This window comes from Aurantimonas sp., assembly GCF_964217435.1.
In the GTDB taxonomy this organism is placed as follows: Bacteria; Pseudomonadota; Alphaproteobacteria; order Rhizobiales; family Rhizobiaceae; genus Aurantimonas; species Aurantimonas coralicida.
Map to the genome: position 1 here is coordinate 1 of NZ_CAXPJM010000013.1, position 56,385 is coordinate 56,385.

At 64.9% G+C, this 56,385-nt stretch carries 50 protein-coding genes and 3 pseudogenes (1 of these 53 only partly in view); 14 read left to right on the top strand and 39 right to left on the bottom strand.

The window, feature by feature from the left end; all coding sequences use genetic code 11:
• Window positions 1–199 precede the first annotated feature (199 nt).
• The gene (locus ACEQX1_RS06775; protein WP_370193846.1) at window positions 200–832 is read right to left on the bottom strand and encodes a tyrosine-type recombinase/integrase; all 633 of its coding nucleotides are present in this window, start codon (window positions 830–832) and stop codon (window positions 200–202) included.
• Window positions 833–1,140: 308 nt separating this feature from the next.
• Window positions 1,141–2,091 (bottom strand): SDR family oxidoreductase, encoded by a 951-nt coding sequence (locus tag ACEQX1_RS06780; protein WP_370196645.1) that lies wholly within the window; start codon window positions 2,089–2,091, stop codon window positions 1,141–1,143.
• A gap of 168 nt (window positions 2,092–2,259) precedes the next feature.
• On the opposite strand from ACEQX1_RS06780, the gene ACEQX1_RS06785 reads away from it, so the two are divergent.
• Together ACEQX1_RS06785 and ACEQX1_RS06790 are read left to right on the top strand one after the other, a co-directional pair.
• On the top strand, window positions 2,260–3,153 hold the full coding sequence (locus ACEQX1_RS06785; RefSeq protein ID WP_370193848.1) for an AraC family transcriptional regulator N-terminal domain-containing protein: 894 nt from the start codon (window positions 2,260–2,262) through the stop codon (window positions 3,151–3,153).
• A 377-nt stretch (window positions 3,154–3,530) separates the two neighbouring features.
• Window positions 3,531–4,745 carry a hypothetical protein gene (locus ACEQX1_RS06790; protein WP_370193849.1) on the top strand — a complete coding sequence of 405 codons (1,215 nt, stop codon included), beginning with the start codon at window positions 3,531–3,533 and terminating at the stop codon, window positions 4,743–4,745.
• A gap of 318 nt (window positions 4,746–5,063) precedes the next feature.
• On the opposite strand, the gene ACEQX1_RS06795 is transcribed toward ACEQX1_RS06790, so the two are convergent.
• The 3 genes from ACEQX1_RS06795 to ACEQX1_RS06805 all read right to left on the bottom strand — a co-directional run bounded on the left by ACEQX1_RS06795 (window position 5,064) and on the right by ACEQX1_RS06805 (window position 6,452).
• Window positions 5,064–5,477, bottom strand: coding sequence for a curlin (locus tag ACEQX1_RS06795; RefSeq protein ID WP_370193851.1), 414 nt, complete (start codon window positions 5,475–5,477; stop codon window positions 5,064–5,066).
• Between the two features lie 94 nt (window positions 5,478–5,571).
• Window positions 5,572–5,958, bottom strand: coding sequence for a curli-like amyloid fiber formation chaperone CsgH (gene csgH, locus ACEQX1_RS06800; protein ID WP_370193852.1), 387 nt, complete (start codon window positions 5,956–5,958; stop codon window positions 5,572–5,574).
• A 59-nt stretch (window positions 5,959–6,017) separates the two neighbouring features.
• Entirely contained in the window at window positions 6,018–6,452 is a 435-nt protein-coding gene (locus ACEQX1_RS06805; protein WP_370193853.1) for a curlin, read from the bottom strand.
• Between the two features lie 231 nt (window positions 6,453–6,683).
• On the opposite strand from ACEQX1_RS06805, the gene ACEQX1_RS06810 reads away from it, so the two are divergent.
• Together ACEQX1_RS06810 and ACEQX1_RS06815 are read left to right on the top strand one after the other, a co-directional pair.
• Window positions 6,684–6,875, top strand: coding sequence for a hypothetical protein (locus ACEQX1_RS06810; protein ID WP_370193854.1), 192 nt, complete (start codon window positions 6,684–6,686; stop codon window positions 6,873–6,875).
• Window positions 6,876–7,061: 186 nt separating this feature from the next.
• Window positions 7,062–7,256 (top strand): hypothetical protein, encoded by a 195-nt coding sequence (locus ACEQX1_RS06815; protein WP_370193856.1) that lies wholly within the window; start codon window positions 7,062–7,064, stop codon window positions 7,254–7,256.
• 217 nt (window positions 7,257–7,473) lie between these two features.
• On the opposite strand, the pseudogene ACEQX1_RS06820 reads toward ACEQX1_RS06815, so the two are convergent.
• Window positions 7,474–7,800 (bottom strand): annotated as a pseudogene (locus ACEQX1_RS06820) (SDR family oxidoreductase); the annotation flags it as partial.
• Between the two features lies 1 nt (window position 7,801).
• On the opposite strand from ACEQX1_RS06820, the pseudogene ACEQX1_RS06825 reads away from it, so the two are divergent.
• Window positions 7,802–8,739, top strand: a pseudogene (locus ACEQX1_RS06825) (IS3 family transposase); the annotation flags it as partial.
• Between the two features lie 182 nt (window positions 8,740–8,921).
• Here ACEQX1_RS06825 and ACEQX1_RS06830 read toward each other — a convergent pair.
• From ACEQX1_RS06830 to ACEQX1_RS06845, 4 genes are read right to left on the bottom strand one after another with little or no spacing between them, the layout of a single operon-like run.
• The gene (locus ACEQX1_RS06830; RefSeq protein ID WP_370193857.1) at window positions 8,922–10,145 is read right to left on the bottom strand and encodes a trypsin-like serine protease; all 1,224 of its coding nucleotides are present in this window, start codon (window positions 10,143–10,145) and stop codon (window positions 8,922–8,924) included.
• Window positions 10,123–11,475: a hypothetical protein gene (locus ACEQX1_RS06835; protein ID WP_370193858.1), complete on the bottom strand. Its 1,353-nt coding sequence runs from the start codon at window positions 11,473–11,475 to the stop codon at window positions 10,123–10,125. Before ACEQX1_RS06835 ends, ACEQX1_RS06830 begins: the two co-directional genes overlap by 23 nt.
• Complete coding sequence (locus tag ACEQX1_RS06840) at window positions 11,472–12,908, bottom strand: hypothetical protein (RefSeq protein WP_370193859.1); 1,437 nt, start codon at window positions 12,906–12,908, stop codon at window positions 11,472–11,474. Before ACEQX1_RS06840 ends, ACEQX1_RS06835 begins: the two co-directional genes overlap by 4 nt.
• Window positions 12,908–14,041: a hypothetical protein gene (locus ACEQX1_RS06845; RefSeq protein WP_370193860.1), complete on the bottom strand. Its 1,134-nt coding sequence runs from the start codon at window positions 14,039–14,041 to the stop codon at window positions 12,908–12,910. The genes ACEQX1_RS06840 and ACEQX1_RS06845 overlap by 1 nt, the downstream gene beginning before the upstream one ends.
• Window positions 14,042–14,852: 811 nt before the next feature.
• Between ACEQX1_RS06845 and ACEQX1_RS06850 the strand changes: the two genes are divergently transcribed.
• From ACEQX1_RS06850 to ACEQX1_RS06870, 5 genes are all read left to right on the top strand, one after another.
• A complete protein-coding gene (locus ACEQX1_RS06850) occupies window positions 14,853–17,690 on the top strand; it encodes a S8 family serine peptidase (protein WP_370193861.1) in 2,838 nt (945 codons plus the stop codon).
• Between the two features lie 32 nt (window positions 17,691–17,722).
• Window positions 17,723–18,601 (top strand): serine protease, encoded by an 879-nt coding sequence (locus ACEQX1_RS06855; RefSeq protein ID WP_370193862.1) that lies wholly within the window; start codon window positions 17,723–17,725, stop codon window positions 18,599–18,601.
• Window positions 18,588–18,899 carry a hypothetical protein gene (locus ACEQX1_RS06860; RefSeq protein WP_370193864.1) on the top strand — a complete coding sequence of 104 codons (312 nt, stop codon included), beginning with the start codon at window positions 18,588–18,590 and terminating at the stop codon, window positions 18,897–18,899. The genes ACEQX1_RS06855 and ACEQX1_RS06860 overlap by 14 nt, the downstream gene beginning before the upstream one ends.
• Before the next feature lie 16 nt (window positions 18,900–18,915).
• Entirely contained in the window at window positions 18,916–21,213 is a 2,298-nt protein-coding gene (locus ACEQX1_RS06865) for a hypothetical protein (RefSeq protein WP_370193865.1), read from the top strand.
• 120 nt (window positions 21,214–21,333) lie between these two features.
• The gene (locus ACEQX1_RS06870) at window positions 21,334–21,750 is read left to right on the top strand and encodes a hypothetical protein (RefSeq protein WP_370193866.1); all 417 of its coding nucleotides are present in this window, start codon (window positions 21,334–21,336) and stop codon (window positions 21,748–21,750) included.
• A 170-nt stretch (window positions 21,751–21,920) separates the two neighbouring features.
• Here the strand turns inward: ACEQX1_RS06870 and ACEQX1_RS06875 are convergent, their stop codons facing one another.
• The 4 genes from ACEQX1_RS06875 to ACEQX1_RS06890 form a co-directional block, all read right to left on the bottom strand.
• Complete coding sequence (locus ACEQX1_RS06875) at window positions 21,921–22,067, bottom strand: hypothetical protein (RefSeq protein ID WP_370193868.1); 147 nt, start codon at window positions 22,065–22,067, stop codon at window positions 21,921–21,923.
• A gap of 247 nt (window positions 22,068–22,314) precedes the next feature.
• Window positions 22,315–23,442: a site-specific integrase gene (locus ACEQX1_RS06880; protein WP_370196646.1), complete on the bottom strand. Its 1,128-nt coding sequence runs from the start codon at window positions 23,440–23,442 to the stop codon at window positions 22,315–22,317.
• A gap of 291 nt (window positions 23,443–23,733) precedes the next feature.
• Window positions 23,734–24,279 carry a DUF488 family protein gene (locus tag ACEQX1_RS06885; RefSeq protein WP_370193870.1) on the bottom strand — a complete coding sequence of 182 codons (546 nt, stop codon included), beginning with the start codon at window positions 24,277–24,279 and terminating at the stop codon, window positions 23,734–23,736.
• Window positions 24,279–24,488: a DUF2945 domain-containing protein gene (locus ACEQX1_RS06890; RefSeq protein WP_370193871.1), complete on the bottom strand. Its 210-nt coding sequence runs from the start codon at window positions 24,486–24,488 to the stop codon at window positions 24,279–24,281. The genes ACEQX1_RS06885 and ACEQX1_RS06890 overlap by 1 nt, the downstream gene beginning before the upstream one ends.
• A 193-nt stretch (window positions 24,489–24,681) precedes the next feature.
• On the opposite strand from ACEQX1_RS06890, the gene ACEQX1_RS06895 reads away from it, so the two are divergent.
• Complete coding sequence (locus tag ACEQX1_RS06895; protein ID WP_370193872.1) at window positions 24,682–24,918, top strand: hypothetical protein; 237 nt, start codon at window positions 24,682–24,684, stop codon at window positions 24,916–24,918.
• Between the two features lie 160 nt (window positions 24,919–25,078).
• On the opposite strand, the gene ACEQX1_RS06900 is transcribed toward ACEQX1_RS06895, so the two are convergent.
• A complete protein-coding gene (locus ACEQX1_RS06900) occupies window positions 25,079–25,987 on the bottom strand; it encodes a LysR family transcriptional regulator (protein WP_372521424.1) in 909 nt (302 codons plus the stop codon).
• Window positions 25,988–26,097: 110 nt separating this feature from the next.
• Here ACEQX1_RS06900 and ACEQX1_RS06905 point away from each other — a divergent pair, with 110 nt between their 5' ends.
• Both ACEQX1_RS06905 and ACEQX1_RS06910 read left to right on the top strand, forming a co-directional pair.
• Window positions 26,098–26,739, top strand: coding sequence for a glutathione S-transferase family protein (locus ACEQX1_RS06905; protein ID WP_370193874.1), 642 nt, complete (start codon window positions 26,098–26,100; stop codon window positions 26,737–26,739).
• Window positions 26,740–26,791: 52 nt separating this feature from the next.
• Window positions 26,792–28,417, top strand: a complete 1,626-nt coding sequence (locus ACEQX1_RS06910; RefSeq protein ID WP_370193875.1) for a pyridoxamine 5'-phosphate oxidase family protein — start codon at window positions 26,792–26,794, stop codon at window positions 28,415–28,417.
• Window positions 28,418–28,512: 95 nt separating this feature from the next.
• On the opposite strand, the gene ACEQX1_RS06915 is transcribed toward ACEQX1_RS06910, so the two are convergent.
• The 22 genes and pseudogenes from ACEQX1_RS06915 to ACEQX1_RS07020 all read right to left on the bottom strand — a co-directional run bounded on the left by ACEQX1_RS06915 (window position 28,513) and on the right by ACEQX1_RS07020 (window position 53,779).
• Complete coding sequence (locus tag ACEQX1_RS06915) at window positions 28,513–30,147, bottom strand: isochorismatase family protein (RefSeq protein WP_370193876.1); 1,635 nt, start codon at window positions 30,145–30,147, stop codon at window positions 28,513–28,515.
• 106 nt (window positions 30,148–30,253) lie between these two features.
• Window positions 30,254–31,102 (bottom strand): N-acyl homoserine lactonase family protein, encoded by an 849-nt coding sequence (locus tag ACEQX1_RS06920; RefSeq protein WP_024350879.1) that lies wholly within the window; start codon window positions 31,100–31,102, stop codon window positions 30,254–30,256.
• A gap of 23 nt (window positions 31,103–31,125) precedes the next feature.
• Window positions 31,126–32,001 (bottom strand): amidohydrolase, encoded by an 876-nt coding sequence (locus ACEQX1_RS06925; RefSeq protein WP_370193879.1) that lies wholly within the window; start codon window positions 31,999–32,001, stop codon window positions 31,126–31,128.
• On the bottom strand, window positions 31,998–33,089 hold the full coding sequence (locus ACEQX1_RS06930) for a VWA domain-containing protein (protein WP_370193880.1): 1,092 nt from the start codon (window positions 33,087–33,089) through the stop codon (window positions 31,998–32,000). Before ACEQX1_RS06930 ends, ACEQX1_RS06925 begins: the two co-directional genes overlap by 4 nt.
• Entirely contained in the window at window positions 33,086–33,967 is an 882-nt protein-coding gene (locus ACEQX1_RS06935; protein WP_370196647.1) for an AAA family ATPase, read from the bottom strand. Before ACEQX1_RS06935 ends, ACEQX1_RS06930 begins: the two co-directional genes overlap by 4 nt.
• On the bottom strand, window positions 33,967–35,004 hold the full coding sequence (locus ACEQX1_RS06940) for a xanthine dehydrogenase family protein molybdopterin-binding subunit (RefSeq protein WP_370193882.1): 1,038 nt from the start codon (window positions 35,002–35,004) through the stop codon (window positions 33,967–33,969). Before ACEQX1_RS06940 ends, ACEQX1_RS06935 begins: the two co-directional genes overlap by 1 nt.
• A 292-nt stretch (window positions 35,005–35,296) precedes the next feature.
• Window positions 35,297–36,946, bottom strand: a pseudogene (locus tag ACEQX1_RS06945) (xanthine dehydrogenase family protein molybdopterin-binding subunit); the annotation flags it as partial.
• Window positions 36,943–37,422 (bottom strand): (2Fe-2S)-binding protein, encoded by a 480-nt coding sequence (locus ACEQX1_RS06950; RefSeq protein ID WP_024350885.1) that lies wholly within the window; start codon window positions 37,420–37,422, stop codon window positions 36,943–36,945. The pseudogene ACEQX1_RS06945 and the gene ACEQX1_RS06950, both read right to left, overlap by 4 nt.
• Window positions 37,422–38,213, bottom strand: coding sequence for a xanthine dehydrogenase family protein subunit M (locus ACEQX1_RS06955; protein ID WP_370193883.1), 792 nt, complete (start codon window positions 38,211–38,213; stop codon window positions 37,422–37,424). The genes ACEQX1_RS06950 and ACEQX1_RS06955 overlap by 1 nt, the downstream gene beginning before the upstream one ends.
• A gap of 1 nt (window position 38,214) precedes the next feature.
• The gene (locus ACEQX1_RS06960) at window positions 38,215–38,652 is read right to left on the bottom strand and encodes an SRPBCC family protein (RefSeq protein WP_024350887.1); all 438 of its coding nucleotides are present in this window, start codon (window positions 38,650–38,652) and stop codon (window positions 38,215–38,217) included.
• A gap of 9 nt (window positions 38,653–38,661) precedes the next feature.
• Window positions 38,662–39,099 (bottom strand): SRPBCC family protein, encoded by a 438-nt coding sequence (locus ACEQX1_RS06965; RefSeq protein ID WP_024350888.1) that lies wholly within the window; start codon window positions 39,097–39,099, stop codon window positions 38,662–38,664.
• A 1-nt stretch (window position 39,100) separates the two neighbouring features.
• Window positions 39,101–42,322 (bottom strand): flotillin domain-containing protein, encoded by a 3,222-nt coding sequence (locus tag ACEQX1_RS06970; RefSeq protein ID WP_370193885.1) that lies wholly within the window; start codon window positions 42,320–42,322, stop codon window positions 39,101–39,103.
• The gene (locus tag ACEQX1_RS06975; RefSeq protein WP_370193886.1) at window positions 42,322–43,170 is read right to left on the bottom strand and encodes a phosphoenolpyruvate hydrolase family protein; all 849 of its coding nucleotides are present in this window, start codon (window positions 43,168–43,170) and stop codon (window positions 42,322–42,324) included. The genes ACEQX1_RS06970 and ACEQX1_RS06975 overlap by 1 nt, the downstream gene beginning before the upstream one ends.
• A 2-nt stretch (window positions 43,171–43,172) precedes the next feature.
• Entirely contained in the window at window positions 43,173–45,338 is a 2,166-nt protein-coding gene (locus tag ACEQX1_RS06980) for an ABC transporter permease (protein WP_370193888.1), read from the bottom strand.
• On the bottom strand, window positions 45,331–46,110 hold the full coding sequence (locus ACEQX1_RS06985) for an ABC transporter ATP-binding protein (protein WP_370196648.1): 780 nt from the start codon (window positions 46,108–46,110) through the stop codon (window positions 45,331–45,333). The genes ACEQX1_RS06980 and ACEQX1_RS06985 overlap by 8 nt, the downstream gene beginning before the upstream one ends.
• Window positions 46,107–47,162: a branched-chain amino acid ABC transporter permease gene (locus ACEQX1_RS06990; RefSeq protein WP_188075367.1), complete on the bottom strand. Its 1,056-nt coding sequence runs from the start codon at window positions 47,160–47,162 to the stop codon at window positions 46,107–46,109. Before ACEQX1_RS06990 ends, ACEQX1_RS06985 begins: the two co-directional genes overlap by 4 nt.
• Complete coding sequence (locus ACEQX1_RS06995; protein ID WP_024350894.1) at window positions 47,163–48,173, bottom strand: branched-chain amino acid ABC transporter permease; 1,011 nt, start codon at window positions 48,171–48,173, stop codon at window positions 47,163–47,165.
• A gap of 100 nt (window positions 48,174–48,273) precedes the next feature.
• Entirely contained in the window at window positions 48,274–49,161 is an 888-nt protein-coding gene (locus tag ACEQX1_RS07000) for an AraC family transcriptional regulator (RefSeq protein ID WP_024350895.1), read from the bottom strand.
• Window positions 49,162–49,320: 159 nt separating this feature from the next.
• Complete coding sequence (locus ACEQX1_RS07005) at window positions 49,321–50,751, bottom strand: aldehyde dehydrogenase family protein (RefSeq protein WP_370193890.1); 1,431 nt, start codon at window positions 50,749–50,751, stop codon at window positions 49,321–49,323.
• Window positions 50,748–51,779 carry an iron-containing alcohol dehydrogenase gene (locus ACEQX1_RS07010; RefSeq protein ID WP_370196649.1) on the bottom strand — a complete coding sequence of 344 codons (1,032 nt, stop codon included), beginning with the start codon at window positions 51,777–51,779 and terminating at the stop codon, window positions 50,748–50,750. Before ACEQX1_RS07010 ends, ACEQX1_RS07005 begins: the two co-directional genes overlap by 4 nt.
• Window positions 51,780–51,852: 73 nt before the next feature.
• Window positions 51,853–53,121, bottom strand: coding sequence for an ABC transporter substrate-binding protein (locus ACEQX1_RS07015; RefSeq protein WP_188075370.1), 1,269 nt, complete (start codon window positions 53,119–53,121; stop codon window positions 51,853–51,855).
• Between the two features lie 145 nt (window positions 53,122–53,266).
• On the bottom strand, window positions 53,267–53,779 hold the full coding sequence (locus tag ACEQX1_RS07020; protein WP_370193893.1) for a hypothetical protein: 513 nt from the start codon (window positions 53,777–53,779) through the stop codon (window positions 53,267–53,269).
• A 467-nt stretch (window positions 53,780–54,246) separates the two neighbouring features.
• Between ACEQX1_RS07020 and ACEQX1_RS07025 the strand changes: the two genes are divergently transcribed.
• Window positions 54,247–55,173 carry a hypothetical protein gene (locus ACEQX1_RS07025; RefSeq protein WP_370193894.1) on the top strand — a complete coding sequence of 309 codons (927 nt, stop codon included), beginning with the start codon at window positions 54,247–54,249 and terminating at the stop codon, window positions 55,171–55,173.
• A 13-nt stretch (window positions 55,174–55,186) separates the two neighbouring features.
• Here the strand turns inward: ACEQX1_RS07025 and ACEQX1_RS07030 are convergent, their stop codons facing one another.
• Together ACEQX1_RS07030 and ACEQX1_RS07035 are read right to left on the bottom strand one after the other, a co-directional pair.
• Window positions 55,187–55,990, bottom strand: a complete 804-nt coding sequence (locus ACEQX1_RS07030) for a hypothetical protein (RefSeq protein WP_370193896.1) — start codon at window positions 55,988–55,990, stop codon at window positions 55,187–55,189.
• Window positions 55,987–56,385 carry the 3' end of a PleD family two-component system response regulator gene (locus ACEQX1_RS07035; protein ID WP_370193897.1) on the bottom strand. Its footprint extends 546 nt past the window's final position, so 399 of the gene's 945 nt are visible here — the last part of the coding sequence; its start codon lies off the right edge, out of view; its stop codon occupies window positions 55,987–55,989. The genes ACEQX1_RS07030 and ACEQX1_RS07035 overlap by 4 nt, the downstream gene beginning before the upstream one ends.

The window sequence follows — 56,385 nt, forward strand, 5'->3', positions numbered from 1 at the left end:
CTCCGACCGCTTCACTAGATCATGGGAAGCACGTTCCCGAAGGGTGGCTATGTGTCCTAGGCAAGCGTGACGGCTATGTCCGCTCCGGTATCTTGCCTTCCCAAACCGGACTGACCGCAGACCACCCGGTCTTGCTATTGGAACGGCCGCTGGGATGCGCCGAAGCGGCCGTTCCTGAGAAAGGACACGAAAGCGACTGCTACACCTCGGTGCTCTCGGCAAGTGCTAGCGCGTCCTCGACATCGACACCGAGGTAGCGCACCGTGCTCTCAATCTTCGTGTGTCCGAGCAGGATCTGCACGGCCCTCAGATTGCCAGTTGCCTTGTAGATGATCGATGCCTTTGTTCGCCGAAGCGAATGGGTGCCGTAGTCCTCCCTGCGAAGGCCGATTGCCGTCACCCATTCATCGACAAGGCGGGCGTACTGGCGCGTGCTCAAATGAGCTGAAAGGTCAATGCGACTCGGGAAGGCATAGTCGTCGATCGTACCCCCGCGCCGCTCCAGCCAAGAAAGGAGGCTTCCCCGCGCCGCCTCTAGAAGCTCGAACTGCACAGGCCGCTTCGTCTTCCGCTGAACGACAACGGCCCGGGCCCGGACGCGCCCGCCCGACACGAGGTCGCCGATCTTGACCTTGACGACGTCACAGCCGCGCAGCTTGCTGTCGATTGCGAGATCGAAGAGTGCCCGGTCGCGCAACCGGTTTTCGCGATCGAGCCAGAAGCGGATGGCCCAAACCTGGGGTGGCTTCAGCGCCCGCTTTGCGCCGACAGAGCGTCCCGCGTTCCACGCCCTGCGAGCGTTCGTCGCCGGATCGAATGATGAATGTCCCATTGTCATTCTCCCGCGGCCAGGATGGCCAACAGGAAGTGTCCGGCATGGGTGCGGATCGGAAATGATTTCCGATGTGGCCATAGGGCACAGCCAGACGATGATTTCCGATGCCGCCGTGGGCCGAAAGCGGACCGGCAGCTTTCTGCACTGTCGCCATAAAAGCCGTCGCACCGCTTACGACCCATTGCTACCTTAAGTCGTGATCACAACAAATAACGGCTTTGAGCCCAAAGTGGCAGATGCTGCACGGCGCGCCGTTGTCCGCTGTTGCAGCGGAACATCGGCCTGCGATTTGGCGCCGAGTTCAATCAGATCTGCCAGGTGAACCCTGTTGCGTCTTCGGATACATCCCAAAGCCTGACCATGACGGGTTTGTCATAGGCGTGGGCGTGCAGCGTACCTTTGCCGACCGGTCCGACAAACTCCATGCGGCCGGTGGGGCCATAAAGCGCGCGCTGTTCCAGCCCGTCCTCGGTGGCGCACATCACTTCGGGCCAAGAGCCTTTCACGGCTGATTGCACCATCGGGGACAGCGACATGAGGAAGAACATGATCCGAGTGGCGAGGTTGCCGCTGGTGGTGATGAGCGACGTTCTCGACGAACCAGGGTGGCAGACATAGACCTCGACCTCGGTTTTGCCTGCCGCGGCCAGCCGGTCCTGCAATTCGTAGGCAAACATCATCTGCGCGAGTTTGCTCTGCGAGTAGGTCCGGTTCTGGTGATAATTCTTGTCCCAGTTCATGTCGTCGAACTGGATCGTCTTGATCCCCATATTATAGCCAAGGCTGCTGACGACCACGATCCGGCCTTTGGTCGCTTCGATCCGTTCGAACAGCAGACCGCACAGCAGGAAGTGGCCATAGTGGTTCGTCCCGAGCATGCTTTCGTGCCCGTCGACAGTGAGCTTTTGCGTGGGCACCTGCGCGATGGCCGCGTTGCAGATGAGGGCGTCGATCCGGGGGGCCGTTTTCAGCAATTCCTCTGCCGCCGCGCGGACGCTGGCCAGATCGGAAAGGTCCATACGCACGAAGGACACATCGACTTCCGCGCCGAACTCGTCCTTCAACTCCGCGACCGCCGCCAGTGACCTCTCGGTCGATCGGTTCAGCATCACCACTTTCGCGCCCTTGCTGAGCAACGTCCGTGCTGCTTGGAAACCTGCCCCGGCGTTGGCGCCTGTGATGAGGTAGGTCTTGCCCTGAAGGTCGCCGAGGCGATCGGGCGTCCAGCCTTCGGGTCCGAATACGGTATCTGGCATCATCGTTTTCCTATTGGCGTCGGCGCACAGGCCAGGCGATCTGCATTTCCTCTTGGGATTGCAGGTAGCTCTCGTGCGCGCGAACAAACAGGCGAGATTGTCGCGCTTACTTGCCTGATTGTATCAGGTCGGTTGTCAGGCGACATTCGGTTCGTTTAGATCGCCCTCATGAGCAAAGACCCGATCAGGCGCCTTATCGCAGCCCGGACCGACACGGACGGTCTGACGAAGTCCGGAATCGACGGCGCTCACCTGTTTCGCGCCACGCAAGCGATCCCGTGCGTCCCGGCCGTCTATGAACCTTGCGTCGTGGCCATTGTCAGCGGGGCAAAGGAAGCCGTTCTGGATGGACAGAGATATGTTTACGACGACAGCCAGTATCTGTGCTGCCCGATGTCCATGCCTGTAAAGGCCGGTACGCCTTCGGCCTCGCGGAACAATCCGCTTTACGGAGTCATGATCTCGCTGGACCGGCGCGTTATGACCGAGCTGGCCTTGGAGATGGAGAATGCGGGCGGCATCCTGCCGACGGTCAGAGGAGAGCTACGGGAGCCAGGGATCAGACTGGCAACGTGGGATGACGGCTTCACCGAAGCGCTACTGCGCTTGCTGCAACTTGGGGACAGCCGGACGGATATGGCGGTCCTCGGTAAGTCGCGATTGCGGGAAGTGTACTATGCGATGCTGAAGGGCGAGGCAGGCAACTTTGTCAGGCGGGCGTTTGGTGCCGGAAACGCCATTGCACGGTCCATCGCCCACGTGTCGTCGAATCTGCATGAACCGATCTCGATTGACGACATGGCAGGCCGTGCAGGCATGAGCCGGGCAGTGTTTCACCGCAAGTTCAAAGAGGTCACGACGATGGCCCCGATGCAGTTCGTCAAGTCGATGCGCCTGAACAATGCCGCGATGAAGATCGCGGGCGGCGTGGCCGTCACCGAAGCGGCGATGGACGTCGGCTATGTCAGCCCGTCGCAGTTCAGCCGCGAGTTCAAACGCATGTATGGGCGGTCACCGAAACAGTGGGGCGAAATCCAGCAACTTTCGTCGGGAGTTGCCTGAGACCGCTCTGCCGGGCATCGCTGGTCCAAACCGGGCATTCATGGAGTGATCTTGAGCGATAGCTTTGCCCCGCACAGCCGCAGTTGAGCGACGACCTCACGAATGACAGGTCTTCACCCGGGTCAGAAATGATTTCCGGTTCCAGTTCGGGCCGAATGCGGACCGGCAGCTTCCGGCACGTGAGACTTAAAAGCTGCCGGTCTGTATTCGACCCCATTTCGATCGTTTGCGCTTGCGGCTGGCCCTACCAAAATGGGGCATCCGAGCGGCTCCAATGTACTACTTCAAACCTGGGACTGAGTTAGACTTCCCAAGCCCCCCGATTTTCGGCATAGTTTTTACTCAAGATAGAACTCTGGGTGGAGAATATCAGGCTGATGAACCGCACCATCCGTATCCAGATTGATCGGAGCAGTTGGCCTAAGGCGCCACAACTGCCGCGGTTTCCTCGCAGTTTTATGGGCATAGGCGTTGAAACCATGAATGTGCCTGCTGTACTACTAAAGATCGGCTTCTTGACTACGCCGTCGACCTCAAGCGGTGTCTCCCTCAGCGAGTTCTGGGCATACGTACGCTATCTCGCGGCGATCACTGGGGATAGTGACCTACGGCTTACGACAGCGTTCGCGAACCTCGATGCGCATCAAAAAACTATCCTTAGCGACGACTTTGGAATGGGCGTGCCGATGACATGGTTGACCCACGCCCTCGATCTCCAGCAGATCTGCGATGGACGCTATTTTCTTGATCGTTTTGCAGCGCAGGCGGGCGCTACCGTCCAAAAAACGGCACGGAGAGGCCCAAACAAAGTACCCGACTTCGTCGCTCGCGATGGCAGGCGGATTTGGCATGTGGTCGAATGTAAGGGAACACAGAGCGGGTCTGGATATCAAGAAGATCAGATCGGCAGCGCCGGACCGCCCCCCACAGGTGGCATCGCGCAGAAGCGTGCCATTGTCTTTCCCAGAAACTACTCGGGACAGCGATTGGTTTGCGCACTGAGTATCGGCCTTGAGGGAACATCCGGTAGCTCTACCCTGAAGATTGTGGACCCAGAACCCGAAGACCCTGTAGTTGTCGAGGCCGCAGATCTCGACCTCGCGGAGGACGCTGTCCAAAGAGGCAGCATCGCAAAGGCACTCAGACTCGCGGGATTTGAAGCGACTGCCGACGTGACTGCCGCGCCTCTTGGGCGTTTCGCGTCTTCGAAACGAGATCCGCGACGCCGTTTCGAAGAAGAGCGTTTGCGCGTGGTCGAAGAAAGACGGGCGGTCGCACAAGAGGAGTTGTCGCGGGAGGACGGCATACGTTGGCGGGGGCGCGGTGCAAGCTTCCGTGGTCGTGAGTTAAGCATCGTACTACCGCGGCCGTTAATTATTGACGGATCCGAGATTCAGAAGGTCCTCTTGCGGCAAGGTATCAACGAGGAAGTCCTTTCTGAGCTTCGTGAGAGGCCGGTTGTGGATAGCCCCCTCCCTACCGCTGACGTTTCGTGGGATGACGCAGGCGGGTCTACCACGATTGATACAAGCGACGGGTTCGCAGCACTTCAGATCGGCGAGCTGTTTAGGTCTGAGATGCAGTTCGGATAAGACCCCAATTGTCCATGTGGGCTCTGAATTGGCGGAATCCGACAACAGGCCGCCGTTCCGAGCAACCTGTTGAATGTCCTTTGTCGTTCACCCGCGGCCAGGATGGCGGAGAGGAAGTGTCCGGCATGGGTGCGGATCAGAAATGATTTTCGATGCGGCCACAGGACATAGCCAGACGATGATTTCCGATGCCGCTGTCGGGCCGGAAGCGGACCGGCAGGTTCTAAGCTTTGGCCGTCGGAAAGGAGCCTTCGGGTTTCGACCCAAAGCCGGCAAACAGCTTCTGGGCGCATCGAGCCTGAAAGCTGACGATCCCCGTCACCAACCGTAGGTAAAGGTCGCGCCGCTGTTGCGGTTGCCGGATTGGACGACGGCGTTGCGGGCCTCGCGTCCGAATTGGAAGAGACCGTAGGCGTTGCCGTCGCCGTTCTGCTCCAGCGTGCCAGAATGGCCATTCCCGCGCTGCTGGACCAGACCAACATTGCCCCGTCCGCGCTGGGCGAGACCGGCGTTGTTGCCCTGGCCTTTCTGCCGGATCGAGCCGTCCTTGAGGCCGTTATAAAGCGAATAGATCCGCAGCCCCGCTTCAACGGCCCCGCTCGTCTGCCGGTCATTCGGAGCGAAGGTCCACGACACCTGGCCGCCGGCGGCCGCGGGCGTGGCGAAGGTCGCCGGGGCGACCACAGCAAGGGCAAGTGCAGCCGCAATGGCGTTGGCGGAAATGAAGGTCATGGAGATCTCCGTTCCCCGGTCTGTTCCGGGACATGCGTTGTTTGGAAACGGCCCCTACCGGGCCGGCGCGGCAAAGCAGGGTATTGTCGCTTCGTCAGATCCTGCCGTCGACTTGGGCGGAGCAGGGTATCGTCTTGCCATCGACGACGACGGTCAGATCGGCGTCGTAGCCGGAGCCGCCGGCGCTGAGCGTGACCATGCCGAGTTGTTCCGTCCCGCCGGAAGCGATGGCGAAGGGTCCGCCTTGCCGGATGTCGGTTCCCCGACCCGAGACGTGGAACGCATACTCACCGCGCGTTGCCTTCGCGGCATGGGCGAGCGCGGTCAGTTCGACCGAACCGCCCCGGCGCGAGACGTCGAGTTCGCACCGGACAGGCGCCTCGCCCGATCGCGTGACCGCTGGGCCGGCAAAGGCGGCGGTGGTAGCACCGAGGAGAACCAGAGCCGCGGCGAGGCGGTGGAGAGGGCGGAGCAATGGCATGGCGGGCCTCATCAGTGGGATGGGAATGTAACGGGTGGGACGCGCCGCTCAGCGCGGGATCAGTCGCAGGCCTGGACGAGGGCCGCAACGTTCCCGCTGCCACCCTGCGCGACGTCGGCCGAGCAGCCGCGTCCGACCTGAACACCGGCCGCGATGTTGCCGTGACCGTCCTGGGAGAGGATTGTCGTGTGGTCGGAGCCGAACTGGCCAATGCCGGCGGAGTTGCGGCTACCGTACTGGTAGGTCGCGCCGTAATGCCTACGCCCCTCCTGACCGACGACCGACAGATTGTGCGAACCGCGCTGCTCGCTGACCGAGCGGTTGTATCGGCCGTCCTGATGGACGCGGATACGGTTGCGGTAGCCTTGCTGAGATCCGCCGGCGGAGTTCGACCAGCCGTACTGGTCGAAACGCACGTCGTTGGCGGATGCTGGGGTTACGGCGGTTAGGCCGGCGAGAACAACGAGGGCAGAAGCAAGGGGCAAGCGGATCATCTGGACATCTCCGACAAGAGCACATCGGCTCGGGATGGAATGACCCGAACTTGAACCCGGCGGCCGGAACCGTCGCTGAATGTGTCGTTCATACCGCGTTCAGCGCCACACGATGACCGAAGGGCCGAAGGCGACGGGCAGACTTCAGGGTGTCTCAGGTCGACGAGCAGCGTGTGATGGAACCACAGCGGCTGTCCGAAACGTTCATTCTCTTCCACGGAGGAAGAGATCATGGCGAACACCAAGAGCGAAGCGTCCCGCGAGAACAGCGTTTTCGAGGATCCAGAGTCGCCCGACGTCAACGCGGGCAAGAGGCTGCCGCCCAAGGATGTGGATACGTCCCCAGGCGACGCCATCGAGGAGACGATGGACGAGGAGACTGTCTCTCCCAAGGATGATCCGGTCAGGGGGCGCTCGCGATGACTGTTGAAACCGAGATCCAACAGCAGCTCTCAACTCACCGTTCAGACGACTAACGATCAGATGACGATCAACGGACCAGTCAATCTCGACGATTTGGTGATGGTCGTGATGGGGTCGGTCGCCGGCGGCCCATGAGAACGGAATTAGCCCTCCGCCGTTTCTGATCTTCAGAGAAGGGAGATCGACATGACGAGTGATCCACTGGCAGGCCTCGGCAAAAAGGCGAAGGGTTACACAAAAGAGTTCGTGGCGGAGTTCACCGGCGACGCGCGACTTCAGGAAGAGGGCCGGCACGAAATTGGCGAAGGTCGGCGGGAGGGCATTGATTCGACGTCCGACTCGTCGTCCTCGGTCAGGCCCCGTGAAAAGCCGGCTAGTTGACCGGGAGCAGGACTGTCAATCACAGCGGTATTCCGGAACAGGACCGGCACCATCTTGATTGCGGAAGCGGGCCGAGAGCAGACCGTCCGCTTCTGGAGCGTTGTCGCAAATAGCCGTCATTCCGCTCACGACCCAACCTGGCCATCTCCTACATTGCCGGGGCGTTTCCGAAGCGGACCTCCCGCCAACCAGCGGCGCGGCGCAGAAGGACGCGGACTCAGGAGAGGCGCACGGACATACCGCCATCCGTCAGCGTCGGACTCCCGGTCACGAAGGATGATCTGTCGGACAGGAGGAACATCGCGGTCTGCGCGATCTCCCGGGCTTCGGCCATCCGCTTCATCGGATGAAGGTTGGCGACGAAGTCGAGAACCGCCGCATTGCCCTCGCCACCGGCTGGCGTGATCGTGCCGCCGGGCAAAAGGGCGTTGATGCGGATGCCGTCGGCGGCGTGCTCCGAGGCGAGCGCCCGCATCAGACCTATCTGCCCCGCCTTCGAGGCTGCATAGGCACCAATCCCGGGCATTCCACCGTTGCTGAAGCCCGATCTGACCTTGGACAAGCTGATCTTGTCGGAGGCGTCCCGGGGAAATTTCTAAGCCCCGCCCGTCGCCGCGCCTGCATTGACCATGTCCGATCGGTTCTGCCGACGAAGGTCTCCGAGCGCCGGATCTGCCAAGCCCTCGGCCAGCATCGCTCGACGCAGCGGCGCCGGCCTCATGGCCGGGACGACGAGGGGCAACTGACCGAGGACATCGTCGAACTCGCCCGACGCTATGGTCGCTACGGCTACCGCCGGATTGCCGCGCTTCTGCGCAGCCAGGCGGGCTGGGTCGTCAACGACAAACGGGTCGAGCGCATTTGGCGGCGCGAGGGGCTGAAGGTTCCCGCCAAGCAACCCAAACGAGGCCGGCTCTGGCTGAACGACGGGTCCTGCATCCGTCTGCGTGCCGAGCGGCCCAACCATGTGTGGTCCTACGATTTTGTCGAGGACCGAACCCATGAAGGGAGAAAGTACCGGGTGCTGAACGTGATCGACGAGTTCACCCACGAGGCGCTCGCCATCCGGATCGACCGCAAGCTCGATTCCACCGATGTCGTCGACGTCCTGACCGACCTCTTCATCCTCCACGGGGTGCCGGAGAACGTACGGTCCGACAACGGCCCCGAGTTCATCGCCAAGGTCGTGCGGAAATCGATCGCCGACGTCGGGGCGAGGACCGCTTACATCGCGCCCGGTAGCCCCTGGGAGAACGGCTTCGTCGAAAGCTTCAACGCTCGTCTGCGCGATGAACTCCTCGATGGCGAGATCTTCTACACCCTCGCCGAGGCCAGCATCATCGGCGAGAGTTGGCGGCGTCATTACAACACGGTCCGCCCGCATTCCTCGCTCGGCTACCGGCCACCGGCGCCGGAAGTCTTCCTGCCGGCATTCGCCTCAGCACAACCCCGTTCGCTGGTCCAACGGCCGACGATCCACTAACATTCAAACCGGACCCGTCGATGGGGGCAGATCAGCAGCGGCGTCAACCCGGCAGACGATCCACTTACCAAACCGCCGAGGCTGTTCAGACAAACCGAGCCATCTCTGAATGCAGATGCGAGCCAGGCGGAGACATATTGTCGGCTATGCCACATGTCCAGTCAGAACGGGCTGCACTCCACTCAGTTCTTGTCTGTTACGCCATCTGGGGGGAGCGCCAAGCGCATGCGGGCGTCGACCCCGTTTGATCTCATCCAGTCCACGACTTGAGATCGACCAAGCGCCGTATAAATCCCGCCACCACCGCAGCTGAGTGTGTTGGCATTGCCCGACGTTTCGATTGCCCGTGATACAATGCCGACGAGGACAATCTCCTGGCTGCCGTCTGCCGCAGGGGGTGGCGTGTAGAATACTGGTCCACCGCTGTCCCCGCCGCAACTGTCGGTAGGAGCCCCCCTACTCAACTGCGGATCGGCGAGGATGAACTCACGAAACTGGCGACACCCAAACTGGCCCTGAGTGCAGAAATGCGAGCGGATTTCAACATGGCCGAAAAACGGGTCTGTCCCTTCGGCCAGTGTTCCCTCGTCCGTATAGCCAAAGCCGCCGATAGTGAGCCTCGTAACAGGCTGGTCTTGATAGACGACCTGCATCGGGCTGATGGGAACAATCGGCGCGGTGGAGATTTCGTCGCCGGCGATGGTCAGGAGCGCAAGATCGAAACCGGGAGCAAGCCGGCCCGGAAGGGTGCAGCTCGCGGGATAATAGAGCGACGGAAAAGCCGCTAATGTAAAGGGGTTGAGATCGTCAGACCCTCCTGTTCTCCTCACCTCGTAGCTGGCGCGCTTGCCGCAACCGCAATGCCCGGCTGTGAGAACATTTGTCGCCGAGACGAAGATGCCGGTACAGATGTCGTCTTTACCTTCCATCGTCTCGTAGTCTATGCGCACGATGGAGCGAATTCTATCGAGCCAGGGACCGTAATTCCTGAGCCCCTCGTCAATTTCTCCAACGAGCTCCTCCCCACGCGAAAATGAACTAAGAGCGCTATCGGCCCCTTTCGCACGAAGGCTCAGCCGGCTCAGACATCGATCTGCCTCCAGCACGTATGATGTGACACGCGACTGTCGGATAGATTCATCTGCGTCATTTCGGTCTGCGACTTCCTCCGGCCGACACCTGACCTCATCACGCAGGCCTATCTGCACGCTTCTTAGGTCGATACGGCCGATTTCCATACGGATGCTCTCTCGGAAATCATCCATCCCATTCGACTGTCCAAGTGCCGAAGGGGAAATGAACAGCGCCAGCAATCCGCCCGTGAGCCAAGCGGCCCGCGACCGGCGAAGGCGCATCGCGGCCTGCCGATTTCGACGCGGACGTTCAGTTTGCTTCGGCGATGGCATTCTCGCACGTCTCCAGTCCACGCGGATCATTCAAGATGTATCGATCCTCCTCGCAACGCACCAAGCCGAGATTTCTCGCCGTCCCCACGGCTGAGCCATCCAAGGTCGCGCTGGGAGCACCAAACACGCTGGCGGGAACCAGCCCTCGGGCGATCGCCGCATCCTTGAGCCGCTCGTCCTTGAGGTCGCGCGCGGTCTTGATGAGCTCCGCATTGGCGTTGATCAGGGCTTGGCGATTGGCCGCGCGATTCTGGAAAATGGTCAGCGCACGCGCCGGGATGTCGAGCACGGCGTTGACCAGGTAGATCGGAATATCCACCGCAGCATTGACCTCGCTAGGCTTCTCGATATCCACGGCATCGAGCATTCCGTTTACAAACGTCACCTTCGTCGTCGTGGTCGTGAAGAGGCCGCGGGTCACTGCCAGGGCCAGGAGCGGCGCGCGATTGGGCATCTCGACATGCTCGGTGCCGACCAGTTTCCACGGCTCCAGATTGTCGTGCGGATCGAGGCGCCGTAGCACTCGCATCCGATGGGCGATTTGCGGACGGTAGATGATGCCACGGTTTTCGAACTGCTTCGCTTCGGCAAATGCGGCGTCATATTGCGTCTCTGTATATGCCCCGCTGGACTTGCCGATGCCGTACCCCCCGGAACGAGGACAAAGATCGGCGTGCCAGGCGGGAATGCGCGGGTCGTTTCGCCCATCGAACTGGATGCAATAGCCGTAGGAGTCGCGCAGCACTTGGTTCACGTCCACCATGCGCTGGTAATCGAAAGGATCGAATGTGTAGGACGCGATTGCCTTGTCGGATTCGGATTCGAGGTCGACTGATGCGGACCGTCCTCCCAAGGCACCCCGTTCCAAGAGCGACGCCTCTCGCGACGCAGCAAGGGTCGTTGCAGCGTCGATGACGCGTGCTGCAATCTGATTCGTCTGGGTTTCGAATTTGGTAACCACGCTTTCCAGAAGGCCGGCCTCGCTACGGTCCACCGCGACCGCGTTTCTTCCGAAAGCGGAATGAAGATAGTCGAGGCAAAAGACGGCGCGCTTCTCCGGGACATAAGTCCAATTTGCATCGCTATCCGTTTGGATCTCCAGGGCATAGCGGGTGGGCTGCACCGACCCTGCGTCTGTTCTGACGATCGCCCTCAACAGTTTCCGCGGAAGCGCGTAGGCGCCGAGGTTGGTTTGGCACGTCGGAACACCGTCCACCGTCTCGGTCGTTTGGAGGCGGACACTGGTCAATGTCTGATGACAGCCAGCGAACGCGGCAAGAAGGGGTAAGAGAATTGCGATACGTGCCAGGAGAAGATGCGGCATGTTCATCGGTCCGCACTCCCGCCTGTGCCAAGCGTCGAGGCCTCAATTCTCAGCTCGTCACTGGTCTGGCATATTCCTTCAAATACGCCTGCTCCAAATAGTTTCTCTGTATTGTTTCCGTCTATATTTGCAACAGGATCGCCTACAAACGCTTTATTTTCTCCATTTGTATATATGTTATGGCTTTCAGCTAAAGAACCTATTTGGAGTGTCCCAGCCTTTGATGCATCAATCGTGCTTGTATCAGCCATTGACGCATCCGGATTCGCGAGATAATCGATGTAAGCCTGCTGGAGCTGAAAAAGATTATTTTGTGTCTCAAGAAGTTGCTGAGACACACCTGCACTGTTCGCCGCCACGCGCAGGCGCTCGCCCGGCAGTTGCACGATGCCGTAGATAATGTCGAGCGGGATATCGATCAGGCTCGCAAGTTGTCCCGCCCGGCCGATGCAGACGTTCTTCAGAGTGCCCGCGTCGAAGACCAGGGCCGTGCGCTGGTCCGTGAACAATGCGCGATCCACACCGACCGAAATGACCGGAGAGAGATTGTTGAGTTCGATCTCTTCGATAAGCGACAGTCGCCAGGGACCGGGGCCTTCCGGATCGTCCTTGGTGAAGATGTAAAGGCCGTAGGGCCGTTTCGGCCGGTAGAAGACACCGGTGGTTGGCTTGGCGCCGGCAAAATAGGTTTGGCGGGCCAGTACCTCCATTCGCGGTGACGGGTTGGACAAGGCGATCTGTTGCGGGCGATTGCAAAACTCGTCCACCGTTGCTGCCTTGCGGTCGAAGGTGAGGTCTTCCACCATCAGGCAGAAGCCGAAACGGCGGACGGCCGCGTTCACCTCCGCCAGAGCCCCGGGATCCAGCGGATCCACTTCATGCGAAGCCACGACGTTCGATGCCCTCGGCCCGAGCGTAGTCGAACGAAGCCGCAATCCCGTCTGTGACAGGATGTTGAATACCGCCTGGATTACTTTGCGGACAATGATGACGGACCGGTCTTCGCCATTCGCCGCGATGGTCTCTAGAAAGGATGTCCGAATGGGTTTCCTTTGCGTGGCGTCGCCACTTTGGCCGGACCCAGCGTCAGGCTTGCTGACTTGCCCGAGCGATGCGTATTGCACGATCACCCGATCATCCGAAAGAGGATTTTCCAGATGATCGAGACAGAAAGAAAAGCGCTCCGGATCGTCCGCCGTCGTTTTGAGCGTCGGACGTGTTATCTGATGGCTAGCGCCTGCGTCGCTCTCCGTTATGGTGAACGCCAGGACCTGCTTTGGCAGCACGTAGGAGCCGAGAGTGGTGTTGCATCCGGGCCCGGCCGGCACCATGCCGGGGATTGCGTCGATGCTGACGGAGCCGACCATTGAGCAGCCCGCGAGTAAGCCAAGGGCGGCAACGACTGCACTTGGCCTGAAACCCACACCGACCCTCGACATCAGCGGCGCTCCGGCACGAAGACAATACTTCCGTCAGAGGCGGCTTCACATTTCAACTCCCACGTCTGCTTGGCGCCGAAGGTGACCGTCTGCCGGAACTGATAGGCACGCGCTTTGAGGTTGGGATTGGCGAGGACCTTGTCCCAATTGGCTTTCGTATCTTTGATGCATCCATAAGTGATGCTCAATTTTTTCAAATCGTCCGATGCCGATGGAACAGGATCAAAACCGCAGTACCGGCTGTCGTCGGTGCCTGCGACATCGGATTTGGTGCAACTCGCCTTGCCCTCGCATGTCGTTCGCACTGCAAGCCGAGCGTCGCACCGCCGATCTGCCGCCGCACCCCGGCGAACGTCGCCATAAGTGGCCGCAAAGATATGCAGGAGCGGGGTTGGGAGTTTCAGCTTGGCGAGCTCATTCTGGAGTTTGTCAAGCTCCAGAAGCGCCTCGGCCGAGTTCTGAATCGCCCGACGCCTTGCGCCAGCCAGAGCGACATCTCCTGTTGGGAAGAGTTCGACGATCGAATTTGCGTATGTCGTGAACGGAAGACTATCTCCATTATTGATAAAATCGAAAATATCATTTTGAATATTTTTCCCTGACGCCTCTATGCTGCCGGCTTTCACGAGGTAGACATCGGGCTGACTCCTGAATACGTCTTTGACGGCTGCGGCCACGGCCTCCGCGACGGCCTTCGGGTTTTGGTGGCGCGTTCGTTCGGTGATCGGCTCGATGAGACCGATCAATGCCTTGGCGGCCGCTGCCAAATTTTGGTCGTTTGGGGGAGCGCTCCAGAAAAATTTTTCTCCCGAGAGTTTGGCGAGCAACTCGTTGGCGAGTGCCGTCATGACCTGAGGTGATGTCGCCGGTGGTTGGCTATTTGCTGCCTGCAACTCATCGATACGATTGTTGACAGCAACCAACAGCAAAGTTTGTGCCGAGGTACGCTCGCTTGGGTCGACCTTCTCAATTTTTTCCTTGATCGCCAGAATTTCTTTGTCGCATTTAATTAATTTTTCCTTGGAGAAAACATTCTTAGCGGAGCATTCACCATCTTTCTCAGCTGCAACGGCGGGATACGTTATTCCTGCAATTAAAGTCGCGATAGAAACGATTATTATGACGTATCGCATAAAGAACATCCGAGCCCAGTCGCGCTGACTCCCGTCATCGGGTGCAAATACAGCTACGTAATGATAAGGTGTTTTACATAAACTAAAATATTATTAAAAATTCATTTTCAAGCGTAATTGGCTCTCCATGCAACCTCCTGGCCCCAAGTCGGATCGACAAGCGCGTGAACCGGCATGGAATAAAGCTCCGCTACTGGGGTAAACGGCGATCAAACGGGCTCTCTACATCGCAGGGACGCAGCGTGGTCGCGAGATTGATCGGAGGCCGATTTGGAATGCTTGTCGTGGAAAAGATCGCGAAGATCCGCCGCCCGCATTCCTCGCTCGGCTACCGGCCACCGGCGCCGGAAGTCTTCCTACCGGCATTCGCCTCAGCACAACCCCGTTCGCTGGTCCAACGGCCGACGATCCACTAACATTCAAACCGGACCCGTCGATGGGGGCAGATCACGAAACTATTCCCACGCTATTTGAGCAAAGATCTTGATAAAACAACTGGCAGCGGCAAATTCATTCCTGAAAAGGGGATAATCGTAATCCGCTGGTGTCGCACCTGTATTTCTGGCTGCGCCGGGTTTCCAAAAGGCGGTTCAGCGTGGCAAAATTTCCGGGCAAGACGACGCTACGATACGCGTTCGTGAAAAACGGCGATACTCTAGATTATGATTGAGTATTCCGACTGAAGCATTATCATCAAGGCGGCATGCCGGGTGGGGAGTGCTTTTTGTGAATGTCATAGTTTGACGCGTTCTGCCGCAATAATTGTTCTTTTTCTGGTGTCACGTTGTGATTGATGCCGCTGGGGCATTGGATGGAATTTTATCCAAATAGCTTGTCAAGCAAGGGATTTTCCTGGCACGCCGCGGCCTCACTGGTCGGTGCCAGCAATCTTGCCTACAATTCGGAACGTGCGCTGCGCCGGACTTGGGACTCTTTGGATATGCGCGTCGTGCAGGTGTTCTCCGCCGGCGTCGCACAGGGCTATGTCGTTGAAAACGACCAGTTGCTGATCTGCGCCTTTCGCGGCACCGATAGTATAGCCGACTGGCTTGCCAGCCTAAACATCGCGACCGGCCTAGTGTCATTTGGCAGTGCTCATCGGGGGTTCTACCACGCATTTCGTCCCGTGGCGCCGCTTGTGACCGGCTGTGCCCAGCGAGCGAAGAACAAGGGGCAGAAATTTTGGCTGACCGGACACAGCTTTGGCGGTGCCCTCGCGCAAATTGGCGCGCAGGAGAACTGGCGGCTGAATGACAGCATGGGCCTTTTTACCTTTGGACAGCCACGGACTGCCAATGTCGCTGACAACGATGTCCTAACGGAGGTCTTAGGCCTCGATTACCACCGCGTTGTAAACGGCATCGACTATGTGCCGCGCGTTCCCGCCAATATCGGCCATTCCGGTCGACTGGTGCGAGTCGGGCATACCAGGGAATTCGCGGTGGAAGGCAATTTGGAAACCGCTCCGGGCGGCGTATTGCCAGACGGCGTGGCGGACCGGGATGCGCTGCCGCCCGTGCCTCTGGATGAGTTTTTCGAGCAGCAGCGCCAGATAAAGGCCTCCAAGGCAGAGCTTGACGCGTACTATGCCGGTTCGTTGGAAGCGAGCCCGCTAGAGGTGGCCGACCCGTCCGCGCAGGAATTGGATGCTGCCGTCGAATTCTTTCTGCCGGGCATTCGCGATCATCGCATCACCCGCTATGTCGCTGCGATTTTGGAACATGTCCCGTCCGAGTCACGCAAATTCGACAGTGCGATCAACATCCTAAGTTCCATTGCCGATGAAAGATTACAGGCATCAGGGCCGCTTGGGCCGAATGTGCGGCGTGCAACGACGAGTTTGCGGTTCGACGATGACCATCAAGGGGCGCTGCCCGCCGATATCCAATTCTTTTCCACGGACACACCCGTTGGCTTCGGGGTGGAAAAATACCAGGCGGTGCGGAAAAACCCACTGCGCCCCTTCGTCATTTACGTGAACAAGGACAATTGGATTCCGCCCGCCAGCGTGACCGTGCAATCGACGATTGGCCGTTTCCGCACTGTGCTGGCCGAACAAAGCGCGGTGTCCCTGCTGCAGAATGATGGCGCTGTGGTCGATCTGGTCCCCAGCCATGACGCGGGGATCGCGGAATTGGACCGGTCGCTGGGCTTTGTTAAAGCCGATGCCGTGCATCGACCGCCCTTGGAAGAAAAGGGCGACGGAGCGCTGATTGGGTTAATCGACAGCGGCATCGACATCCTGCACGAAGCGTTTCAGGACGCCACTGGGCAGACCCGCATCGTGGCGATCTGGAATCAGCGCGATCCGACGGGCCCAAGCCCGAAGTTTGTGGACGCCGCCTTTGAGCAATCCACCGGCACGCTGCATCTGGCGACCGACATCCAGCAGATGATCGATGCCGCGTCGTCGGGGGCGGCGCAGCCACACTGGATGATGCGTGACGGTAAGGACGGGCACGGTACCCATGTTGCGGGGATCGCCGCAGGGCGCAAGTTGCCGAACATCGGCCCCGGCATGGCGCCGGAGGCGCGGCTGGTGGTCGTCATTCCCAACCAGATTGCCGCGCAGGGCGATCCGAACTCTCTTGGCTATACAATGAGCCATCTTGATGCTGTGGCGTTCTTCAAACGGGTCGCCCGAGGCAATACGAAAGTCCTGACCGACGCCAAGCCTATGGTCGTCAATATTTCCAGCGGCATGAACGCGGGTGCCCACGACGGGACGACTGCTCTGGAACGCGGTATGGACGAAGCCGTCGGGCAAGGGTTCGAAAACGGCTTTGTCATCGTTAAATCCGCCGGCAACGAACGAGAGAGGGCCGGCCATGCCAGCCTCCGGCTGTTTCAGGGCGGCATGAAGATCGAATGGGACAGCGCTGATGCCGCCCGCGATTCCGATTATTTCCAGGGATGGTTCAGTTCCCAGGACAGACTGAAGTTTCGTCTCGTAAACCCGCTGGGGAACGACGCGCCAGCGCTTCGTCTTGGGGATGGGATAGTCTCCCATATCCTGGACGGCAATCGCTGCCAGTTGAGCCTGAAGGACTTCGTCAGAGAAAACGGCGAACAACGGCTGACCCTTGTGATCTCTCCCGAAGCGGCCAACATTCGCCCCGGAACATGGACGCTTTTCGTCGAAGGTGAAGAGATCGCGACGACAGACGGAATGTTCCATTTGTGGGTGGAACGGGCGAATGCGCGGCCCGTGACGTTCAAGGTACCTGATACCGCCGTTACGATCTCCATTCCCGGCACCGCGCAGCACGTCATTACCGTCGGCGCCTGCACGACGGACGTGCCGGTATCGCCGACGGGCGAGTCCTCTCTCGGTCTAACACGCAATGGGATGGCAAAACCCGATATCATCGCGCCCGGCGGGCCGACGAGCTCTGCCCAGGCGAACGGCGCCCCGACCGACGTGGGGCAGCGCCAAGGCACTAGTATCGCGGCACCGCACGTGACGGGGGTGATCGCCTTGGCCATGTCGCATCGCGACAAAGCGGGAAAGGCGCAACTGAACACGATCCAAATCAAACAGATGTTGCTGAAAACAGCGGTACGCCTGCGGCCGATCCACGACCCGGCGCTGGGGCACGGGATTTTGAACGCGGAAGCGTTTGTCAGCTTGGCGGCGCAACGGCCCTAGGCCTCCGTCACCAAAGAAGGAAAGGGGTTCCTATGGCTCAAATCAAATCAATCAGCAAAGAAGCAACAGAGATGGTAGTCGCCCCGCCAGAGCCGAAAGAGACCAGCGGAAAAGACGGGACCGGGCTGGACATGACCTCTCGCGCTGCGCGCAATTTGCTAAGGGCCGGGAAGGCAGATCGGACGCGCGGCAGCATCACGAATGAAACCGTGATCGGTGAGGACGAGCGCGTCCGTATCTTCGATACAGATCTGTTGCCATGGCGCATGATCTGCGCGCTTCGGTTAAAGGGCGCCACAGGCACAGCCATCGGCAGCGGTTGGCTGGCCGGGCCGAAAACCATTGTTACCGCGGGACATTGTGTCTTTCACACCGGCTTTTTCGGCGGTTGGGTCGACGAGGTAGAGGCAAGCGCAGGCAGGAACGAGGGCGAATTTCCTTTTGACACGGTCCGGGCCACGCGGTTTTCGATTCTGGACAGGTGGCACTCGGACGAGGACCCTGATTTTGACGTCGGCTGCATCCACCTTGACAAGCCATTAGGGGATAAGACGGGCTGGTTCGGCTTTGCAACTTTGCCGCCTGAAACCATCATAGACCACACGGTCAATATCTCTGGCTATCCCAGCGACCGAGGTTCCGGGCGCCAGCAATATTTTCACGCCAACAATATCCTGAATGTGGGCCAGCATCGAATCTTTTACGATGTCGACACCTTCGGCGGCCAATCGGGCGCGCCCGTTTGGATCCATCAAAAACCGGGTGATCCGCCCAAGGTCGTCGCGATCCACGCCTATGGCACCGGGGGCACGCCTTTTGATCTGGGGATCACGGCAAATTCGGCGCCCCGCATCACGCCAGAGCTGTTCGACATCATTCAAGGCTGGGTCGAAACGGATGGCGGCGGCTAACGCACCCTACACGATCAAGGTGGTCGATGCGAACGGCAGCCCCGTCAAGGGCGCGTTCGTTACGGTCACCGCGGCGGCGGCGGCCCTTCCAGAGATGTCCTTCGAGACAGGGCCGGAAGGGACAGCATCGCTGCGCCTGCCAGACGGCGAGGTGCGCTTGCTGGCACATCACAAGGGCCGGGCCGGGCAATTCGCTGCCCAGCTGGGTCTAGGGTCGGGCGAGCAAGAGCTGACCGTTCGTCTGGACCGCGGCACAGAGGGCGCGACCTACAGCGTCCAGCGCAACACCAAAACGTGACCAAGGAGGATTTCCGATGACCGACGATCTTAATCCGGTACCGTCCGGCGCCACGCGCCGTTGCATGGCTACCCGCGTCCGCAACGAGGCAACGCTCTTGGCTCATGAGCGCGCCGATCCCGTGACCCAGCAAAATAATGGCGAGGCGCGCGCCGCGCTGGACAACGACGACGCTGCGATGGTGGCCGCGCCGGGCACGTTCTCCAAGGGCCTCAACCACGACGAATGGGGACGCGTCAAGGTCGGGGACCTGCGCAAATTGATCAGCGAAATCAACCAGGACGCCCCGGGCAGCGCGCCCGGAATGACGCCCTTGCCCGGCACCTACGATCCAAAGTTCCCGGCAAAGTTCGACGTGCCGAAATATCAGGGCGGCTGGAAGTGGAGCTACAAGGTCCCCACAGAGCCGCGTAATTGGGAAAGCCCGATCGCCGGCCATACCCTGGAAACGAACGGGCCCGACCCTGATGATGTCGCGATGCCGCCTGCGCCCGCGCTTGGGTCTGACGAGTTGACCGCGGAAATCGCCGAAGTTTATGCCATGGCGCTGATCCGGGACGTTCCGTTCACCGACTGGGCGGGTAATCCAAAGGTCAAGGCGGTGCTCGCCGCGCTGAAAGAGTTGGACTTTTTCAAGAACCAGAACGCCGATCCGAGGGCCGAATTGCGGCGCAAGGCCCGGCTGATGGGCAGCGCGACGCTGACGGCTGAAAACCTGTTCCGCGGCTCGACTCCTGGCGCCCACAAGGGGCCATATATTTCACAGTTCATGTACGCGGGGAACACCGAAACCGCGGGTGGGCCTGAGACGCCACCAGAGGACGACGGCGCGGAACTCGCCAGTGTTTCGTCGCCAAGCGACGCGCTGACCCGCGCCAATGTCTTCGTGCCCACACAGCTGCGAGGCGCCGCCGAAACCGGCATGGCGGGCATGGCCGAGGCGACCGACTGTGAGGACAAGCTGAGGAATGCCACGGGCCGACAGAAGGGCGTGATACGCTATGGCACGCAGGCGATTCCTCAAACCCAGATCCCCCATCGCCCCAAGCGCGATCACATGACCTTTTGGGGCATGTGGCACGACGTGCAGCGCGGCGCGAACCGCAAGGGCTTGGATTACTACCTGCGCGCCAGGGACCTAGTTGCCGAGGACAAGGTCGACGAGCTTGAAACGCCCGACGCGCCGGTCTCGCGCTTTATCACCACCGGGCGGGACATCGCCACCTATGTCCATTTCGACGCGCTGTACCAGGCCTATCTGAATGCCTGCCTGATACTATTGGGCGAGCCGGAAGTCCGTGTCGACGTCGGCCTGCCAGAGGGCCCGTTTATCGACAAAAGCCAAGGGCATGACACGCGCGACGGCTTCTCCCTTTTCGGCGGGCCGCACATTCTTACCTTGGTGACGGAATGCGCCACCCGCGCGCTCAAGGCCGTGCGCCGGCAAAAGTACAACGTCCATCTTCGCGCCCGGCCAGAGTTCCTAGCTGCGGCGATCGCCGCCGAATGGAACGAGGAGAAGGTACTGGGCAATGTTGAAGGCAAAATCAAAGACATGCGCAAAGCCTTGGACAGCAGCGGCCTGCTCAAGCTCGTGTCCGACCACAACAAAATGCAAAATCAGATCTGGACGGATAACAACTGGAATCCTGATCTCAATTGGATCGATCCGGACAAAAACGCCCTTCTGCCCATGGCCTTCCCCGAAGGCTCTCCCATGCACCCCGCCTATGGCGCGGGGCATGCGACCGTCGCAGGCGCCTGCGTCACCATGCTCAAGGCGTTCTTCGAGATGTACAACGTCACCGACGGCGGGTCTTTCCGGGGTGGGGCGGTCAAACGGGGTGAACTTGATACCAAGACCATCATGGACACCCCAAGCCAGGTGCCAGCCGGCCTGTTCCCGGAAGAGCGTCAGTTGGCCGATCTCGGCTATACCGGCATCTACGAGCCTGATCCCGATTGCGATGGCATAGTGCTGCGGGAAGTCGGAGACACCGACGGCCTGACGATCCAGGGCGAGCTTGACAAACTCGCCGCCAACATCGCCATCGGTCGCGACTTTGCCGGTGTCCATTTCTACACCGACTATTACGAGTCGCTGCGGATGGGCGAGCGCATCTCGATCGGCATCTTGCAAGAACAGATGCTCACCTACCGAGAGCCGCTGTCGATGCGCCTGACCACCTTTGATGGCGAGCGCATGATGCTAATCGGCACGGGTGGCAGCGCGGGACTGGACGATACCCCGGTCCTTATCTGGGACAGCGATGGCAACCCCGTCGATTTCAAGACGTGGTTCGCCCGCAATTGATCTTGTGCCCGGGCCGCCTTGTGTGGCCCGGGCGCCCCGTATTTAATAACAGAGGCTCCGAACATGTCGGCAAAACCTGTCTCTTCTCTCCAAGCAGTGTCAGCGCTTGGAATTCTGATCGTGTTCGCGCTCTTCGCCGGTTACGTCGTCTATGTAGCGTCCAGCGGCGCGACCGATGGGGTCTGGTCTCGCATCCTTGTCATCTTCAGCAGTTTCGAGGCGCTTGGGTTTGCCGCGGCTGGCCTTTTGCTCGGCCAACAGATCAACGCTACGACAGCGCGGCGGGTGTCCGAACTGGAAACCAAGAACGATGGCTTGGCAGCAGATTTGACGAAGGCCGAGTTGCAGAACTCCAAGTTGGTCGGCGCCACGCTGCCGACGCTGCGGACGGTGCGCAAGCAACTTGAGATGCAACACGCGGCGGATGGTAAAAGCACGGAATTCGCCGAACTTCAGGTACAGGTGCAGCGGGACACAGTTCTGCAACTCCTCGATGAGGTCATTGCAGAAACCGATGCTGCACAACATCGGCGCTGATGTCGCGTCCCGTGTCGCCGGCTAGCTCATGGAGATGTAAAACGGCCCGCTGACCCGCCCGAAAATTATCGAAAACATTTGGTTTTGCTCTTCACAAGACCGCGAAGTTCGAGGTTCGCTTCGATCTCCGATCGTTCAATGCCATGCGCCGCAATGTGATCGGCGTTGTTCTAAGCCGAAAGATGGTCGAGCAATGCAATGATCGCCGGGATCACACCTGGTGCCACGTCCTTCATACACAGGTGGGTGTCGCGCAAATTAACAGCGGATTGTACCGCGGTCGCGGAATCGTCGATATCAAAGCTGTCGCTCGACATCACACATCCGATCAGGGTCTGCTTAGGTCCCCGCGAACTGTATTTCTAACGACGCAGCGAAAGACGACTTCCCGCACTTCCCTGACTTTTGTTGCGCTGGGACGAACGGCAGCTATCAGGTGCCGGATCTAATTCGCGAACGGCCGACATGGGCGCAAAGCAGACATGGAGTGCCCGGCGGCATATCGGTAACACGGGCGAAGCTGGCATACTGCCGATCCATGAGATTGCAGCAGAAGGCCGAATTTCAGCACCGAAGCACGAAAAGACCATCGGCTAATTCGGTGGCCGTGCCATCGTGATCATCTGAGAAGGCTTCATCTAATTTGTGCGCCTCCGCGTAGCCCGCCCGTAGAAGCGTTGCCCGGTTGAGCCTCTCTTCGAGCACTTGCCGCACCCGCAGGACCTCGGCGAAATCAGGTGTGGGCAGCATGAACCCCGGCAGCCTGCTTCTTCCCTTCGGTGGGCGCGCATAATGCTTCGCCGCGGTGAAATCAGTGCCGTGTCCTAACAGGGCGCCGACCTCTGAGGGCGTCAGAAGCGCTTTCGCAGCGGCCGCGAATGTGTGCCGGGTAGAGTAAAATGTCGGTCTGCGCTGGCGACGCGGCCAAAGCTCCTGGCAGACCTCGTGGAGCGTGTCTCTGAGCTGAGCGTAATAGGTCCGCCAAACTGCGCGGGCTCGGTCCTTTTCGCGAGGGAGACAGGTGCTCAGGTGTCCCTGCCAATCTCGAATTGCCTGCACCTCCTCGGTAGAGTCGCTCCAAGTCAAGGTTCGGGTCGGTCCGTGCGACCGGCCGTTTGTGCTTTTGCCGTTCTGCACCTTCAGCTTCCATCCCTCCTCCGTGTCCTGGATCATCCTCGTATTGATCCACTCGGAAGGCCGGAGGCCAGTGACGAGGCCTGCAGTAAGCAACAGAAGGACCGCCTCAGCATGTCGGCGCTTCGAGACTGAGAGGGCTGCGGTCAGCTTCTCCCAATCCTGACTGCTGATGCGCTTCTGCTTAAGGGCGGAAGTTCGGAGCGGGACCTTCGGCTGCAGGAACATCGGATTTCGGAGGGGTGAGCTAAGGATGGCGATAGCTCGCTGCACCTCCGCATGGACGGTCGCATTCATGCTGTCGCCCTTAAGTATCAGGCCAAAGACCCAGATCGATGCTGCACGATACTGGCGAAAACTCGAAGGGCTCATCCCACTACGACGATCTGTCAGCCAAGTGGCGTACCCCGGCAGGGATGGATTCTCTGTCGTTTCGAGCTGGTAATTTGCCAGGAGCCGGGCGGCGCACTTTTCGTATCGTTCGGTGGTCTCCGCAGTTCGCGACGTCGCTTCGGTGAGAAACGATGGGGAGTCAGTCAGTTGCGTAGCGGACGCCATCATAGCGCGACCTCCAACGTCCAGTGCCCACTTTCATCCTGTCGGGTGCACCACTTCCCTACTGATCTGCGAACACTGAAGCGCCAGCGGCTTTGCTTTCTGCATTGCTCGCCGTCCCGGTTGTCACCTGCTCTAAGTTGCCACCTCGCCGACGATGCGGATCGTCGCGTCGTTCGCCTCGACCTGCTCAGAGTGGGCGCGCGGGTACGCCTCGGAGAGCGAGACGTCCCCGGTGGGTTTTCTCGCGCATGGCCCGGCCGATCGGATCAGGTTTTCGTTCCGGATCCGCCGCTAATCCTGAGATGCTTTTGCCGGATAGACGACCCATCCGTCGCCCGTATTCTCCGCTCCCGGTGTCGGGGTGGCGGGGTCGATGCGGCCGGGGGCCATCAGGTGATCGACAGAGTGTCCGTTGAGCAGGAGATAGTCCGTGATGATCCGACGGTGGCAGCGCCACCAGACCGCCTCAGAGCACATCATGGCGATACGCTGATCTCGACCACGGCTCACAAGGTCCTCGAATGCAGACGCGAACGCTTCGCCGAGGGCGTAGTCCGCGTAATTGTGGAAGCTCTGTAGCCGCCACATGGCATTGCAGCATTCATCGACGCCGGATTGTTTGCGACGTCGACCTCCAAGGTCGGGGGCGTGCAGATAGCCGATCTGAACCCGTCCGAGCTCATCCGGGAAGTTGTCGATATTGTAGATCGGATTGCTGCGGGAGCGCGGAAAGGAGCGAACGTCCACGAGGAGGCCGATCCGGGCCTCCCGCAGCATCCGGATGGTCTCCTCGAGCTCGCGGTTCGAATGACCGATGGTCGTGAACTGCGCGACCATCAATCCACCTTCGTCAGCGCACTCTCCTTGTGCGCCGCGATATGGTCGGTCTTGTCGCTCTCGATCTCGTATTGGGGGTCATCTTTCGACGCGCGGCGACGGTGGCCCTTGTAGTCGAAATCGGCATGGTGAACCCTGAGGATTCTCCCGGTCACATGACCGGCTTCGGAATTCCAGCTGACATGGTGGCCTTCGGAAAACTTCGCCATCTCGTCCTCCTTCTGCAGCGAAATTCCTCCTGTGCCGCATTGTTCCGATCGGCTGGCGAACCGGGCGGGGATCCGGCCGGAATGGTCCGCGCAGAGCGGCGGCGACGGCCAGCGACATTGCGGTGCCATTCGTCTCGGCGCGGCTGGCCTCGTCGCTGACGCAGACTCATATAACCTCCGACGCAAAGCGGAGATGACCATGGCAGAACACGAAGTCGAGCAGACGCGGAACGACACGCTGATCGCCGAGAACGGCGAGCGCGCGATCTACAGATTCGAGATCAGGAAGCCCGACGGCATCTGGACGCCGATGTTTCGGGGGCAGGACACCATTCATGACGTTCAGGGCGGCGAAGTGGCTGCCCCGGCGCATCCGACCTTCCCGACCGAAGAGCAGGCGCGGGAGTGGCTGGAGGCTCGCACGGACTGACGCGGCAGTCGTCCGCAATACTTGCCGCATTTCGAGCGCGGGGCGGCCCGGCAGTTCCGCGTTCGCAGCCTGGGTCTGATCGGCCTGTCACTGACAGATGCGGATCAGACCGCCTCGTCTGCCTTCCATGCGAGCAAATGCGGTTGGGCGACGGCCTGAATCATCTCAGCACCGCGACCTGACGCAGGCGGTCGGCGGCGAAGTCGACGAAGGCGCGGACCTTTGCGGCGGCCCGGCGTCCCTCGACGTGGACGAGATGGATCGGCAGCGGTTCGGGCTCGTGATCTGCGAGCACCGTCTGCAGGGTTCCGCCCTCCAGATCGGGCCCGATCTGGTAGGACAGCACCCGGCACAGGCCCCAGCCGCTGCGCACGATGGCGATGGAGGCGGCCACGCTGCTGACCGTCAGGCGCGGCTCCACCCTGACGATCCGGGTTCCGTTCGGGCCGAACCGCCACGCCCTGGCCGGACCGTCGGGCATGGTCGCGACGAGGCTGTGGCGCGCCAGATCGGCCGGGTCCTGCGGAATTCCGTTCTCGGCGAAATAGGCCGGCGCCCCGCAGACGGCCCGGCGGACCTGGCCGATCCGCACCGCGGCGAGATCCGAGGACGCCAGGGGACCGATCCGCAGGGCGACATCGATCCCTTCCTCGACGAGATTCACGACCCGGTCGACCATCAGCACTTCGGCGCTCATCCCCGGAAAGGCGTCCAGAAACCCGGTCAGCAACGGCGCGATGTAGATCCGGCCGAACTCCTGCGGACAGGTGATGCGAAGTTGCCCGACCGGCTTGCCGGCCGCCCCGGCGGCGGACTCGTCGGCGGCCTGCAGATGGGCGAGAATTTCCCGCACCTCCGCCAGATATCGCCGCCCCACATCGGTCAGCCGAACCTTGCGCGTCGTGCGGGTGAACAGCCGGGCGCCAAGCCTTGCCTCGAGAGCGTTGACGCCGCGCGTGGCCGACGGACCGCTCATTCCCAGTGTCCGGGCACCACCTGCAAAGCTCTCCGCCTCGGCGACGGCAACGAACATCCTGAGAGACTGCAGCCGGTCCACCGCGGCCTCCATTGCTTCCAGAACTGCAACAGTGCGCTGCAGATTTCGCCTATTCTTCCGGAAGATGAGCATCGCTAGCTTGTCGGCGAGACGCAAGCCGCCCATCCGAAGGAACGCGATCCATGCGCCAGGACAGCTCTTCCGCCACCCGACCGGTGACCCTCTATCGCAACCCGAAATCCGGCCATTGCCACAGGGTGGAGCTGATGCTCCGCTTCCTCGGGCGGCCCTATGTGGCGGTCGACCTCGACATGGCCAATGGCGCCCACAAGCAGCCGGATTTCCTGGCGCTCAGCCCGCTCGGACAGGTGCCGGCGATCGAGGACAATGGCGTCACGCTGGCGGATTCGAACGCCATCATCACCTATCTCGCCTTGCGCTACGGCGACGGCCCGGCCTGGAGCGGCCGAACGCCGGTCGAGGCGGCGGAGGCCCAGCGCTGGCTGTCGATTGCCGCCGGCGAGATCGCCTCCGGCCCCTGCGCGGCGCGACTGGTGACCCTCTTCGGCGCCAGGCTCGACCACGATCTGGCGAAAGCGCGGGCACATGCGCTCTTCGCCGTGATGGACACCCATCTCGACGGCCGCGACTGGCTGGCCGCCGATCGCCCGACCCTCGCCGACGTGGCGGGCTACAGCTACATCGCCCATGCGCCGGAGGGCGGGGTCAGCCTCGCGCCCTACCCCCAGCTCCGCGCCTGGCTCGCACGGATCGAGGCGCTCCCTGACTTCATCGGCATGGCCCGGTCGCCGGCGCTCGCCTGACACCGGCAGGCCGCCCCGCACACAATCCGCTGCAAACCCCAGGAGGAGCCCCATGGCGTTCCCCACCTTCCACGCCGGCGAACTGGCAGCGCAGCGCCGGGCCGGCGTCGGTGACGTTGCGGCCGCGGCCGCCGGCTTCATCCGCGACCGGATGCCCGAGCAGCACCGCGCCTTCTTCGCCTCGCTGCCGTTCCTCGTCATCGCGAGCGGCGACGAGACAGGCCAGCCCTGGGTGTCGATCATCGAAGGCCCGGAAGGCTTTGCCACCTCGCCGAACCCGCGCCAGTTGCGGCTGGCGGCCAGCCTCGACCGGGCGGACCCGCTGGCCGCCACCCTCGCCTCCGGCAGCGAGATCGGCATGCTCGGGATCGCGCTCGACAGTCGCCGGCGCAACCGCCTGAACGGGTTCCTGCGTCCCGAGGGGGCGGGCTATGTCGTCGACGTCCACCAGAGCTTCGGCAATTGCCCGCAATATATCCACGCGCGCGAATGGCGCCGGGTCGACGCCCGCCAGGCCCCTCCCGCCCGGCACTTCGACCGGCTGCAGCCATCCCACGAAGCCTGGATCGCGGCAGCGGATACGCTCTTCATCGGCTCGGGTGTCGGGGCCGACAAACGCCGCACGGCGGCCGGCTTCGATGCTTCCCATCGCGGCGGCGAGCCGGGTTTCGTGCAGGTCGCGACGGACGGCTCCCTGCAGATCCCGGACTACCCGGGCAACAATTTCTTCAATACGATCGGCAATCTCATCCGCGATCCGCGGGTGGGGCTGCTGTTCGTGTCCTTCGAGACCGGCAGCCTTCTGCATATCGCCGGGCGGGCGCGGATCGAGTGGGATGCGGCGGGCAGCGACGATCCGCAGGCGCGGCGCATGATCCGCGTCGCGATCGATCGCGTGGTGGAGCGTCAAGGTGCCCTGTCGCTGCGCTGGAGCCGGGACGGCGTGGAAACGCTGGGGATGAGGGTGATCGACAAGGTCGTCGAAAGCGACGCCATCGCCTCGTTTCATCTCACCCCGCCGGACGGCGGGCCGCTGGCGCCGTTCCAGCCAGGCATGCATCTGCCGGTCGCACTGACGGTGCCCGGTCAGGCAAGCCCGGTGCGGCGCAGCTATTCGCTGTCCGGCAGCCCGACGGCCCGGCATTACCGCATCAGCGTCAAGCGAAAGGAACGGGGGATCGCCTCGCGCTTCCTCCACGATCAGGTCGCTGTGGGCGACACGATCATGACGGGGCGGCCGGCGGGTGCCTTCCAGGCCCCGTCCGGCGACAGCCCGCTGGTGCTGGTCAGCGCCGGGGTCGGTGTGACGCCGATGCTCTCGATGCTGCATGCCGCCGTGGAAAGCCAATCGGGCCGGCCGATCCGGTTCGTCCACGGCGCCCGAAACCGGCGCAGCCACGCCTTTGCCGCCGAAATCGACGCACTGGTCGCGACGGGCGCGCCCATCGAGCGGCGGATCTACTACAGCGCCCCGGAGGCAGCGGACGCGCCGGGCGTTCACTTCGACAAAGCCGGGCGGATCACGGCGGCGGACCTCATCGCCCTCGATGCAGGTGCGGATGCCGACTACATGCTTTGCGGTCCCGAGGGTTTTCTCGCGGACATCCATGCGGGCCTCGAAGCCGGCGGCGTCGATCCCGACCGGATCCACTTCGAGACCTTCGGTCCCGGCGGATAAGACGCGGATCGGACGGCGAAGCAGCTCCGCCGACGCGCTGAGGACGCCGGCACCACGCGGGCCGGACCGGATCGGACAGCGGTGCCCGTGCCGTCCTAACCCAGCGCGTCGATGACGCCTTGGGTCGTCGTCACGGTGGCGACGTTCTGCATGGCGTAGTTGATCGAGGCCTGGTGCCAGTCGGCATTCATGGTCGAACAGGCATCCTGCGGCACGATCATGTGGAAGCCCTTGTCGGCCCCGGTGCGGGCGGTGTGCTCGACGCTCATGTTGGTCCAGGCGCCGCAATTGATGATCGTGTCGCGTCCGCCATGGCGCAGATAGGCTTCGAGCCGGGAGGTCTCCCAGGCGCTCATGCTCATCTTTTCCACCACCAGATCGCCGTCCTGCGGGGCGAGACCGTCCACCGGGGCAGCGCCCCAGGTGCCGCGCACCAGGGCATTCTCGCGCTTCAGGCCCTTCATCAGTTCGGCATGCTGCGCGAGATAGGGCGCGCCCGGCTCGATCAGCATCCAGACATGCAGCACCATGATGCCGCGCCGCCGCGCCGCCTCAGCCAGCCGCGCGGCATTGGCGACGACGTTCTGGGCACGGGCATGGTCGGGCGCGCCGGAGGCGGCAAAGGCGCCGCCGTCGATGATCACGTCGTTCTGCAGGTCCTGCAGGATCAGGGCGGTGCGCGCCGGGTCGAGCCGGGCGTCGAGCCGCGGGCGAAGGTTCAGCGCCGGAGCAGCCACCCGCGCGGAGGATGGCGTCGGGGATGGCGTGGGGGTGGGGACCGGGACGGCAGCGGCGCGCCGCGGCGTGGTGCGCGGATACATGAAGGGTTCGTCGCGGCCACGGGTCAGGGTCTGGACCGAATAGAGCGACGACGTCGCGCACAGGAACAGCGTCGACCAGTCCTCGCCGCCCCAGTGCAGATTGGCGACCATTTCAGGGCAGCTGATCTTGCCGATCAGTTCGCCATGGAACGAGTAGACCCAGACGCCGCCGGGGGCGGTGACATAGATGTTGCCGTCCTTGTCGGCTTTCATGCCGTCGGGCAGGCCGGGTTTCAGCCGGTCCTGGATGCCGCCGGCGAAGAGCCGGCCATTCTCCAGCCCCTTCGCCGTCACGTCGAACAGGCGGATATTGGCCTGCTCGGTGTCGTTCACCCACATCCAGCGCTGGCAGGGCGAGAAGGTGAGGCCGTTGGGCTGGCTGAACAGATAGCGGTCCACGACCAGTTCGGGCTCGTCCCCCGGGACATGGCCAGGAGAGAGTCGATAGACGCCCTGAAAGCCCAGCTGCAGCGGGCGGGGAACGCCGAAATGCTCCCGGCGGCCATAGGTCGGATCGGTGAACCAGATCGCGCCGTCATTGCCGACGACGATGTCGTTGGGGCTGTTCAGCTCGCGGCCCTGATAATGCGAACAGAGGACGGTGCGGGTGCCGTCAGGCGCGATGCGCGCGATGGAAGAGGTGGAATGCTCGCAGACCAGAAGGTTCAGCTCGGCGTCGTAGGTCATCCCGTTGGCCTTGTTGGTCGGCTTCTGGATGACGGCGACGCCCTGCCCCGGCGTCCACTGGCGGCGGGTATCGGCGGGCATGTCGGAGAAGATGAGGTTGCCGTTCACCGGATGCCACAGCGGCCCCTCGGTGAAGGTGAAGCCGGTCCCCAGCTGGCGAACGGGGGCGTGTTCCTCGACGATGTCGCGGAAGAAGCCGTCCGAGATCGCTTCATGTGCCATAGCCTTGCCCCTCTCGTCGCGAATGGATGCCGCGCCCAGCACCCGCCGGCCGCCCCGGCGTGGCGGCGCGGTTCATTCCCCTATGCACCCTGGTCAGCCGGCAAAGTCAGACCGGGAACCAGGGGCGGTTCGGCAGGGTCTCGGTCATCGGGCCGGGCACCGTCATGCCGAGCCGCCCGACCACCTTCTGGCGCTCGATCTTCGCCGGCCGGTCGTGGATGGGCAGCAGGAACGTGTAGTTGTTCAGGAGCTTCTTGATCGCGCCCTTCTCGGCCCGCTTGGATTCGGAGTGGTTGCCGGTGACGCGCGGCTCCATCCAGTTGTTGGTGTGGACGTGGTTCACGATCTGGTCGTTGAAGTCGTAGATGACGTCGCCGCAGATGCAGGCGAGGCCCTCGGCGGTCTCGACGATGACGTTCATCGAGCCTTCCGTATGGGCCCCCGCCGGCTCGCACCAGACGCCCGGAATGATCTCCTCGGCCCCGGTGATGTCGAGATCGAGGAAGCGCATCGCCTCGGGCTCGTAGATGCGGTCGACCAGATGCTTGATGTCGGGCTTGGGATATTGCGGGAACATGATCCCCGACACCGAGAACTCCATCTCGCGCCGGTTGATGACGACGGTCGTGTTCATCGGGAACAGATCGTCCTTGCCGGCATGGTCGATATGCAGATGGGTGTGCAGCACGTAGCGGATGTCGCCGAGCTTCAGCCCGTGCCGGGCGAGCTGGTTCTCGATCATGTTCTCGTGGAACTGGAGGCCGCGCATGCCGAGGCTCTCCATGATGGCGTTGTCGCGGTAGCCGGTGTCCACGACGATCGGATATTCGCCGCCGGTGATCAGAAAGCCGTAGACCGGCACCCGGCGGGTGCGGCCGCATTCGTGCCCGAGGACGAGGAAGCTCGTCTCCAGCTCGATGTCGCCATAGTCGAGGATGTGGATCTGCAAGGCCATGATGGTCTCCCCCCTTGTGTCGTCTACAGCCGGTAGATGCGGGCTGCGGTGTCATTGAAGATCGCGGATTGCTTCTTGGCGGACAGGGACTTCGCCCCGGCGCGAAAGGCGTTGAATAGCTCGGTGTAGGAGGTCCAGAGCTTCTCGATGGGGAAGTTCGACCCGTACATGCAGCGCTCGGCGCCGAAGAGCTTTTCGGTCGCGAGGATCATCTCCTCGATGAAGGCCGGATCGTTGCGATGAATGAAGGTGCCGAAGGCGCTGAGCTTGGTGACGACGTTCGGGCAGTCGGCCAGCCGTTTCATGCCGTCGCGCCAGGCCGCGTCGCCCGCCTCGGACCGGTCCTCCTTCATCCCGGCGTGCTGCAGGATGAAGGTCACCTCGGGGCAGGCCCGGGCGAGCTCGGCGGCGCCTTCCATCTGCCCCGGAAACACCTGCAGGTCGAAGCTCCAGCCATAGTCGGCGAGCCGGGCGACGTTCTTCTGCACGGTCTCGTCGCGGGCGAGATCGGGGGTCTTGGCGAAGCGGTAGAGCGGGTTCTCGTGCCAGTGGAGCTGCTGGCGAATGCCACGCATCCGGTCGTGGCGTTTCAGCTTGTCGAGCTGGGCGGTCACGTCGCGTTCGGTGAAGTCCGCATAGCCGACGATGCCGGCGATGGTGCCGTGCTCCTCGGCGACTTCCTGCACCCAGGCGACCTCGTCGGCGGCCCAGTTCGGGGCCCAGTTGGCCTGCACATAGACCGATTTCGCAATGCCCGTGCCGGCGAGGTCAGCCTGGTATTCGCGGATCGAATAGTCGCGCATGATCGCGCGGTAGGGCCCGAAGATGCGCGGCTGTTCCGGGCCGATCAGCCAGGGCAGATCGGCCTGGCGCCAGATGTGATGATGCGCGTCGATCATTTTCGTCTCGCATATTCGAGGAAGTGATCGGCCACCCGGCCGGGCGAGGCGCCGTCGCCGAGATGATCGAGGACGGGCAGGATCATCTGCAGCCCGGCGGTGCGCGGCGCGTAATGCGGATCGGCGGCCAGCGGCGACAGCCAGTCGACCCGCCAGGCGATGCGGGAGAGGCGGTTGACCGCGTCGGCCATGGCCGCCGGCGAGCCGCGCTCCAGCCCGTCGGACACCACGGTCACCGCCGCGCCGCGCGCAAAGCCGGCGTAGCGCGGGACCGCGAGAAAGGCCTGCAGGGCTTCGCCAATCCGCGTGCCGCCATCGAAATCGGCAACGGCCGCGGCGGCCCGGGGCAGCGCCTGTTCGGCGTCGGCCGGCTTCAGGGCCGCGGTGATCCGGGTCAGGCGGGTGCCCAGCGTGAACACTTCCGCCCGGTCGGCGGCCTGCACCAGCGCATGGCCGAGGCGGATCATGCCCTCGCTCTGCGCCTTCATCGAGCCGGAGACGTCGATGAGCAGGAGCACCCGCCGCTGCCGCGACTTGCGGCGCGTCTCGTGCAGGCGCAGCACCTCGCCGTCGCGGCGTGCGGCCTCGCGCAGGGTCCGGCGCAGATCCATCCGGTCGCCGTGCCGGGTCGCGCGCCGGCGATAGGACAGGCGGCGCGGCAGCGCGGCGGGCGCCTGGCGCAGGAGCCGCGCTGCGGCCGCGTCGTCGCGGCTGGCGATGCTGCGCGACGTCAGGCGTTCGGCCTCGGTCGCATCCGCCCCCGCCTCGCTCTCGTCGTCCCCGGCCTCGATGTCATGCGTTCCGCCGGTCGGCTCGTGGGCTTCCGATTCCTCGTCCTCGGTCTCTGACGGGGCCCGGATCACCTGATCGAGAAACACGGCGCGGAAGATCGCGTCGTATTCGGCAACACGTTCGGGCGGCACGGAAAACAGCGCCCGCCCGGCGCGCCAGATGTCGGTCATGTCACGCGGGCCGAGAACGCCCACCGCCGCGATGAAGTCCACGGTCTGGTCCGGCGACACGGCAAAACCGGCCTGGCGCAGGGACGGCGCAAAGCGCAGGAACGGATCGAGGGCGCGCGGGGTCATGCCGCCTCGCCCGGCAGGATCGCCGCCAGCCGGTCCCGCATGTAGGAGAGGTCGTCATGGTCCTTCAGCGCGACGCCGATCGCCCGGGCGAAGGAGTCGGGCCAGCGGGCGCCCTGCGAATTCAGAAGCGTGGCGGCCTCGGCCCATTCGACGGTTTCGGCGACACCCGGCGGCTTGGCCAGCGGCTCCTGCCGCAAGAGGCCGACCGAGGCCACCACGGCCCGGGCCGTCGCTTCGGCGACGCGCGAGGCGCGGGTCATGACGATCCGGGCCTCGAGTTCGGGCGAGGGATAGTCGATCCAGTGATAGACGCAGCGGCGGCGCAGCGCCTCGTGCAGGTCGCGGGTGCGGTTCGACGTCAGCGCCACGACCGGCGGCTGCGCCGCGCGCACCGTGCCGGTCTCCGGGATCGAGATCGTGAAGTCGGAGAGGAATTCCAGGAGGAACGCCTCGAACTCGTGATCCGCCCGGTCGATCTCGTCGATCAGCAGCAGCGTGCCGGTGGGATTGCGCAGCGCCGCCAGCAGCGGCCGTTCGAGCAGGTAATCCTCGGAATAGAGATTGACGTAGTCCTGCCCCGCCTGCCGGATGGCCAGCATCTGGCGTGGGTAGTTCCATTCGTAGAGCGCCGAGGCGGCGTCGATCCCCTCGTAGCATTGCAGCCGGATGACGCTGCGGCCGAGGACGCCGCCGAGCGCCTTGGCGGCCTCGGTCTTGCCGACCCCCGGCGCGCCTTCCAGAAGCAGCGGCTTGCCGAGCGCCAGCGCCAGATAGGCGGCCGTCGCCAGCGCGTCGTCGGCGATGTACTGGGCGCCGTCCAGCGCCGTCTGCAGCTCCGCGGGAGACGAGATGCCGGCTATGGTCGCCCTTGTGACCATCAGGCGGCGCGTCCTTTCGAGCGGGCCGGCGGCCGGGCGCCGCCCATTTCGCGCAGGCCGCGCAGGATCTTCTCCGGCGTGATCGGCAGCGTGTCGCAGCGCAGGCCGATCGCGTCATAGATGGCATTGGCGATGCCGGGCAGTACGGGGTTGGCGCACATCTCGCCCGGCCCCTTGCCGCCGAAGGGCGCATCCTCGGCCGGGCGTTCCAGGACGGCGATGTGGTGCGGCACGACCTGTGCGGGTCCGGGCATCAAGTAGTGGTTGAAGTCCGTCGCCCCGTGCCGGCGGTCGGGATAATAGGGCTCGGTGGTCTCGTAGAGCGCGTGGCTGACGCCCATCCACGCCCCGCCGATCAGCTGCTGCTCCACCAGTTTCGGATTGAGCGCACGCCCCACCTCATAGGCGGAGTTGATCTCCTTCACCTCGACCTCGCCGGTCTCGTCGTCGACCTCCAGGTCGATGATGAGGGCCGCATGGGCGAAACAGGTCACCGGCGTCATCTCGCCGGTCTCGGGATCGGCGCTGGATGGCGGGATCAGGAAGATGCCGCGTCCCGACAGGGTGCGGCCCTGCTTGAACTGCGCGGCGATGGCCGTCTCGGCGACGGTGATCGCGCGGCCCGGCGCGCCCTTGACGTGGATGTTGCCCTTGCCGTCGGTCGTCAGGTCGCCGGCATCGACCTCCATCTCTTCGGCCGCCGCTTCCAGCATCTGCCGCCGCGCCTCGGTGCTGGCCCGGATCACCGCATTGCCGACCCGGTGCGTGCCGCGGGAGGCGAAGGAGCCCATGTCGTGCGGGCCGGTGTCGCTGTCGGCGGTGTCGACATAGACGTCCTCGATCGGCACGCCGAGGGTTTCGGCGGCGATCTGGCGCGACACGGATTTCATTCCCTGGCCGAGATCGATGGCGGACAGCGCCACCATGAACTTGCCGTCGGGGGTCGAATGGACCAGCGCCTGCGACGGGTCGCCGCCGAGATTCATGCCGATCGGATAGTTGATGCAGGCAAAGCCCCTGCCTCTGTGGATGGTCATGTCATCGCCTCCGCGTGCCGGACAGGAAGGGCGAACTGCCGGGACGACGCGTCCCGCGCGAAAACGGCTTGTCGGGCCGATAGGGCTCGGGCTCTGTCGGTGCCGGCCGCTGGTACGGCGCGTCGTGCGGCGCTCCTGGGGTCGAGCCAGGCGGCGATCCCGGCGCCGGCTGTATGCCGTAGGACGGCGACGCTGGCGGCGGGGCAGACGGCGCAGCAGGTGGGGGCGCGGCTAGGGGCGGTGTCGGCCGGGGCAGCATGATGCCGCCGCCGCTCTGGGACGCTGCCGGCCGATAGGGGGCGGAAGGCTGTGCGGCGCCGGAGGTCGGGCCCGCTGCAGCAGGCGGCGTCTCGCTCTCCATGCGGTGGCCGATGCGGTCCGCCTCGATCTGCATGTCGGGGTTCTGCGGCGGCGCCGCGACGATGGTCGCGCCATGCTGGCCGGCCGGCACCCGGCCGCGTCCGTTTCTCGAAGGCGCAGTCGAGGCCGTGCGCCCGGCCCGGCGTTCGCCGATCCGGCCCTCGTCGTCGGTCACCGTCTCGGGGATCGCCACCCGCTCCGGCGTGCCGCCGCCGGTCAGCGACGATTGCGCCATCGCCTCGGCCGACAGTGGCCATTGCGCCTTGCCCGCCGCCACCTGGCAGCATTCGATCAGCGCGGTGTTCTTGGCCTTGCGCCGATGCGCCTTCATGTCGCCGTCGCGATAGGCGTTGAGGATGCGCAGCTCGATCGGGTCCATGCCGACCGCCTCGGCGACCCGGTCCATCTGGCATTCGATGGCAAAATCCACCGCCGTGATGCCGAAGCCCCGCATCGCCGTCGCCGGGGTGCGATTGGTGACGCAGCAATAGACGTTGGACGCCACATTGGGGATGAAATAGGGGCCCGGCAGATGGCCGGTGCCCTTGACGATGGCGTAGGAGGACAGGCGCGTATAGGCGCCGCTGTCGAAGAAGCCGGTGAATTCGCGCGCGACGATGCGCCCGTCGGCCATCACGCCGTCCTTGAGCCGCCAGCGCTCGGCGCCGCGCGGCGCGCCGACCTGCATCTCCTCTTCCCGGTCCCAGGCAAAGCGCACCGGCCGCCCGGTCAGGATCGCGCCGAGAACGGCGGTCGGCTCGACGATGCTGTCGACCTTGCCGCCGAAGCCGCCACCGGCCGTGCCGCCGATGAAATGCAGGCGCGAGGACGGGATGTCGAGGAGCTTGGCCGTGGTGCCGAGCGAGAAGAACAGCGCCTGCGTGTTGGTGTAGCAGACATAGCGGTCGTTCTGCTCGGGCGCCGCGATGGCCCCGCAGGTCTCGATCGGCGCCTGCTCGATCGGCGACATCTGGTACTCGGCCTCGACGATATGGTCGGCGCGGGCGAAGGCCGCGTTCACGTCGCCGAAGCGCAGTTTCTGGTGATCGTAGCGCTCGTGATAGTCGAAGCTGTTGTTGGGATAGACCTCGTTGACCACCGGCGCGCCGGGCTTCAGTGCCTCCTCGGGGTCGAGGACATGGGGCAGCACCTCGTAGTCCACCCGCACCTGCGCCACCGCCTCGCGGGCCAGGCGCTCGGTGTCGGCGATCACCCAGGCCACCGTCTCGCCCTTGTAGCGGACCTTGTCATGGGCGCAGAGCGGCTCGTCGTCCTTGCCGAAATTGATCAGCGACAGCAGGGTGTTGAGGTTGTTCGGCACGTCCCTCGCGGTCGCAACCCGGCGCACGCCCGGCATCCGCTCGGCCTCGCGCGTATCGATCGAGCGGATGCGCGCATGGTGGTGGGGCGAGCGGACGGCGCGCATGTGCAGCAGGCCGTCGAACAGATGATCGTCGTAATAGGGCGTGCGCCCGGTGACATGGCCGAGAATGTCCTGCCGGATGGTCGGCTGGCCGATCTCCTTCAGCGTGTCGTCGCGTTCGTCGGCGAACAGGTCCTTGCGGAACTCGATGCTGGTCATGCCGCGCCCCTCATCCGCTGGCTCGCCCTCATGACCGCGTCGATGATGGGCTCGTAGCCGGTGCAGCGGCACAGATTGCCGGAGATCGCCTCGGCCACCTCGTCGCGGCTTGGGCTGGGCTGCCGGTCGAGCAGCGCCTTGGCGGCCATCAGCATGCCGCTGGTGCAGAAGCCGCACTGGGCGGCGAATTCTTCCATGAAGGCCGTCTGGAGCGGGTGGAGCTGCGGCCCGCCGGCCAGCCCGCCAGTCGTGTCGATGCGCCGCCCCTCGACGGTTTCGGCCAGTGTCAGGCAGGCCAGATGCGGCTGGCCGTCGATCAGCACGGTGCAAGCGCCGCAGGTGCCCTGGGCACAGCCCTGCTTGGGCGACAGATCGCCGGCGCCGCGCCGCAGGACGTCGATCAGATTGGCGCCTTCGTCGACGAACAGCGCGGTTTCGGCGTCGTTCAACGTGAATCGGACGGGTGTCTTGGCCATCAGCGCGCCTCCCTCAGCAACAGGCGCCGCAGATGCACCGGGGCGACCTCACGCCGGTACCATTCGCTTGCCAGCGCGTCGTCGGCCGGGGCCAGCCCATCGAGACAGGCGGCGAGCGCGCCTTCGATACCGGCCGGGTCCAGTGTGCGGTCCCGCAACGCGCGTTCCGCCGCCTTGGCGCGCAGCGGGGTCGGCCCCATGCCGCCGAAGGCGATCCGCGCGTCGGTGATGCGACTGCCGCCCTGCAGCCAGGCGGCGATGGACAGCATCGACACGCCCTTCGGCTTGACCCGGCTGATCTTGGCCCAGCGGAATTCCGACGCGGTGGCGCGCGGCAGGAGGACCGCCGTCACCAGTCCGCGCTGGCGGTCGCGGCCGGCAAGGAAGGTTTCCATCGGCTCTGTCGCACCGCCGGCCATCTCGACCCGCGCATCCAGCGCCAGGAGCGCGGTGGCCAGGTCGCCATAGGGATGCGCCGCGAAGAGATTGCCGCCCACCGTCGCCATATTGCGGACCGCAGGCCCGCCGATCATCCGGGCCACCGGATGCAGGATCTCGGCGTCGCGTGCGGCGAGAAGGTCGGCCATGGTGGCGCCGGCGCCGATCCTGAGGCCGGTGCCGTCGGAGCGGATCTCGCGGGGCATGGTGCGGGCCCGCACGATCCGGTCGAAGGACGGATCGGCGTAGTTCACGCCGCGCATCACCAGCGTGCCGCCGGCCAGGAAGCGCGTGCGATCGCCCATCTGCCGGGCCGCCTCGTCGAGTGTCGCGCAGGTCTGAACGCTCAGCATGTCAGGCCCCCAGCTCGGTTCGGATCGCCTCGAAGCCGGCGACATAGATGCCGTCGCCGACCGCGGCCCCCAGTTCGGCCTCCCGGCCCTTCGGCGTGTCGAAGCGGCTTTCCCAGTGCCAGAAGGTGGCGTCGCCATCGGTGACCGGGGACAGCCTTATGTGGGCGACGTAGTTGAGCAGCGGGATCGGCGTATCGAGCAAGCAGTAGGTCATCGACATCTCGGCATCCGACAGGGTCAGCAATTGCTCGCGCAGCTCCTCGCCGGTCTCGAGCCGGAAGCGGCGCACGGCGCCCACCTGGTCGGTCACGCGGCCGCGCTCGACCTGGCTGGTGGCGACCGCCGGGTGCCAGCGGTCATGGCCGTTGAAATCGCGCACGATCTCCCAGACCGCCTCGACCGGCGCCTCCAGAACGGTGCTGCGGACGACGTGAACCATGAGCGCCGCCTAGCCCCCGAAATGCCGCTTGAGCGCGTCGAAACCGCCCTGGAACACGTTGCGGCCGGTGCCGGTGACGAGATCGCTCTCGTCCTTCGGATCGCAGCTGAATTCGGCCGACCATTCGGCGAAGCAGTGTCCCGTGTCGGTGACCGGCGTCAGGCGCAGCGTCGCCATGTAGTCCGACCAGGGCTGCGGGCCGTCGAGCATGACGTAGGTGACGAACAGGTCGTAATCCGACATGCCGACGAGCTGCTCTCTGATGTTGTCGCCGCTCTGCAGGTGGAAGCTGCGAATGCAGCCGATCTTGTCGGACGGCAGGGCGTCCTCGATGCGGCTGTCGCGAATGCGCGGATGCCATTTCGGCAGCGCGTTGAAGTCGCGAATCCGCTCCCAGACGCGGGAGGCCTCGGCCGGAATGACCGAGCTGACATAGACCCTCGCCATGTCAGCGGCCCTCCTTCTTGTCGGCGGCGACCTTCGGCGCCTTGGCCCGCGCCGCTTCCGACGCCGCGCGGGTCATGTCGGAGGCGTTGCGGAAGATGTCGGACTTGGCGATGTTCGCCCCGTCGATGCCGATGTCGGAGAGGAGGCTGTCGACGAAGGGCGCCTGGACGCGGTAGCGCAGGGCCGAGTTCATCACCTCGTCCGTCGGGCTCGGGCCCTGCCCGCCGCCGCCACCACCGCTGGCGCCATTGCCGCTGCCGCCGCCATTCGCCCAGTCGAGGCCCTGTGTCCCCGACCCGCCGAGCTGCATGATGCGGATGTCGTTGATCTTCTCCAGCGGCTTGACGCTGGCCGCCACGATACCCTCCACATGCTCCAGCATCTTGCGCTTGAACAGGCTGGCGCGGGCGCCGTCGGTCAGGACGTTCTCGGCCTCGTTGATCAGCTTCTGCGCCTCGGCCTCGACCGCGGCACGGATCTTCTCGGCCTCGGCGCCGATGCGCTTGCGCTCGGCTTCCAGCTCGGCGCCGGTCACGCCGACCGTCTTGGCGCGCCGTGCGACCTCGCTCTCGGCCGTGGTCTTGACCTTCTCGCTGGCCTCGACGGCACGGGCGCGGGCGTTCTCGGCCTCGACCGCGGCGGCGCTTTCATCCAGCGACTTGCGATAGAGGGCGATGGTCTTTTCCATCGTCGCTTCCTCGACGGCCCGTTCGCGGGCGATCTCCAGCTTGCGACGCTCGGCCTGATGCCCGATGCGGGCGTCGTCGAGACCCCGCTCCGAGGCGATCTTGGCGCGCTCGACCTCCTCCTGGCTGGCGATCTCGGCCTCCCGCAGCGCCTGCATGCGGGCGATCTCGAGTTGCTCCAGCACCTTGCGGCGCTCGAGCTTGCGGGAATCGAGATCCTGTTCGGCGAGGATCTTCTCGGCATCGACCGTCTTGGCCTTGGAGACGCGGGCCGCCTCGATCGCCTCGTCGGCAGCGATCTGCGCAGCATCCATCGCCTTGTTGCGCTCGATCTCCAGCTCGCGGATGCGGCGGTCGCGGGCGATCTTCTCGGCCGTGGTCTCCGCCTCCTTCTCGATCCGCTGGCCATCGACCAGGCGGCGCGAACTGATTTCGGCGGCCTCGATGGCCTCCTGATGCTCGATCTCGCGGGAGCGGATTTCCGTGTCGCGGTCGATCGCGGCGGCGCGGGTGCGCTTCTCCTCCGCGATCCGCGCATTGGCGATCGCCTCCTGCGCCGTCACGCTGGCGACGTCCACGGCGCGGTTGCGGGCGATTTCGCGCTCGCGCATGTCCTGCTCGTAGGCGATGCGCTCGGCCGCGAGCTTCTTCTCCTTGGCGATGCGCTTGGCCTCGACGGCCTCCTGCTTGGCGGTGTCGGCAAAGGCCACCGCCTGTTCGCGGGCCAGATCGCGCTCCTTGGTGCGCTCCTCGCTCTCGATCCGCTCCACCGAGGTGCGGGCCTCGGTGGCGATCCGGGCCTTCTCCACGGCCTCGCGCGACGCGATCTCGGCCTCGTCGATGGCGCGGTTGCGGGCGATCTCCAGGCCGCGAACCCGTTCCTCCTGTCCGATACGCTCCTTGGCGGTGGCCTCGGCAGCCTCGATCTCGGCGGCGTCGAGCAGACGGCGGCGGGCGATCTCCAGCGCGCGGGTCTCCTGTTCGGAGGCGATCCGCTCGGCGGCGAGTGTCTTCTCGCGGGCAATCTTCGCGGCCTCGGTCGCCTGCTGCGACGCGATCTCGGCCTCTTCCAGCGCCTTCTTGCGCTCGATCTCCAGCGAGCGGGTCTCGCGGTCGGAGGCGATGCGGGCAGCACTGACGGCGCGTTCCTGGATGATGCGCAGCTTCTCGGCCGCCTCGCGGGCGGCGATCTCGGCCTCCTCGATGGCCAGATTGCGGGCGATCTCGCGTTCGCGCGTTGCGCGCTCCAGGGAGATGCGGGCCTCGCTGACCTCGTTCTCCTGGGCGATGCGGGCCTTCTCGACGCTTTCCTTCGCGCTGATCTCTGCCTCGTCCACGGCCCGCTTGCGGGCGATCTCGTTGGACTGGGTGTCCTGGTCCTTCTCGATGCGGGCGCGGGTCAGCTCGCGCTCCTGGGCGATCCTAGCCTTCTCGATCGCTTCGCGCGCCGCGATCTCGGCGGCGTCGGTGTCGCGCGTCGAGGTGATGCGGGTTTCCGACAGGACGCGCTCCTGCTGGATGCGGGCCTTCTCGATAGCCTCGCGCGTCGTGATCTCCGCTTCGTCGATGATGCGGGCCCGCTCGATCTCATGCTGGCGGATCGTCTGTTCCGACGCGATGCGCGCCTCGGCGATGCTGCGCTCGTTGGAGATGCGGGCCTTCTCGATGGCCTCGCGGTTCAGGAGGGTGGCCTCCTCCCCTTCCTTCTCGCGCTCGGAGCGTTCGCGGGCCAGATCGGCCCGCTGCTGGGCGCGGCGGAACTCGATCTCGCGCTCCTGCTCCAGCCGGGCGTTCTCGCTGTCGCGCTCGATCCCCAGCGACTGCTTCTCGGCCTCCAGGTTGCGGGCGCGGATCAGGAGGGAGGTTTCCTGCTCGATGTCGTTGCGCATCTTGCGGCGGCTCTCGATCGCCTCGATGACGCTCGTCAGGCCCTCGGCGTCGAAGCGGTTCGAGGGATTGAAGAACTCGATCTCGGTCTGGTCGATGTCGAGGATCGCGACGCTTTCCAGTTCGAGCCCGTTCTTGTCGAGCCCCTCCTGCGCGGTGGCGATGACCCGGCGCACATAGTCGCCGCGATGCTCGTGCAGTTCCTCGATCGTCATCTCGGCGGCGACGGTGCGCAGCGCCGAGACGAACTTGCCTTCCAGAAGCTGGTGGATGCGTTCGGGCTCCAGCGTGCGCCGGCCCAGCGTCGAGGCGGCCAGCGTCACGCCCTCCCTGGTCTGGGCGACGCGGACATAGAAGGACGCCTCCACGTCGATCCGCATCCGGTCCTTGGTGATCAGGGCCCGCTCACGCTCGCGCGTGACGTTGAGGTCCATCGAGTTCATGTTGACGGGGGTGATGTCGTGGACGATCGGCCAGACGAAGGCGCCGCCGTCGATGACCACCTTCTCGCCGAGGAAACCGGTCCGCACGAAGGCGATTTCCTTGGTGGACCGCCGGTAGAGCCAGTTCATCACCCAGTAGAGGATGAACACGACGATGACGGCCAGGATCAGCCACAGGATGAGTTGTCCGATGAGTTCGCCGGTCATTACTGATCCCTCCCCGCTTCGGCCTTGCGGCCGATCATCTTGAACCGTCGCGTCTGCTCGGTGAGCGCGATTTCCGTCGGCAGCCGCTCCATCGAGGAGGCGCCGTAGAAGCCGTGGCAATTGGTGGTGTTGGCGAGGACGTATTCGGCGTCCTCGGGCTGGGCGACCGGGCCGCCATGGACGAGGACCAGCACGTCCGGATTGACCTCCAGCGCGGCCTTTGCCAGCCGGTCGGTCACCGACGGCGCATCCTGCAGCGCCACCCCGGTTTCCGCGCCGATCGCGCCGCCGGTGGTCAGGCCCAGATGCACGACGATGATGTCGGCGCCGGCCGCCGCCATGGCGCGGGCGTCGTCCTCGCAGAAGACGTAAGGGGTGGTCAGCATGTCCCGCGCATTGGCGAGGCGGATCATCTCGACCTCCAGCGCGTAGGACATGCCGGTCTCTTCGAGATTGGCGCGGAAGCTGCCGTCGATCAGGCCGACGGTCGGAAAGTTCTGGACGCCGGAAAAGCCCGCCGCCTTCACCTCGTCGAGGAAGCGGTCCATCATCCGGAACGGGTCGGTGGCGCAGACCCCGGCCAGGACCGGCGTGCGCTTGACCACCGGCAGGACCTCGTTGCCCATCTCCAGGACGATGGCGTTGGCGTCGCCATAGGGCATCAGGCCGGCCAGCGAGCCGCGCCCGGCCATGCGGAACCGGCCGGAATTGTAGATGACGATGAGGTCGATGCCGCCGGCCTCCTCGCATTTGGCCGACAACCCGGTGCCGGCACCGCCGCCGACGATGGGCTCGCCCGCGTCGCGCATGGCGCGAAATCTCGTCATCAGGGTCTGGCGGTCGTGCATGGTCAGGCTCTCCGGGACAGTTTCGACGGGCTTTGCGGGCGCGAATGCAGGCTGCGGAAGCTGCGCAGGATCTCCGCCGCGAAGGCCGGGTCGTTGATGTTGTGGGGGACGCGAACGAGCTTGCGGGACGCGGTCTGGCGCACCGTCTCTTCCAGCGCGGCGAACAGGGCGCGGTCGGCGGCCGGGTCCCAGAAGGGCTGGCCGGGGGCGTCGAGCGCCGAGACGCCGCCCTCGGGCAGGTAGAACCGCACCGGACCGTTCATGCGGTTGAGCTTCTCGCCGATGAAGCGGCCCATCTCGGCGTTTTCCGCCGGTGTCGTCCGCATCAGGGTGATCTGCGGATTGTGCTCGTAGAACAGCCGGTCGCGATAGCGCTCGGGCACCGTCTGGGGCGCGTTGAAATTGACCATGTCGAGGGCGCCGCAGGCGCCGATATAGGGCTGCCCGCTGGCGATCATCGCGTCGAACCGGGTCTCGTCGGCCGCAAAGACGCCGCCGGCGACCATGTCGCAGATCTCGGTGGTGGTCAGGTCGAGGACCGTGCCGAGCATGCCGCTCGCCACGAGCTTTTCCATCGCCCGCCCGCCGGTGCCGGTGGCGTGGAAGACGAGGCAGTCATAATCGGCCTCCAGTTCCTTCACGACGGCCTGGACGCAGGTCGTGGTGACCCCGAACATGGTCAGGCCCACTGTCGGGCGGTCGGCCGCCGGGGCCGCGCTCGCCCGCGCCTTCACCATGCCGGCGACGGCGTTGGCGGCATTGGCCAGGACCTGCCGGGTGATCGTGTTGAGCCCCTGCACGTCGGCGACGGACGGCATCAGGGTGATGTCGGAGGCGCCGACATATTGCGCGGTGTTGCCGGATGCGACGGTCGAGACGACGAGCTTGGGCACGCCGACGGGAAGGCTGCGGAAGGCCGGCGCCACCAGGGCCGTGCCACCAGATCCGCCGGCCGCCAGAAGCCCCGCGACATCGGTCTGGGCTCGCATCCAGCGTTGGAAGGCGAGGGTCATGCCGGCCACCGCACTGCCCCGGTCGCCGGTGAAGACACCGGCCGCGCCGCGCGGATGATGGCCCGCCACGACATTGGGCGGCGTGTCGGCGCCCGACGGCTTGCCGCTGGTGGACAGGTCGACCATGGCGACGCGCAGGCCGGCGGCCTTGATGATGTCGCGCATGTAGCGCAGCTCGGCGCCCTTGGTGTCGAGCGTCCCGCAGACATAGACGGTGCCGCCCCGCGTCGCCGCGGGCGCCATCGGACGGCCTGCCGTGGCCGGAGTCTCGGCCGGCGTCGTGACGGTGCGCGCCGCACGTTCGATGACGTGGACCGGCACATTCGCCGACCAGCGGGTCGGGAGCTTCGGATTGGACAGGTAGATGCGGACCGGACCGCTCTCGGCCGGCGTCGCGGCCTCGCGGCGCGGCGCATCGGGCCCCGGCGTCTCGTCATGGGCATGGCGGCCGACGCCGAGAAGTGCCTGCTGCAGGTCGCGGTCGGCGGCGAGAACGCTCGCCTCCATCACCCGGTCGACCTTGCCGTTGATCATGATCGCGACGCGGTCGGCGACGGAACAGGCGACGCCGATATTCTGTTCGATCACCAGGACGTCGATGTCGCCTTCCTCACCGAGCCGCACCAGCATTTCGGCGACCTGGTTGACGATCACCGGGGCAAGGCCCTCGGTCGGCTCGTCCATGACGAGAAGGCGCGGGTTGAGCAGCAGCGCCCGGCCGATGGCGAGCATCTGCTGTTCGCCGCCGGACAATTGCCCGCCGCCATTGCTGCGGCGCTCGGCCAGGCGCGGAAACACCGAATAGATGCGCTCGGGCGTCCAGGCGCCGCCCTTGGTCGCGACGAGCTGCAGATGCTCGTCGACCGTCAGCGACCGCCACAAGCGGCGCCCCTGCGGGACGTAGCCGACCCCCATGCGGGCGATCTCGGCCGGGGTGCGGCCGGCAATGGCCTGCCCGGCCAGCGCGATCGACCCGGCGCGCACCGGCACCAGGCCCATGATCGCCTTGCACAGGGTCGTCTTGCCCATGCCGTTGCGGCCGACGACCGACAGGATGCCGCCGCCGATGCGCAGGTTCACGCCCTGCAGCGCGTGGCTGTGGCCGTAATAGACGTTGAGGTCGCGGACCTCGAGGATGGGCGTGCCCTCAGCCATGCCCGCCTCCCAGATACAGCGCCTGGACCTCGGGATCGTCCTCGATCTCGGCCGGCTTGCCTTCCTTGAAGACGCGGCCGTTGTGCATCATCGTGACCCGCTCGCTGACCCTGAGGGCCACGTCCATGTCGTGCTCGATGATGATGAAGCCGACATGGCCCGGCAGGCCGGTCAGGATGCCGATCAGTTCGCGCCGCTCGGTCGGCGACAGGCCGGCGGCGGGCTCGTCGAACAGGATGAAGCGCGGCGCCCCCGACAGCGCCATGGCGATCTCCAGCTGGCGCTGCTGGCCGTAGCTGAGATCGGCCACCGTCTGGCCCATCACGTCGCCCAGATTGACCGTGCGCACGAGATCCTCGGCGGTCGCCACCAGCGCGTCGTGATTGCCCGGCCGGCGAAACGAGAACCGGCCGCGCGAGACGCCGCGGCAGGCCAGATAGACATTGTCGCGGACGCTCAGCCCGCTGAACAGCAGCGAGATCTGGTAGGTGCGCCGCAGGCCGCGCCGGATCCGCTCCTGGGCGGGAAACTCGGTCACGTCCTCGCCGAAGAAGCGGATCGCACCGGTGGTCGGCGGAAAATCGCCGGTGATGCAGTTGAACAGGGTGGTCTTGCCGGCGCCGTTCGAGCCGAGCACTGCGTGGCGCTCGCCGGGGCGCACCTTCAGGTCGATGCCGCCCAGCGCTTCCAGGGCGCCGAAGCGTTTCGAGACGCCGCGCAGTTCGAGGGCGTAGTCGGCGCTGGCGCCGCGCGAGGATGTGGCGGTGCTCATGGCGCCTGCCTCCGGTCGGTGCCGGTCAGCGGATCGCGATTGCGGCTCTCGCGGAACTTGTCCCACATGCCGAGAAAGCCGTCGGGCGAGAAGAACACGACGACCAGGAAGCCGATGCCGACCAGAAGCTGGAAGCGTTCGCCGGAGAGGCCGAGCGAGATCAGGACATCGGTGGAGAAGGTCTTCAGAAGCACGTAGATCAGCGCGCCGATGAAGGCTCCGATCGGATGGCGCAACCCGCCGACGACGGCGATGACGAGGATGTCGATGGCCGGCTGGATGCCGACCGTGCCGGGCGAGATCTGCTGGCTCTGCCAGGTCAGCAGGATGCCGCCGACGCCGGCGATCAGCCCGGCAAAAGCATAGGCCGCGACCCGGTGCGCGGTGACGTTGTAGCCGAGCGCCGCCATCCGCCGCGGATTGTCGCGCACGCCCTGAAGCGCCAGGCCGAAGGGCGCGCGGCTGATGTAGAGGACGGCGAAATAGCCCACCGCCGCCCAGAACAGCGACAGATAGTAGAACGGCACCGACTCGCGCCAGTTCACCCCGAACAGCTGCGGTGGCAGCACCGAGTTGAAACCCGAGAAGCCGTTGAAGACATCGTAGTTCTGGCGGGTGAAGTAGAAGAACGCCGCCGCGATGGCGAGGGTGATCATGATCGTGTAGATGCCCTCGGTCCGCACGGCGAGCCAGCCGACGGCGGTGGAGAACAGCATGGTGATCGCCAGCGCCAGCGGGATCACCACCCACCATGGCCAGCCCTGCGAGACCGCGCTGACGCCGCTCACGCCGAAGATCGCGACGAGGTAGCCGGCCAGTCCGGCAAAGGACATCTGCGCCAGGCTGACCATGCCGCCATAGCCGGCGAGGAACATCAGGCTCAGGGCGATGAGGCCGAGGACGAAGGCCCAGCCCATGATCTGGAACAGGAAGAAGCCCGAGGCGAAGGCCGGCATCACCAGAAGCAGCAGCCCGACCACCCAGTAGGCCGCGGGCACCCGCTCGAGGCCCGAGGGCCGCGCCGTGACGGAGGGCCTGTCGATCGCCACCATCTAGGCGCGCCCCAGGAGGCCGTAGGGCCGGAAGGCCAGCACCACGACCATGATCAGGAAGGTCAGCACCACGGCGTAGGTCGGGAAATAGACCGAGCCGAACTGCTCGGCCATGCCGATCAGCAGGGCCCCGAGGGCGGCGCCGGGGATCGAGCCCATGCCGCCGACGATGACGACGACGAGGGAGGCGAGCAGGAACCGCGTGTCCTCGCCCGGCGCGACCGACTGGAAGGTACCGCCCACCACCCCCGCGACCCCGGCCAAGCCGGCCCCGAAGGCAAAGACACAGGCGAAGACGAGCTGGATGCGCACGCCGGTCGCCGACAGCATGTCACGATCGTCGACGCCGGCGCGCACCAGCATGCCGATCCGGGTCCGGTTGAGCATCAGCCACATGGCCAGGCCGACGACCACGGCGGCGAGGAAGATGACGATGCGCACGGAGGGATAGCGCAGGAAGATCAGCTCGCCGCGCCGGTCGTAGCCAGTGGTGAAGAAGGTATCGAGCGGCCCGGAGAGCCATTGCGGCGGGGTGATGTTGTAGAAATCGCCGCCGAAGCTCCACAGCATCAGGTCGGCCAGCACGATCGAAATGCCGATGGTCACGAGGGTCTGGCGCAGATCCTCGCCCTCCATCCGGCGAAAGACGAAGATCTGCATCAAAACGCCGATCAGGCCGACGATGATGAAGGCCACCGGGAAGGCCAGCAGCCACCAGCCGGTGATGTCGGCGGTGTAGAAGCCGACATAGCCGCCGATCAGGTAGAGCGAGCCATGGGCGAGATTGACGTTGCGCATCAGGCCGAAGATCAGGGTGAAGCCCGACGCGACGAGGAAGTAGAGCCCGCCGAGGGTGACGCCGTTGAACAGCGCGTTGAGGAAGATCTTCTTGCGGCCGATGACGTCTTCCAGCCCCTCGGGCCAGACGGCGAAGATCGCCCACAGGAGGACGACCGCCAGGATCGCCAGGATCGCGGTCCAGATCGGATGCCGGGTCGCAAAGACCCTCACGTCTCGGCCCTCCGGCCGGTCCGTGCCTGGCAAACCTCAGGTCGCGTCACAAAGATCACGGCTCATCTCCCCCGAGCCAATGGCTCTTCAGGGACAGATGCTAGTTCGGCCGGGGGCTCGGCGGCATACCCGATAGTCTGGTGCGGTCCCCCATCATCGGAAAAGCGCCCGACGTCACATGCGCCACCCGGCGGTATTCGCTCGGCGCGATGCCGACATTGGAGGAGAAGAAGCGGGTGAAGCTCGCCTGGCTGGAAAAGCCGAGATCGAAGGCGATGTCGGTCACCGATTTGGGCGTGCTCAGAAGGTCCGAAATGGCGTTTTCGGAGCGCAGCGTGTTGATGTAGACATTCGGCGTCACGCCCATGAACTGCTTGAACAGCTTGAAGAAATGCGGGCGCGACAGGCCGACGGAGCGGGCGACCTCGTCGATCGGCATCTCCTCGCCGACCTTCTCCTGGATCAGCCGCAGCGAGCGGCGGACGCGAAAGTCGGAGAACCGCCGCAGGGCCGAGGGGCGCCGGCCGTGGCGCTGGTCCCAGGACAGACTGAAGCACTCCTGCGTCAGGGTGAACAGCAATTCGTCGAACGCCATGGCGTTCTCGTTGCCCATCAACAGGACGGTGATCCGGGTCAGCAATTCGCGCTGCCTCTGGTTGAGGGTCAGCCGCGACCGGCCGAAGGACAGCGAGAACTCCGCCATGTCGCTGTTTTCCAGGAACCACATCGGCTTGATGTAGAGGACGAGGCAGATGTTGATCCGGCCTTCCGGCACGTGGAAGGAGTGCGGCTCCCACGGGCTGACCGCGACGGCATGACCGGGTGTCAGGTCGCTGCGCGCATTGTGCACCATCAGGCTGGCGGCATCGCCGCCGACATAGAACACCAGATGCCCCTCGCGATGGGCATGGGTGGTGATGGTGCGATCAAGCTCGTACAGCGCGGCACGGCCGAAGGCGCCGTGACACACCGCGATAGCATGGCTCATTTCGTGATCCTCCCGATCAACGACGGCCGCGCGGCTTCTCCCTCCGCTTCGACCGGCCAATTATCGGGCCATGTTCCGTGCGGCCAGACAAGTTCGAAGAACAAAGAAACAGACTTTGCGGTATACAGCGCAGGACGGTCGCGAGTGCTTCAGACGTGCCTAAGAGGCGGTGTAGGCCGTCTTCACGGTGCTGTAGAATTCCGCTGCGGAGGCCCCCTGCTCGCGCGGCCCGAAGCTCGAGGCCCGCGTTCCGCCGAACGGCACGTGATAGTCGACGCCGGCCGTCGGCAGATTGACCATGACCATTCCGGCGCGCGCGTTGCGCTTGAAATCGCTGGCATATTTCAGGCTCTCGGTACAGATGCCGGCGCACAGCCCGAAATCGGTCTCGTTGGCGGTCGCCAGCGCCTCGTCATAGTCGCGCACCCGGATGACGGAGGCGACGGGACCGAACACCTCCTCGCGATTGATGGCCATGTCGCGGGTCGTTTCGGTGATCAGGGCCGGCGACAGGAAGAAGCCCTCCGTCGCCTGCGTCACCCGATCTCCCCCGACCCGCAGGCTGCCGCCCTGGGCCTTGGCGCGGGCGATCGCCGCCTCGTCGATATGAAGCTGCGCTTCGTCGACGACCGGACCGATGTCGGTGCCTTCCTCCAGCGCATGGCCAGTGCGCAGCCCGGCAAGGCGCTCGGCGACCGCGCTGACGAAACGATCGTGGATGCGCTCGGTCACGATCAGCCGCGACGAGGCGGTGCAGCGCTGCCCCGTGGAATAATAGGCGCCGTCCACCGCCGCCGCCACGGCCCGGTCGAGATCGGCGTCGTCGAGGACGACGAGCGGGTTCTTGCCGCCCATTTCCAGCTGCACCTTGCGCTGCAACGGCGCGCTGGCGGCCATGACCCGCGCACCGGTCGCCTGCGAGCCGGTGAAGCTGATCGCATCGACACGGGCGTCGTCCAGCATCGCCTGCCCGACGACCGAGCCCGGACCGGTCAAAAGGTTGAGGACGCCGGCCGGCAATCCGGCGCGTTGCAGGATATCGGCCAGCGCCCAGGCGCAGCCGGGCGCCAGCTCGGCAGGCTTGAACACCACCGTGTTGCCCCAGGCGAGCGCCGGCGCGATCTTCCAGGCCGGGATCGCCATCGGGAAATTCCATGGCGTGATGATGCCGACGACGCCCACCGGCTCGCGGGTGATCTCGATATTCACGCCGGGACGGACCGACGGCAGGAACTGGCCGCCGGTGCGCAGCGGCTCGCCGGCGAAATAGCGTAGGATGCGACCGGCCCGCGCCACTTCGGCGATGGCATCGCGCAGGACCTTGCCCTCTTCACGGGCCAGCAGGCGGCCGAGCTCGTCGGCCCGGCGCAGCACCTCCTCGCCGGCCCGGTGCAGGATGTCGGACCGGGTCTGGGGATCGGTGCGACCCCAGGCGGGTGCGGCGGCGCTCGCCGCGGCAATGGCGGCCTCGGCTTCGGACCGGCCGGCTTGGGCATGGACATCGACGATGTCGGAAACGTCGGACGGGTTCACATTGGGCAAGGCGTGGGAGGTGGTGGCCCATTCCCCGCCGATCAGCAACGGCTTCACCAGACCTCCTCCAGCACCGTGCGGGCAGCGCCTTTCGGCAGGATGTCGGCGCGCTCGGCCTCGGACACCGCCTCGTCGAGATCGTCCGGCGTCAGCCCGAGATCCGACAGGCGCGGCGCAAGGCTGGGGATCGCGCCGAGATAGGCCGACAGCCGCTCCGTCGCGGCGCCCTCGCGCCGATCCGCGCCGGCACCGATCATCCGGCCCAGGAGATCGGTGCGCTCGACTTCCGCCTCCATCGCCGCCAGCGCTCCCGGCAGGAGCAGCCGCGCGGCGGCCAGCGCGTCGAGGCCGGAATGCTGGGCGGCCAGCACCACCGCCAGCATCTGGGCCGGGCCCAGCCCCTTCTGCTGGCTCAGCGCGGCATTGAGGCCGGCGGCCATCAGCTCGCGGCTGACCGTGACGTCGGGGGCCGCCGCGAGCCGCGGCAGATTGGCGACGCTGCGGCTGAAGGCGTCGAGCGCCATGCCGTCAGCGGTCGGATTGTAGGTGGAGGCCAGATAGGATTCGAGACTGCGCACGAGGCTGCGCAGGGCCGAGCGCAAATTGTCCTCGGGACCGGCCGACAGGATCAGGGTCGGGTCGCAGATCAGGACGTCGGGCAGGCCGCTGCGCCAGCTTTCGACATTGCGCCGGCAGGGGTCGGGCAGGCCGTCGATGCCCGGCACGGCATAGAGCTTGGGCCGCGGCCCGAATTGCGACAGCATCTTGCGGGCCTTGCGGCCGAGCTCGATCGCCCGGGCTGCCCCGAAGGCGATGATGGTGTCGACGCGCTGGCCGGCGAACTGCTCGCACAGCGCCACGGCGGCGGTCGACAGATCGGCCGTTTCGGCGAGATCGAAGGACAGGATGTCGGTTGCGACCGGCAGGCCGGACAGGATGACCTCGCGGCTCTCGGCGGCGCCGGGCGCGTCGGGGACGATCAGCAGCGGTGCGAGGAGCGCCATGCTCTCGATCTCCGAATGCAGCGCCTCGGCGAGAACGGCGTCGGCAAAGTGCACGCGCGTGGGATAGGTGATGAGCGTCATTGCCCCGGCCGATGCGATATGTCGGGAAGACGGCGGCCCGGGCGCGTGCGCACCCGGGCCGCTGGCTCTCGCGTCAGTAGGACTTCTGACAGGCCGGAACGTCGCGGCTCGGCAGGCCGATGGCATCGAACGCGGCCTTCTCGATGCCCAGCGTCTGGTTCACGTCGTCGACCTTGCGGACCATCTTGTTGGCCAGCGTGCCGTCGTCGAGTTCCACCACTTCGGTCACGAAGTTCGCACCGATCGCCTGGCGGTTCTCGTCCAGGGTGATGTCGCCGTTCGGCGCCTCGAGCTTGAGGTTCGACAGGCAGTCGCGGAACTTCGTCTGCCCGTCGGAGAGGTCGCCCTCGACCGTGCTCAGGCACTGAAGCGCCGCGCTGGTGGCGTTGTAGTAGCCGGTCGCGAACAGCGACGGGGTCGGGAAGCGATCGCTCTCGGGGAAGCTGTCTTGATAGAGCTTCACCCATTCCTGCCAGCGCGGATCGTCCCAGGTGTCGGCCTGCGGGCCGGAGGACGGGACCCCGATCAGGGCCTGCTTGGCGCTGCCTTCCGACGACAGCACCGATCCGTCGACCATGATCGAGCCGCCGATGAGGTTCGCCTGGCCGCCGGCCTGCTGATACTGGTTGAGGAAGTTGACGGCGTCGCCGCCGCCCAGGCCCAGATAGATGGCGTCCACGTCGTCGGGCAGTGCCGCGATGATCGAGCCGAAATCCTTGGTGCCCAGCGGCACCCAGAACCGGTCGGTGATCTCGCCGCCAGCCCGGCAGAACTCGGTCACGAAGCCGAAGACCTGGGTGTAGATGAAGGAATAGTCCTCGCCGATGGTGGCGACGTATTTGTAGTCCTTCTCGTTGAAGACGTATTCGCCGAGACCCGCCGACCATTGCGCGCCGTCGATGTTGAAGCGGAAGAAGTTCTCGGACGGCGTGACGTAGGTGGTCTCCATGGCGCCGGAGATGCCGTTGATGAAGGTGACGTCCGGCCGTGTCTTGGAATAGTCGCGGATCGCGATGCCTTCGGAGCCGGACAAGGGCCCGATGACGATGTCGACGCCGTCCTGGTCGACCAGCTTGCGGGCGCCACGGGTGGCGCTGTCCGGCGTGGTGTCGGTGGACTGGGTGATGACCTCGATCTTGCGGCCACCGGCCTGGTAGTCGGCCGCCTTCAGCGCCGCTTCCAGGCCGCGCACGCCGTCCTGGCCCGGCACGGTATAGGTCCCTTCCAGCGTCACCAGCACGCCGATCTTGACCGGCTCGGAACTATCCTGCGCCACAGCCTGCGTTGCGCCCGCGGCAAGCAGGGCGAGTGTCGATAAACCGCACATCCATGTAGTTTTCATCTGTTATCCTCCCATAGACTTCGGTCCGCACCACGCCGCTCCTGAGACGGGCCGCCCGAATGCCAAGCCTGACCGAGCCGGCCGAAAGACCGATCACCGGAAGTGCGCTGGCGTATCCTGTGATCTTTTTTTTGCACCTTGCCGCTTACTGTCGTTCCGCCGGGTCACGCTGCGATAGGCCGCCGAGGCGCAGGCCGAGCACCAGCGCGCCGCCGACCGCGACAAGGGCCGCGATCATCAGCGTCTGCTGCCAGACCGGGCCGTCCGACGGCAGGGTCGAGACGATGCGGATCAGGGCGCCCGCAACGCCCAGCGCGAGCGCCTCGAACAGCCCGTCGAGACGCCGCGAGAACAACAGGGCGGCGACGCGGAAGGCGGCGACCAGCATCAGCGTCTGCCCCAGAAGCGCCAGCGCCGGCGTACAGCGGATCATGTTGCCGAGGCTCGCGGCATCCGCGACGCAGACGCTGTCGGTGAACAGCAGCATGTAGAGCTTGAGGATCAGCGCGATGGCGAGGCCCAGCCCCAAGAGCATCTGGCAGACCACGAGGACGATCTGGGCCGGGCGCTCGAAGGCGCGATAGAGCGACAGGGCCGCCGGCGTGGCCTGGCGGGGTTCCACGTCGCGCTCGTCCTCGCGCCACCGCTCGTCCTGCATGCTTTCGCCCCTCCGTGCCAATACCGGCCAAGCGTCCTCGCCCGGTGGCATGGGCTCAAGCCCGGCGCGCGGCATGCCGTACCCAGGCGTCTGATAAATCGCGTCCGTCTGGCCAGTGGGCGGGAAGGTCGGCACGCCTCCGCGTTCCGGCATCGCGCCACACGATCGCGCGAGCGGCGGCATCGGCGCTGGTCCGGCAGAGGGTTCGGCAGGCATAATAATCGGCACGCGGTCGCCGCAGATCAGCGGGCTGCGATCGAGGGAGTGGTGCCGGTTTGGGCTTGCGAGCGACGACAGATGCGGGACGCCCCTGCGCGGAGGGCATGAGCAGGCGCCCGGTGCGGCGCGCGACAGGCTGGCTGGCTACGGCCGGCGCATGGGGCTGCCGCCTGCTCGCGGCCGGGATCGCGGTGGCGGTGATGACAGGGGCCGCTGTTTCAGCGCCGGCCTGCTCCGGGGAGCCGCGCTTGCAGACCAATGGCGTCAATCTGATCCGCACCGAGAATGCGCCTTTCGGCTCACCGGCCAGCCGCGAGAGCCTTTCCCGGCTGGCGAAGCTCGGCGCCGACAATGTGGCGATCGTGCCGTTCCTCTGGCAGCCGGGGCCTGACGATCCGCAGATCGGGCTCGGGTCCGACATGAGCCTCGACGAGCTGCGCGTGGCGATCGCGGCGGCGCAGGCGGCGGGCCTCGACGCCTTCGTCAAGCCGCATGTGTGGGTGCCTGAGACATGGGCCGGTGCCATATCGATGCCCGACGACGCGGCGTGGACCACCTGGTTCGGCCATTACCGCACGGCGCTGATCGACATCGCGCAGGTGGCGGCGGATGCGGGCGCGACGTCCCTCGCCGTCGGCACCGAGCTGGTGCAATCCACTGGCCGGCCGGAATGGCCGGGGCTGATTGCGGAGATCAGGGCGATCTTCCCCGGCACGCTCGTCTATGTCGCCCACAATGCCGACGAGGCCGAGACGGTGCCGTTCTGGGCGCAGCTCGACCGGATCGGCGTCAGCCTCTATCCGCCGCTCGGCGCCGACGACGCACGTCAGGACTGGGCGGCAGCGATGGCCGACCAGCTGGACCGCATCGCGGCCGTGTCACGGAAGAGCGGGCGGAAGGTCTGGGTGGCGGAATACGGATTGCGGTCGGCCGTTGGCGCCGCGGCCAAGCCCTGGGAGAGCGCCGAAGAACGCGACGCGGCGCCCGACGACGTCCTGCAGGCGGAAGTGATCGCCGAATGGCACTGCCAGTTCGACCCGGCCGTCGTCGAAGGCGCCTGGGTCTGGCGTTGGTTCACCGATCCCGACGCCGGCGGGCGGACCGACACCGATTTCACGGTGCAGGGAAAACTCGCCGAAGGCGTGCTGTTCTGCCAGTGGCGCGGCGGCTGCTGAGCCGCCGGACGGCTCAGAACCGGTGCCAGACAGCGGCGACAAGGCCGCGTTCGCGCAGGGCGTTCTCGCCGGCGATGGTGGCGACGCCGCCGAGCTGCAGCGACCAGCTTTCATTGACGTCCCAGACGCCGCTGAGCTGCAGCTTGTGTTCGCTGCCGCTGACGAAGAACGATTTCTCGCTGCCGTCGCCAATCGAATTGAACGACTGAACCAGAAGCAGGAGATCGTCGGCGGGGCGGGTGCCGAAGGTCACGTCGGCCTTGAACTCGCTCGGCGGGTCGCCGAAGCGGGCGCGATAGCCGAGCTGGACGTCGAGGAAGGACGACCAGCTTCCGATGCCGAAGGAGCGGCCGTAGAGCATCCGCATGTCGAGTTCGGGATCGGTGTTGCCGATGGAGGCCGGATCGTCGTCATCATAGGTGCCCGGAATGCGGGCGACGACCTGTCCCGACAGCACCGAGACGTCGTCGGACCACAGCCGGACGCGGCCGCCCAGCTCGGAATAGCCGAGCCCGAAGCGCGAGGCGTCGGTGGGCTGGCCGATATCGACCGACTGGATCTGCGGCTGCAGGATTGCCGTCACCGCGTCGGTGATGCCGTATTCGATCAGCGTGTTCAGCTCGAACTTGCGATAGTCGGGAATATCGACGGCGTTGCCATCGTCGTCGAAGCCCTTGGGCGAATCCGTATAGGTGCCCGAGACGATGATTTGACCGTGGCCCTTCGCCTGGGTCCAGGCGCCGGCATGCGCCGCGGCCGTACCGGCTCCAACAACCGCAGCGGCGAGCAGCGCGCGCATGGCGACCGCGCCGATCATGGGACGAGCAGCGCGGTGCGGGTGACGACGCGGTCGCCGCCATCCTCGGCGGCCCGCTCGGCCGCGGCGATCGCGTCCGCGACCACGTCGCGCGGGGTCCGCTCGCGTCCGTCGGAAATGACCGTTCCGACGCTGAGCGTCGTGCCGGTGCCGGCGACACCGGAGCGCGCGCGTGCGGCGAGCTCCGCCAGTTCGGCCTCGGAGCAGTTTCTTGCAAAGGCGACGAAGATGCCGTCGTCGTAATGCGCCAGATGGTCGCCGATGCGAGCCGGCAGCGCCTGCAGGACACGTGCGGTGCTCTTGATCAGATCGCGGGCCGCCTGTTCGCCGTCGCGGACGCGCAGCCGGTCCAGATCGTCGATCTGCCAGGCCAGCGCCCCGAAGCGGGGCACGTC

Coding starts and splice junctions, on each gene's coding strand:
- ACEQX1_RS06960 (WP_024350887.1), bottom strand. CDS start 38,652: ATGGTTCACGTCGTCCGCAGCACCGTTCTGGAGGCGCCGGTCGAGGCG.
- ACEQX1_RS06920 (WP_024350879.1), bottom strand. CDS start 31,102: ATGGCCTTGCAGATCCACATCCTCGACTATGGCGACATCGAGCTGGAG.
- ACEQX1_RS06925 (WP_370193879.1), bottom strand. CDS start 32,001: ATGATCGACGCGCATCATCACATCTGGCGCCAGGCCGATCTGCCCTGG.
- ACEQX1_RS06990 (WP_188075367.1), bottom strand. CDS start 47,162: ATGGTGGCGATCGACAGGCCCTCCGTCACGGCGCGGCCCTCGGGCCTC.
- ACEQX1_RS06860 (WP_370193864.1), top strand. CDS start 18,588: ATGGCGGCGGCTAACGCACCCTACACGATCAAGGTGGTCGATGCGAAC.
- ACEQX1_RS06775 (WP_370193846.1), bottom strand. CDS start 832: ATGGGACATTCATCATTCGATCCGGCGACGAACGCTCGCAGGGCGTGG.
- ACEQX1_RS06955 (WP_370193883.1), bottom strand. CDS start 38,213: ATGCTGAGCGTTCAGACCTGCGCGACACTCGACGAGGCGGCCCGGCAG.
- ACEQX1_RS07030 (WP_370193896.1), bottom strand. CDS start 55,990: ATGATCGGCGCGGTCGCCATGCGCGCGCTGCTCGCCGCTGCGGTTGTT.
- ACEQX1_RS06805 (WP_370193853.1), bottom strand. CDS start 6,452: ATGATCCGCTTGCCCCTTGCTTCTGCCCTCGTTGTTCTCGCCGGCCTA.
- ACEQX1_RS06895 (WP_370193872.1), top strand. CDS start 24,682: ATGACCATGGCAGAACACGAAGTCGAGCAGACGCGGAACGACACGCTG.
- ACEQX1_RS06930 (WP_370193880.1), bottom strand. CDS start 33,089: ATGACCCCGCGCGCCCTCGATCCGTTCCTGCGCTTTGCGCCGTCCCTG.
- ACEQX1_RS06865 (WP_370193865.1), top strand. CDS start 18,916: ATGACCGACGATCTTAATCCGGTACCGTCCGGCGCCACGCGCCGTTGC.
- ACEQX1_RS06835 (WP_370193858.1), bottom strand. CDS start 11,475: ATGAACATGCCGCATCTTCTCCTGGCACGTATCGCAATTCTCTTACCC.
- ACEQX1_RS06975 (WP_370193886.1), bottom strand. CDS start 43,170: ATGCACGACCGCCAGACCCTGATGACGAGATTTCGCGCCATGCGCGAC.
- ACEQX1_RS06815 (WP_370193856.1), top strand. CDS start 7,062: ATGACGAGTGATCCACTGGCAGGCCTCGGCAAAAAGGCGAAGGGTTAC.
- ACEQX1_RS06985 (WP_370196648.1), bottom strand. CDS start 46,110: ATGAGCACCGCCACATCCTCGCGCGGCGCCAGCGCCGACTACGCCCTC.
- ACEQX1_RS07010 (WP_370196649.1), bottom strand. CDS start 51,779: ATGACGCTCATCACCTATCCCACGCGCGTGCACTTTGCCGACGCCGTT.
- ACEQX1_RS07015 (WP_188075370.1), bottom strand. CDS start 53,121: ATGAAAACTACATGGATGTGCGGTTTATCGACACTCGCCCTGCTTGCC.
- ACEQX1_RS06875 (WP_370193868.1), bottom strand. CDS start 22,067: ATGTCGAGCGACAGCTTTGATATCGACGATTCCGCGACCGCGGTACAA.
- ACEQX1_RS06980 (WP_370193888.1), bottom strand. CDS start 45,338: ATGGCTGAGGGCACGCCCATCCTCGAGGTCCGCGACCTCAACGTCTAT.
- ACEQX1_RS06810 (WP_370193854.1), top strand. CDS start 6,684: ATGGCGAACACCAAGAGCGAAGCGTCCCGCGAGAACAGCGTTTTCGAG.
- ACEQX1_RS06790 (WP_370193849.1), top strand. CDS start 3,531: ATGAACCGCACCATCCGTATCCAGATTGATCGGAGCAGTTGGCCTAAG.
- ACEQX1_RS06965 (WP_024350888.1), bottom strand. CDS start 39,099: ATGGCGAGGGTCTATGTCAGCTCGGTCATTCCGGCCGAGGCCTCCCGC.
- ACEQX1_RS06780 (WP_370196645.1), bottom strand. CDS start 2,091: ATGCCAGATACCGTATTCGGACCCGAAGGCTGGACGCCCGATCGCCTC.
- ACEQX1_RS06785 (WP_370193848.1), top strand. CDS start 2,260: ATGAGCAAAGACCCGATCAGGCGCCTTATCGCAGCCCGGACCGACACG.
- ACEQX1_RS06830 (WP_370193857.1), bottom strand. CDS start 10,145: ATGCCATCGCCGAAGCAAACTGAACGTCCGCGTCGAAATCGGCAGGCC.
- ACEQX1_RS06880 (WP_370196646.1), bottom strand. CDS start 23,442: ATGGCGTCCGCTACGCAACTGACTGACTCCCCATCGTTTCTCACCGAA.
- ACEQX1_RS06855 (WP_370193862.1), top strand. CDS start 17,723: ATGGCTCAAATCAAATCAATCAGCAAAGAAGCAACAGAGATGGTAGTC.
- ACEQX1_RS06885 (WP_370193870.1), bottom strand. CDS start 24,279: ATGGTCGCGCAGTTCACGACCATCGGTCATTCGAACCGCGAGCTCGAG.
- ACEQX1_RS06935 (WP_370196647.1), bottom strand. CDS start 33,967: ATGGTCACAAGGGCGACCATAGCCGGCATCTCGTCTCCCGCGGAGCTG.
- ACEQX1_RS06950 (WP_024350885.1), bottom strand. CDS start 37,422: ATGGCCAAGACACCCGTCCGATTCACGTTGAACGACGCCGAAACCGCG.
- ACEQX1_RS06890 (WP_370193871.1), bottom strand. CDS start 24,488: ATGGCGAAGTTTTCCGAAGGCCACCATGTCAGCTGGAATTCCGAAGCC.
- ACEQX1_RS06900 (WP_372521424.1), bottom strand. CDS start 25,987: ATGGAGGCCGCGGTGGACCGGCTGCAGTCTCTCAGGATGTTCGTTGCC.
- ACEQX1_RS06795 (WP_370193851.1), bottom strand. CDS start 5,477: ATGACCTTCATTTCCGCCAACGCCATTGCGGCTGCACTTGCCCTTGCT.
- ACEQX1_RS07000 (WP_024350895.1), bottom strand. CDS start 49,161: ATGAGCCATGCTATCGCGGTGTGTCACGGCGCCTTCGGCCGTGCCGCG.
- ACEQX1_RS06910 (WP_370193875.1), top strand. CDS start 26,792: ATGGCGTTCCCCACCTTCCACGCCGGCGAACTGGCAGCGCAGCGCCGG.
- ACEQX1_RS07020 (WP_370193893.1), bottom strand. CDS start 53,779: ATGCAGGACGAGCGGTGGCGCGAGGACGAGCGCGACGTGGAACCCCGC.
- ACEQX1_RS06850 (WP_370193861.1), top strand. CDS start 14,853: ATGGAATTTTATCCAAATAGCTTGTCAAGCAAGGGATTTTCCTGGCAC.
- ACEQX1_RS06845 (WP_370193860.1), bottom strand. CDS start 14,041: ATGCGATACGTCATAATAATCGTTTCTATCGCGACTTTAATTGCAGGA.
- ACEQX1_RS06970 (WP_370193885.1), bottom strand. CDS start 42,322: ATGACCGGCGAACTCATCGGACAACTCATCCTGTGGCTGATCCTGGCC.
- ACEQX1_RS06840 (WP_370193859.1), bottom strand. CDS start 12,908: ATGTCGAGGGTCGGTGTGGGTTTCAGGCCAAGTGCAGTCGTTGCCGCC.
- ACEQX1_RS06905 (WP_370193874.1), top strand. CDS start 26,098: ATGCGCCAGGACAGCTCTTCCGCCACCCGACCGGTGACCCTCTATCGC.
- ACEQX1_RS06940 (WP_370193882.1), bottom strand. CDS start 35,004: ATGACCATCCACAGAGGCAGGGGCTTTGCCTGCATCAACTATCCGATC.
- ACEQX1_RS06915 (WP_370193876.1), bottom strand. CDS start 30,147: ATGGCACATGAAGCGATCTCGGACGGCTTCTTCCGCGACATCGTCGAG.
- csgH (WP_370193852.1), bottom strand. CDS start 5,958: ATGCCATTGCTCCGCCCTCTCCACCGCCTCGCCGCGGCTCTGGTTCTC.